The sequence below is a fragment of the Nonomuraea sp. NPDC000554 genome, assembly GCF_040300065.1.
Taxonomy (GTDB): Bacteria; Actinomycetota; Actinomycetes; order Streptosporangiales; family Streptosporangiaceae; genus Nonomuraea.
In genome coordinates this window covers 1-56,830 of the sequence record NZ_JBEPDC010000048.1, presented here as the reverse complement: position 1 = coordinate 56,830, position 56,830 = coordinate 1, and the positions used below count along the sequence as shown (strand labels likewise).

The following is a 56,830-nucleotide window of genomic DNA, read 5'->3' as shown; positions in this document are numbered from 1 at the left end:
CAGCGGGTCTCCAGCACGTCCACGCCGGGGCTGATGCGCAGCGCGAGGATCTTGCCGCCGGCCGGCACCTTCTCGATCAGGAAGTCGGCGGCGTCGGCGCCGAACAGGTAGCCGCCGATGGGCTTGATGAACGTCACCGGGCAGTCGGTCTCCACGCCGCGGTCGAAGACGATGACCGGGACCTTGGCGCAGGCGCCCTTCACGGCCGGGGTGAGCGTCGCCGTCGTGTTCGGCGAGATGATCAGCGCGTCGCAGCCCTTGGCCTGCAACTCGGCGATGTCGGAGATCTGCTTGTCGTCCTTGCCCTCGGCGTCGAGCGCGGTGAGCTTGGAGATCTCCTTGTGCAACGCCACCTCGGCCTGCATGGTCTTCCAGCCGACCTGCCGCCATGGGTTGTTGACCGCCGCGTTGGAGAAGCAGATCTCGTACGGCCCGCCCTTTTTGTACGTGGCGGTGGACGTCATCTGCGGCGCGATGGCCTGTTCCCACGGCTTGTCCGCGGGCCCTTCCGGGGTCTGCGCGCGCATGGCGAGCTGGGCGTCATAGTCGGCTTGGACGAAGAACTTGGACTGGTCTCCGGTGCCCGCCGCGGGAGCCTCCGACGTGGCGGTGGCGCCCGCGGCCGGGGTCTGGCCGGCCGACGTGGCCGGCTTGTCGCTGGTGCAGCCGACGGTGAACGAGGCCAGCGCGGCCAGGGAAAGGAGGGCCGCTGCGGGCCGACGACGCGACATGGGGGGTGGTCTCCTTCTTCAACGGGGGTGCTCAGGCGCTCGGCCTGAGTTTGAGAGGCAGCCGCAGGGCTCCGACCGCGACGGCCGCGATGATGATGACCCCCTGCACGGTGAACTCCAGCGCCCCCGAGATCCCGTACAGGTTGAGCAAGGTGAACAGTGCTTCCAGCGTGAGCGCGCCGCCCATCGCGGCGACGACCGACCCGCGTCCGCCGCCGAGTGCCACGCCCCCGAGGACGACCGCCGTGATGGCCTGGAACTCCAGTCCCTGGCCGACCTGGGCGGAGACGCCGGCGAAACCGCCGAGCAGGATGCCGGCGACCGTGGCGGCCAGGCCGGAGAGCATGAAGGCGAGGATCCTCGCCCGGGCGACACGCACGCCGGACAGGGCCGCCGCACGCTCGTTGTCGCCGGTGGCGGCGAGCGTCCTGCCGAAGTCGGCCCGCGTCAGCGCGACGGCGGCCGCTCCGACGGCGAGGAGGATCAGCACCGACCAGGGGATGGGTCCGAGGCTCCCCCTGCCGAAGGCGCGGAAGCCCTGCGAGAGCGCTCCGCGTGGCGCGCCGCCCGACCACAGGAAGACCGCGCCGGACAGGACGAGCATCATGCCGAGCGTGGTGATGAAGGACGGCACCTTCAGCAGGGTCGTCACCGCGCCGTTGACCAGGCCGACGAGCAGGCCGAAGACGATCAGCAGGGCGAGCACCGGCCAGGTGGCCGCCTCGTTCCCGTCGATGAGGCGGGCCCCGATGACGACCTCGGCGGTGACCAGGGAGCCGACCGACAGGTCGAACTCGCCCGAGACGATCACGAAGTACTGGCCTGCCGCCAGGATCACCAGCGGCGCGGCACGCTTGGCGAAGGCGAGGAATCCGGCGGGCTCGACGAAGACCGGGTTCACGACGGCGATCGCGACCAGCAGGACGGCCAGCACTCCGAAGATCGGCAGTGTTCGTCTCATGCCCGCCTCCCTTGCTTGCGCCTGGCGTAGACGGCCACGGCGGTCACGATGACCACGCCCCGGACGACGTCCTTGAAGAAGGAGTCGACCTCGAGCTGGTTGAAGACGCTGTCCAGCGTGGCGAGCAGCAGCACGCCGCCGACCGTGCCGCCGACCCCGCCCCTGCCGCCCGCCAGCGCGGTGCCGCCGAGGACGACCGCGGCGATCGACTCCAGGTCGTATCCGCCGTCGGTGCCGACGGTGGGGGCGCCGGCGCCGAGCCTGCTCGCCAGCAGCAGCCCGGCGATCCCGGCGCACAGCGAGCAGAGCACGTGCGTGACGATCAGCATGCGGTCGGTCCGCACCCCGGACAGGCGGGCGACCTCCTGGTCCCCGCCGACCGCGTAGATCCGGTAGCCCAGCGTGGTGCGCCGGAGCAGGAACCAGGCAGCGGCCGCGACCCCGGCCCAGAGCAGGGCGGAGACCGGGACGGGGCCGATCCGGTCGTAGCCGAGGTGTTGGAAGGACTCGGGCACCTTGCCGGCGGGGCCGTCGTACAGGTGGTCGAGGACGCCCTTGATGATCAACGCGACGCCGAGCGTGGCGATGAACGGGTGCACCCGCAGTTTGGTGATCACGAGCCCGTTGGCCAGCCCCACGGCGGCGCTGATGGCGACGACCGCGGTGACGGCGAGCGCGATGTTGCCGTCGAGCCCGTCCATGGTTTCGGCGGCCACCAGCGAGGTGAGGCTGATCAGGTAGGCGACGGAAAGGTCGAGCGAGCCGGCCAGGATGGCGAGTGTCTGCCCGACCGCGACGATGCCCAACGCGGCCGAGCGCTGCTGCACGCCGACGAGGTTCTCCAGCGTGAGGAACTGCCCGCCGCGCGCGGCGACCAGCGCCCAGCCGATGAGGACCACTCCGGCGAGGGCCAGGAACACGACCCTGGCCGGGCTCGAACCGCGGGTGCGTAACAGGGGCAGGGCGCGTGCGGACGCGGCCCGGATCCGCTCGCTGTCGATCATGACATCACCTCGCCTGCGGCCAGCCGCATGATGGCCTCCTCGGTGGGAGCTGCGGGGAGAGTGCCCGTGACGCGGCCGTCTCGGAGGACGACGACGCGGTCGCTCATGCCGATCAGCTCGGGCAGTTCGGAGGAGATCATCATGATCGCCATGCCGTCCTCGGCCAGCTGCCGCATCAGGTCGTGGATGGCGGCCTTGGCGCCGACGTCCACACCACGGGTGGGCTCGTCGAACAGCAGCACGGTGGGGGCGACGGTCATCCACTTGGCGAGGACGACCTTCTGCTGGTTGCCGCCGGACAGGTAGCGGACCTCCTGGTCCTGGCGCGGCGGCGTGAGCCGGACCCGCTCCAGCAGCTCACTCAGCCCGTTCTGGCGGCCACGGCCCACCGCGCGGGCCACCAGCAGCGCGTTGTCGCGCACGGATTGGCGCAGGGCCAGCCCCTCGGCCTTGCGGTCCTCGGTGACCAGGCCGATCCCTGCGGCCACCGCTTCGCGGACCGAGCGCGGGCGGCACGGTGTCATCTCGCCGCTGGTGAACGGCTCGGCGCCGAACAGCGCCTTGGCCAGTTCGGACCGCCCAGAACCCTGCAGGCCGGCGACGCCCACGATCTCGCCCGCGCGCAGCTCCAGGTCGATGCCGTGCAGTTTGTCGTTGCCACCGCCGGTCACGCGCAGCCGTACCTCTCCGGTGGCGCCGGCCCGCGGCGGGAAGTAGGCGCCGAGGTCGCGACCGACCATCAGCCTGACCAGGTCGTCCGAGGTCACCTCGGCGATCGGCACCGTGGTGACGCGCCGGCCGTCCTTGAGCACGGTCACCCGGTCGGCCAGGTCGAACACCTCGCGCAGCCGGTGAGAGATGTAGAGGACCGCGATGCCGCGCTCCTGGAGGCGCCGGACGAGCTGGAAGAGCAGCTCGACCTCGTGTTCGGCGAGCGCGGCCGTCGGCTCGTCCATGACCACGATCCTGGCGTCGAGCGAGAGGGCCTTGAGGATCTCGACGACCTGCTGCTGGGCGACCGACAGCCGCCTGACGAGGTCTCTCGGGCCGAAGGACGTCTCCCCGAGCTCGGCGAGGAGCTGCCTGGTCGCGCTCTCCATGGCCGTCCTGTCGACCAGGCCCGCGCGGGAGGGCTCGCGGCCGAGGAAGACGTTCTCCGCCACGCTGCGCTCGGGCAGGAGGTTGAACTCCTGGTAGATGATCGCGACACCGGCCCGCTGCGCCTCGAGCGGGTGGCCGAACGACACCTGCCGCCCGTCGATCTCGATCGTCCCCTCGTCCGGCGCGTGGACCCCGGCGAGGATCTTCATCAGGGTGGACTTGCCCGCGCCGTTCTCCCCCATCACCGCGTGGACCTCGCCCGCCTGGACCTCGAGGTCCACGCCGGATAACACCCGTACGCCGAGGAAGCTCTTGCCGATGCCGGTCATGGTCAGCACGGGGTCCACTCCCCTGTGCGCGCGGAGTCGAGGACGGCCGCGCAGATCCGCGCGGCGCGGACACCGTCCTCGAAGGTCGGCAGCCCGTCACGCTGCTCGCCGCGCAGCGCGGCGTAGCTCTCGGCGACGAAGGCGTCGAAGCAGTCGTAGTACCCCTGCGGATGCCCGGCGGGGAGCGGCGAGTACGGCACGGCGGCCGGCGAGAGCGTCTCAGGGTCGCGCACGAGCAGCCGTGCCCCGTCACGCCTGCCGATCCACAGCCGCTCGGGCTGTTCCTGGTCGAAGGCGATGCTCTCCTCGGTCCCCGACACCTCCAGGAAGAGCCGGTTCTTCCGGCCAGGGGACACCTGGCTCGTCGTGACCGACCCCAGCGCGCCTCCGCGGGTGCGGAACTGCACGGTGACCAGGTCCTCGGTGAGCACCGGCCCGTTGCCCGCCCGTGCCTGCTGCACGACGGCGGTCTGCGCCGACACCTCGGTGATGCGGTCGCCCGTGACGAACTCGGCGAGGTCGCACCAATGCGACCCGATGTCGGCGAACACGCGGCTCGCGCCGCCGATCTCCGGATCCACCCGCCAGTTGTCATCCTCGGGACGCAGCAGCCAGTCCTGCAGGTAACTGCCCTGGACCAGCACCACCCGGCCCGCGTCTCCACGCGCGACCCGCTGCCGTGCCTCGCGGGCCATCGCATGGAAGCGGTACACGAACGGCACCGTCGCAACCAGTCCCGCCTCGGCGGCACGGGCCGCCATCAGGACGGCCGTCTCCACGTCGGTGGCCAGCGGCTTCTCACAGATCACCGCCAGGCCGGCGGCCAGCGCCTTGAGCGTGAGCGGAGCGTGCAGGTTGTTGGGGGTGCAGATGTGCACCACGTCGATCTCGCCCGACTCGATCAGCTCGTCCGCGGAGGCGAAGGGGCGCCCGAAGCCGTGCTGACGGGCGCGCTCGATCCGGGTCCCTGCGACGCCGACGATCCGGGCACCGGCGAGACGGGCGGATCTGGCGTGCACACCGCCCATAAAGCCCGTCCCAATGATGCCTACTCTAGGTCTATGGGGGGGTTGCGAGGATATGTCCTGCATATTTCGGGAGAGTAGATCCGACTTATGACGACGGTCAAGCAAAACTTGCGTAGAATCTGTCGTATACCTGCTTCGCGATCATCATAAGGAGGACTGGTGACTCAGGGCCCATCGAGCTCTTCTGGAGCAGGGACGGTGCTCTCGATCCTGCGAGACGGACGGCCGCGCACCCGCGCCGAGCTGGTACAACTCACGGGCCTTGCGAGGTCCACGGTGTCCCAGCGGATCGACGCCCTACTGCTCCAAGGCTGGATCGTGCCAACCGACAGCGCGGCTCCGTCCGGCGGCAGACCCGCCACCGCCTTCTCTTTCAACCGCAGCGCGCGGGTGGCGCTCGCCGCCGACCTGGGCGTCACCCACGCCAGGCTCGCGGTGGCCGACCTCGGCGGCGCGATACTGGCGGAGCGTGCCACCGATCTGGACATCAGCCGAGGCCCCGAGCCGACGCTGACCTGGGTCCTCGACAGCTTCGACGACCTGCTCGCCGAGTGCGGGCACACCCGCGGCGACGTGTGCGGCGTCGGGATCGGCCTCCCGGGCCCCGTGGAGCACGAGACCGGAAAGGCGGTGAACCCGCCGATCATGCCGAACTGGGACGGCTTCCCCGTGCCGGACTGGCTCGGCAGCCGCCTCGGCGTCCCGGTCCTCGTCGACAACGACGTGAACATCATGGCGCTGGGCGAGCAATGGGCCACCCAGCTCGAAACCGAGCACCTGATCTTCGTCAAGATGGGCACGGGCATCGGCTGCGGGATCATCAGCGGAGGCCGGCTGCACCGGGGCGCCGAGGGGGCGGCAGGCGACATCGGCCACATCCGGGTGCCGAACATCAACCAGGTGCAGTGCCGTTGCGGCAACATCGACTGCCTCGAGGCCATCGCCGGCGGCGACGCCCTCGCCGCCCAACTGCGCAGTTTCGGCATCAACGCCTCTCACGGCCGCGACGTGGTCCGGCTCGTCAAGGAGGGCAACACCCAGGCGATTCACCTCGTCAGGCAGAGCGGGCGGGAGGTCGGCAGCGTGCTCGCCTCCATCGTCAACTTCTTCAACCCCGGGCTCGTCGTGATCGGCGGCGACCTGGCCGAGGCGGGCGATCACCTGCTGGCCGGCGTCCGGGAGGTGATCTACGCGCGCTCGCTGCCGCTGGCCACCAAGCGCCTCAGCATCCACGCCAGCGAGCTCGGCGATCGCGCGGGTGTCATGGGAGCGGCCGCGATGGTCATCGAACACGTCCTGGCCCTCGAGAGCGCCGATCAGCCCGGTTCCGCGTAGCTTCCGCCGACGTCCGGCATATCTATGGTTGACCATCGGCGAAATCCGTACGTAACATCCACAGAAATAGGGAGGCATCCGGCCAAAGTTCCCGCGATACGGAGGACATGATGCCCACTCTCGGGGTATGGCTGATCGGCGCTCGAGGATCTGTGGCGACCACCGCGATGGTCGGCGCCGCCGCTTTCAAAACCGGGATCTCACCTCCTCACGGTTGCGTCACCGAGATCCCCGGCTTCCCAGGCCACCTTGCGCCGTTCACCGACCTGGTCTTCGGCGGCCACGACGTGGCGGAGATCTCCCTGCGGAAACGAGCCGAGCAGTTAGCCGAAGAGGGCGTGATCCCGGCCCGCCTGCCCGCCCTGCTCGCCGAGGATCTGGCCGCCGCGGAGGCCGAGATCCGGCCGGGGCACACGTCCGGCGACGCTCCGCAGAGCGAGGCCGCCGCGCGCCTGATCCGCGATCTCGTCGAGTTTCGCGACAGGCACGGGGCGGAGCGCGTTGTCGTGGTCAACGTGTCGTCGACAGAGCCCCCCGCGGCGTGGCGCCCCGAGTTCGAGCGGCTGGCCGACCTGGAGGAGGCACTGGCGAGCGGGGCGGAGGTCCTGCCGCACAGCTCGCTCTACGCGTACGCCGCGTTTCAGGCGGGCTGCGCCTATGTCGAGTTCACCCCGTCCACCGGGCCGACCCTGCCCGCGCTGGCGGAGCTGGCCGCCGTGCGGGCCATGCCGTACGCGGGCCGGGACGGCAAGACCGGCGAAACCCTGGTCAAGAGCGCGCTCGCGCCCATGTTCGCGGGCCGCGCGCTGCGGGTTCGCTCCTGGTCGGGGCTGAACCTGCTCGGCGGAGGAGACGGCGCGACCCTCGCCGATCCGAACGCCAGGGCGAGCAAGCAGCTCTCGAAGAACAGGACCGTCACCGGCGTGCTGGGGCCGGGAGTCGACGGACAGACGCACATCGACTACGTCCCCGACCTCGGCGAGTGGAAGACCGCCTGGGACCACGCCACCTTCGAGGGCTTCCTCGGGGTGCGGATGACCTTCCAGTTCACCTGGCAGGGCTGCGACTCCGCGCTGGCCGCGCCCCTCGTCCTCGACCTGGTACGGCTGGTCGCCCGAGCGCACGAGAAGGGCCGGCACGGCGTGCTCCCCGAGCTCGGATACTTCTTCAAGGATCCGTTGGCGACGGACGAGCACGGGCTCGCGCGGCAGTACGACCGGCTGTGCGCCTTCGCCGAGGAGCTGTCATGAGGGCGATACTCGAGCTGGTCAGGGCGCCTGCCGCGCTCTCCGTGCCCGGCGACATGCTGGCCGGCGCGGCGGCGGCCCGACGTCCCGCCGCCCCCGGGCTGGCCGTCGCCTCCTTGTGCCTCTACCTGTCGGGCATGGCGCTCAACGACTGGGCCGACCGGGAGATCGACGCCGTCGAGCGGCCGGAGCGCCCCATTCCTTCCGGGCGGGTCTCCCCCGGCCGCGCGTTCGGCCTCGCCGCGGGATTGACCGCCGCCGGCCTGCTCGCCGCGGCGCTCGCGGACGGGCGGCGCGGGCTCGTCCGCGCCGGGCTGCTCGCGGGCACGGTCTGGGCGTACGATCTCGGGCTCAAGCGGACTGCCGCGGGACCGGCGTCCATGGCCGCCTGCCGGACGCTCGACGTGCTGCTCGGCACGGGCGAGCAGGTCCGGGCCGGCGGGCTGATGGCGCTGGCGATCGGCGCGCACACCTACGGGATCAGCCTGCTGGGCCGCGCGGAAGTGCGGGGAGCAGGGCGAGGGACGATCAACGGCGCGCTGGCGGCGAGCGCGGTCGCGGTCGCGTTGACAGGCCTGAGCTGCCGGCGCGGGAACCACGAGCCGGCAGGGCACGGCCAGGCCGCCGCGTCCGCGCTGCTCGCCGGCTACGTCGCCCTGACCGGCGTCGTGCAGGCGGGGCTGCGGGCCAGTCCGGACCCCGATCAGGTCCGACGCGCCGTCCGGCTCGCCATCCTCGGCCTGGTCCCGCTCCAGGCGGCGGGAGTCGCCGGACAGGGCAGGCTCGCGCAGGCCGGCGCGCTGCTGGCGGCGATGCCCCTGGGCCACTGGCTCTCGGCCAGGATGGCGACCTCGTGAACTTCGCCTACTGCACGAACGGCTTCTCCGATCACCGGCTGCCCGAGGCGCTCGCGATCCTGGCCGACCTCGGCTACAGCGGCGCGGCGATCACCCTGGACCACGGTCACCTCGACCCCTACGCCGCCGGATCGGCGCACGAAGTCGCGCTCATCGCCAGACGGCTCGGCGAACTGGGCCTGCGCACGGTCGTCGAGACCGGCGGACGCTACACGCTGGACCCATGGCGCAAGCACCACCCGACGCTGCTGGACGACGACGCCGGCGCGGCCCGGCGAGCCGACCTCCTGAGCAGGGCGCTGCGGATCGCGGCCGATCTGGGCGCGCCCGTGGTGCATCTGTGGAGCGGCGTCCGGCCTGCCGAGGTCACCGAGGCGGAGGCCTGGGCCCGGCTGGCCCGCTGGTGCGAGCGGCTCCTCGACGAGGCCGACCGCGTCGGGATCACGCTCGCGTTCGAACCGGAGCCGGGGATGCTCGTCGGGGATCTCGCCGGGTACGAGCGGTTGCGCGGCCTCCTCGGCGGCCATCACCGTCTGGGGCTCACCCTGGACATCGGGCACTGCCAGTGCGTCGAACCGCACGACGTTCCCGAGTGCGTGCGGCGGGCGCTGCCGTACCTGGCGCACGTGCAGATCGAGGACATGCGCCGGGGCGTGCACGAGCACCTGGAGTTCGGCGCGGGCGAGATCGACTTCCCGCCTGCGCTCGCCGCGCTCGACGGCTACCGGGGGCTGGTCGCGGTCGAACTGGCGCGGCACGGCCACGCCGCCCCCGAGGTGGCTCGTAGGTCCATCGACTTCCTGAGGAGGGCGTATGAGCGATCACGACTGGACGGCGCGGGCCGTCCGGCAGGTGAAGGAGTCGCCTGAGTCGGCGCGACTGCTGTTCCCGCAGGCCCAGCGGCGCGGCGGCCCCGGAGCGCGGCGCGCGCTGCTGAACGCGCTGCGCGGGAACGCCGACCTGGTCAGCGCGCTCTACTGGAGCGGCGACACCGGCGAACGGCTGGCCGTCCTGGACGCCCTGCCCGACCTCGGTCTCGGCCCCGCCGCCGTCCCCCTGGTGGAGGACGCGCTGCGCGCCAACGACACCCGCCTGGTCGCCGCGGCGCTCGGCCCCTACGGCTCGCGCTGGCTGGACGACCACGCCTTCCGCCACGGTGTGCTGAAGTGCGTCTTCCTGTCGATCCCGCTCGCGTCCGTCGCGGGGCTCGACCGCCGCTTCGATGACGAGCTCGCCAGGATGCTGGCCGACCACGCCGCCGAGCGGCGAGCCGCGGGCCGCCCGGTCCCACAAGACGTGCTGGAGAGGCTCTGATGCGAATCTTCGACCCCCACATCCACATGACGTCCAGGACGACCGACGACTACCAGCGCATGTACGCCGCCGGGGTGCGGGCCGTGGTGGAGCCCGCCTTCTGGCTCGGCCAGCCGCGCACCAACGTGGGCAGCTTCCTCGACTACTTCGACGGGTTGCTCGGCTGGGAGCCCTACCGCGCCGCGCAGTACGGGATCCAGCACCACTGCGCGCTGGCGCTCAACCCGAAGGAGGCGAACGACCCGCGGTGCGCGGACGTCCTCGCCGAGCTGCCGCGCTACCTGCTCAAGGACTCCGTGGTCGCGGTCGGCGAGATCGGCTACGACTCGATGGCCCCGGCCGAGGAGCACGCCTTCGAGGCCCAGCTCGCGATGGCGACTGAGAGCGACCTGCCCGTCCTGGTGCACACGCCGCACCGCGACAAGGCCGCCGGCACCCGGCGCACGCTGGACGTCGTCCAAGCCTCGGGGATGCCGCCGGGGCGGGTGCTCGTCGACCACCTCAACGAGCTGACCGTGGGGCCGGTCGCGGAGTCCGGCTGCTGGATGGGGTTCTCGATCTATCCGGACACCAAGATGGACCCGCACCGCATGGTGGAGATCCTGAAGGAGTACGGCACGGCACGGATGCTGGTGAACTCGGCCGCCGACTGGGGCCGCAGCGATCCGCTGAAGACCCGCGAGGTCGCCGACGCCATGATCGCGGCCGGCTTCACCGAGGACGACGTGGACAAGGTGCTGTGGCGCAATCCCGTCGACTTCTACGGGCAGAGCGGGCGGCTCGATCTCGGCGACCCGTCCGCCGGGGCGGACTACGCCGGCAACACGGTCAAGCGGGGCTGAGCGCATGCGCTTCCGGCATCCCGACGGCTCGACCGTCCACCTCGCCTACTGCACCAACGTTCACCCCGCCGAGGACCTGCCCGGCATCCACGCCCAGCTCACCGGCTTCGCCGCGCGCGTGCGGGACGTGCTCGGCGTCGACCGCCTCGGGATCGGCCTGTGGCTGCCCCATGGGGCGGCCAGGACCCTGCTCGCCGACGGCGCCGAGCTCCTACGGCTGCGCGCCGCGCTCGACCGGCTCGGGCTGGAGGTGGTGACGCTCAATGGCTTTCCCTATCGGGGCTTTCATGACGAGGTCGTGAAATACCGGGTCTACTATCCGGACTGGTCCTCGCCGGAGCGGGTGCGCTACACGCTCGACCTGGCGGAGATCCTCGCCCGGCTGCTGCCGGACGATGTCGCGGAGGGCACGATCTCCACCCTTCCCCTCGCCTGGCGTACCGAGTGGACGGCGGACAGCGCCACGACGGCGATGGCGAACGTGCACGCCGTCGCCGAGGGCCTGCGCGCGCTCGCCGGGCGTACCGGCAAGCTGATCCGGCTGGGGTTCGAGCCCGAACCAGGCTGCATCGTGGAGACCACGCCGCAGGCCACCCGGCTGCTCGGCGACGTGGACCGCGACCACCTGGGCGTCTGCCTCGACGCATGCCACCTGGCCATGGGCTTCGAGGCGGCCCGTGACGCCGTGAACCTCGGCCTCCCGATCGTGAAGGTCCAGGCGTCCTGCGCGCTGGAGGCGCCGCCGGGCGGCCAGGCCGCACTGGCGCCGTTCGACGAACGCCGTTTCCTCCACCAGACCCGCGCGCCGAGCGGAGCGGTGGACGACCTGGAGGCCGCCCTCGCCGGCGGGCTGCCCCGGGAAGAGCGCTGGCGTGTGCATTTCCACATGCCGCTGCACGCCGCGCCGCCGCCACCCCTCACCACCACGGCTCCCTATCTCAGGGAGTTGCTGCACGCCCTGTTCGGCGGCGGCTCCCCTCTGACCCGGCACGTCGAGGTGGAGACCTACACCTGGAACGTCCTGCCGGGAACGTCCGTGGACCTCGTCGAGGGCATCGCCGCCGAACTCGACTGGACGCGTCGTGAGCTGAACACCGTCGGACTCAAGGAGCTGTGATGCCGCCGTTGCTCGTGATCAACGTGGTGGGACTCACCCCGCGGCTTCTCGCCCACATGCCCCACGTCGCGAAGGCCGGCGCCGCCGCGACGCTGCGGCCCGTTCTTCCCGCCGTCACCTGCTCCATGCAGGCCACCCTGCTGACCGGCGCGCTTCCACGCGAGCACGGCATCGTCGGCAACGGCTGGTACTTCAGGGACCTCGGCGAGGTGCTCCTCTGGCGCCAGCACAACGCGCTCATCGAGGGCGGCCAACTCTGGGACGCCGTTCCCGGCCTGCGCACCGCCAACGTGTGCTGGTGGTACGCCATGGGCGCCCCCAGCGACCTGCTCGTGACGCCACGCCCGATCTACCACGCCGACGGCCGCAAGTCACCCGACTGCTACACCCGGCCGCCCTCCCTGCACGACGACCTCGAACGCCGCCTCGGCCCCTTCCCTCTGTTCAGCTACTGGGGGCCGACCGCCGGCATCACCTCCTCTCGGTGGATCGTGGCCGCGGCCCGTCACATCCTGCGCGAGGAGCGTCCGGACCTGCTCATGGTCTACGTCCCGCACCTGGACTACGACCTGCAGCGGTACGGCCCTGACGGACCGGAGGCCGTCGCGGCGGCCCAGGCCGTGGACGCCGTCCTCGCTCCGCTCCTCGCCGAGGACGCCACCGTGGTGGTGCTGTCGGAGTACGGCATCACCAACGCCACGACGCCTGTCGACATCAACAGGGCGCTGCGGTCGGCCGGGCTGCTCGAGGTCTACACCCAGGCGGGAATGGAATACCTCGACCCGTGGACGTCCCGAGCCTTCGCGGTGGCCGACCATCAGATCGCCCACGTGTACGTGCGCGACAGCGCCGACCTGGGCCGGGCACGCGAGGTGATCGCCGAACTGCCGGGCGTGGACGAAGTCCTCGACCAGGCGGGGAAGGCGAAGTACGGGCTCGATCACGAGCGTGCGGGCGAACTCGTCGCGGTCGCCGAGCCGCACGCGTGGTTCACGTACTACTACTGGTTCGCCCACGACCGGGCGCCCGACTTCGCCCGGCTCGTCGAGATCCACCGCAAGCCCGGCTACGACCCCGCCGAGCTGTTCATGGACCCGGCCGACCCGCTCGTGAAGGTCCGCGCGGGCCTGGCGCTGGTCCGTAAGCGGCTCGGGTTCCGCTACACGATGCCGGTGGTGCCGCTCGATCCGGCCCCGGTACGCGGCAGCCACGGCCGCCTCCCCGACGATCCCGCCGACGGCCCCGTACTGCTCGGGCCCTTCGAGCGAGACGCCTACGACGCGACCGAGGTCAAGGATCTGCTCACGGCGCTGCTTCTCCCGCGCTGACGACAGCGACGCGGAACCCGCATCTGGAGTGAAGCCGGCCGGACCAGCGACTACGGCGCCGTGGCCCGCGAGGAAGGCTACGCCTCGGTGACCACGACGGCGGGTTCGGCCGGCCCCTTGGCCGGCTCGACGCCGAACGCGAGCACCGCCACCACGGCCAGCACGAGGGGCACCGCCCCGAGCAGCGCCGTCGTACCGACGGAGGGGGCCGCCGCACCCGCCACCAGCACGCCGGTAACGGCCACGCCGCCGAACTTGCCGACACCGGCCGACAGCCCGGAGCCGCGTGAGCGCACCCGGGTCGGGTAGATCTCCGAGCTGTAGGCGGCCAGCACCGCCGAGATCGCCGCCGTCCCCACGATCGGGCCGGCCAGCAGCAGGTAGAGCCAGGTGCGGTCCTGCGCCAGCGTCTCGCCCGCGAACGAGAGCACCACCAGTGCCGCGCCGACCAGCGCCGAGAGCGTGACGATCGTCTTCTTGGCGCTCCACAGCGCGTACATGGCGGCGGAGATGAAGATCAGCGGCAGGCCGAGCAGCGTCGAGTCGCGTAGCGCGCGGTCGGCGGTCTGCTGGTCGAGGCCGAGCCGCTGCAGGTTGGACGGGATCCACAGCTGGAAGCCGTAGGTGACCAGGCCGATGCTCAGCCCCAGGATCACCACGGCCACCGTGAGCCCGGTGAACGGGCAGCGGAACAGCCTCGAATAGCCGCCGTCCTGCTCGTCCTCGACCCGCTCCACCTCCTCCACGGAAGCCGCGGCGGCGCCGAACCGCGCCATGACCGCGCGGGCCTCGGCGTCGCGGCCGTGCGCCAGCAAGAAGCGCGGCGACTCGGGGATGAGGCGGTTGAGCAGGATGAGGACGACGCCGGTCGGCAGGCCGACCAGCCACAGCACCCGCCAGGAGTACTCCGGCGCCAGCGAGGCCGACAGCCAACTCGCCGCCAGGTAGGCGACGGCCAGGTTGCCACCGATGAGCACCATCACCCACCCCTTGTGCCGGGGCGGGATGGTCTCGGCCAGCAGCGAGAACGTGATCGGCAGCATGCCGCCCGCGCCCAGCCCCATGGCCAGGCACATGGCCAGGTTCCATTCGAAGTCCGGCATGACGCCGCAGATGGCGGTGCCGATGAACAGCACTCCGGCGAACAGGATCGACGGCTTGCGGCCGATCTTGTCGCCCATCCAGCCCCACAGCAGCGAGCCCAGCACGGTGCCGGCGAGGCCGGCCAGCGGCAGCAGCGCGACGGGCAGCTCACCCGCGGGGTTCAACGCGGACTTCAGCCCGTACTCCTTGGCCATGCCGGGCGCGACGAAGCCGAGCGTGATCGGCTTCATGGCGTCGATCACCACGGCCACCGACATGACGAGGATGAGCCCGAGGTGAGCCGGACGCATCCGCGCGTCATCGAGCGCGCGCACCCGCACCTCCGCGGCCGGCTTGGCCCGGAAGGCGCCCGGTGGCACCAGCCCGTACGCGGTGACGACCAGCCCCACGACGATCAGCGCCATGCCGATCGTCATCGGCAGGTCCATCGGCATCCCGGCCAGCCGGTAGTGCATCTCCGCACCGTGCACGTACATCGGCAGATGCAGGACCACCCCCGCGACGACGGCCAGCGTGCCCAGCCAGAAGTACAGCGGACGAGCCAGCTCGATCCCGCCCATCGCTCCCCCTTCATGTGATCACAGAAGGCGGCCCCCCCGGAGCCGCCATTTGACGAACAGCACCCGCATGGGACCGTTCACGAACAGCCACTGGCCCAGCCAGACGACCGCGAACAGCACCGCGAACGCCCACCAGGCCATCGGCCCCCGGACCCCTGGTACCAGCCCGAGATCCAGCAGCACCCACATGAGCAGCCCCTCCGGCACGGCTGTGACCAGCCCGAACAAGGTCGGCCAGTCCTTGTCCCAGCGGAACTGCATGATCAGGTGGTACAGCGCCTCCCAGCCGATGCCGACCACGGCGACGGCAAGCAGGACGACGTAGGCGTCCCGGAAGGACATCGGCAGCAGCGGCGTGAGCAGCGCGGTCAGCACCGCACCGACCGTGGCCAGCACGAACAGCCGGGTCTGCACCCGCCCGGCGAGCGTGGGAATCACGCAAGCCTCCTGTTCCCCGCCCACTTGAGCCACTGGGACACCGACCTGAACGGCCCGAGCGGCTTGCAGAACCCCCGCCCGGCGAGGTCGTCGGCGATGTCGAGGGCCGCGGTCTGCAGGCCGAGGAAGCTGTCCACAGCCAGGAAGTGGTTGCTCGCGGCGGCCGCGCCGGAGGCGTAGAGCGCGCCATCGCCGCTCTCCGCGCCGAGCACCTCGAAGTTCGGGCCCACCTGCAGCCGCCCCGCCCTGTTGGGACGCGCGCCGCCGTGCCGGAGCAGGTCGTCGAGCACCCGATGCTCGGGCATGTCGGCCTCGAGTCCGGTGCAGTCGATGATGAAGTCCGAGACATACTGCATGGGCGCGGAGCCGGCGCTGCGCGTGTGGGTGACCAGCCGGCCGTCCGGCGCCTGCTCGATGCGGTCGACCAAGGCCTGCACCGGGTGGTACCAGCTCCCGCGCCGGGCCCGGCTCATCTGCTCCTGCCAGCGGGCCAGTTTGGGGGTGGTGGTACCGGCGACCAGCGACGCCAACCTCGCCCGCTCCTCCGGCGAGGCCTTGCGGAACCGGGCCTTGAGCTGGCCGCCGAACGCCGACTTCGGCATGGTGAACGCCTGGTAGGCCCAGCCGTCGCCGCCCTTGCGCCGCATGAACGCATGAGGGCCGTGCGCTCCGGTGACGTACGTGCGGAACAGGTGCACGATCTGCGTCTGGAGCCCGTACCGCTCCCGATCGTCCATGAGCCGTTGCAACACCCGCGAGGCCACGATCCCGGCGCCGCGTACGACCACGACGCCGGGCCTCGCGCGGAGTTGGTCGTAGACGTGCTCGTGCGGCTCGTACGCGTTGACCAGGCGATACCGCTCGCCCGTCCGCTGTCGGAACTCCTGTAGGTCGTCGAGGAACTTCAGCCCCGGATACCCGACGGCCAGGTGCACGTACTGCGAGCGCAGCGCCACCCGCTTGGTCGGCCCGCTGCCCGCCGGCGGGGTCAAGACCGTGAAGTAGCCGCCGCCCAGCCGCTTCCTGACCATCCGCACCTGGCCTTTGGCCAGCATCTCCCAGTAGCCGATGCGGTCGGCCTCCCGCTGCACGCTCCGGATGGCCATCCCGGCCCGCGGGCTGTAGAAGTCGGCCAGGATCGGCTCGGTGAGTACCTGCAGCACCGGCTTGACAGAACGGTCCTGCCAGGCCTCCTGCACCGCGTACGACGGGAAGCCCCAGATGTTGTCGGGGCGCGCCCCGGAGTCGGAGCGGATGCGTTCGTGCGAGGGCAACTGCGAGACGCGGGTCAGGTACTCCCAGGTCTGCCAGGGGGTGTCGCTGGTCGACAGCACCCGCATGGCCGAGGCCGCCACGCCGCGGATGCGCAGGACGTCCAGGAGCGTGAACGAGCCCAGCCCTCCGCCCACCGACACCAGCGGCATGTCATGGACGGGAATCCCCGACGACGCCACCAGCCCGTCCGCCCAGACGGAGGAGTGGAGCAGCTCCGGCGTCAGATCTCCGTGGGACACGAAGATCAAAGGTAGCGCAAAGGCCGTGATACCCACCAGAATCGCGCACGCTGTTCCGGACCATGCCTCAGATCAGCAGGTGGAGTGGATCAACGCGCCCACGGGGACGGTCTCCGCCATCGCGTTGTACCGCTGGACGGCGGCCGTCGTCTCCTCGACGTAGACCTCGACACCTGTCTCCATCAGGAGGTCCAGCGTCTCGGGGCACGTCTGCAGGACCACGTGCATGCCACGGGAAAGGACGATCGCCTGGCTGCCGTTGTCGAGCAGTTCCTGGACGTCGGCAGGCTGGATGCCGGGAGTGTGCCTCGTGCCGGTCTCGTTCCAGTCCCAGGGGCGTCCGCCGCCTGGGTAGAGCTTGAAGTCCTTGCCTTCGCCGAGGCCCTCCACCACCGTCCGGCCCCAGGAGATATGTGTGATCAACGGCGATCGACGCTCCATACGGCGAGACTACTCGGCATCGCGAGCGAAGTGCGGTTACGCCCGTCTCCCCGGCTTCGTCGGCGTTCCTTCGGCCGGGGGTGCGGAGCAGCTTCGGCGGTATTGCGGACTCGGACCACAGTCCATTACTGTCTCGAAGCGCAATCGGACCTTTGTCCGATTCTTCCCGGAGCACGTACCGCGAGGGCATCGAGGACTCGGTGAACGCAGACCTCCCCGCCGAATCCAACTGAACCCCCCACGATTCGTACCCAGCGGGGCCGCACCCGTTTCAACCTGCGCAAGAGTGAAGGTCAGCACACATGAGGAAGATCCTCAACATCGCTCACGTCTACATGATCCTTGGGCTGGTCAGCGGCCTGTACTACCGCGAGATCACCAAGTTGACGGGCTTCACCGGCGACACGCAGCTCGGCGTCGTCCACACGCACGTGCTCGCGCTCGGGATGCTGTTCTTCCTCATCGTCCTCGCCCTGGAGAAGCTGTTCGCGTTGACCTCCAGTCGACTCTTCGGCTGGTTCTTCTGGATCTACAACGTCGGCCTGGCGCTGACCGTCGCCATGATGCTCCTCCACGGAACCCTGACAGTTCTGGGCCACCCCAGCGGTGCAGCCATCGCGGGGGTCTCCGGACTGGGGCACATTCTCCTGACCGTGGGCCTGATCCTGCTGTTCGTCACCCTGGGCAAGCGCATTCCCGCCAAACCCGCGTCGGCAGGCGACCCGGCTCCGGCCGACACGGCACAACCTTCGGCCCTCTAGCGACCGGACCTCTGGGCGGCCGTCGCGGGCGTCAGGGTGACGCATGATCACCAAACCGCCCGGATGGCCGTTCCTGACCGTGCCCTGCGCCATTCTGCACTGGGCCGGCGTGGGGGGGCGGTCTGCCGTCTGGCCGGTGGCTATGGGCCGGTTTGCTCGGCGGGGGTGCTCAGCGGCAGGCGCAGGATGAAGCCGGCCCCGCCGATCGCGGCCTGCTCGACGTGCAGGGTGCCGTGGTGGGCGGTGGCGATGTCCCGGGCGATGGCCAGGCCCAGGCCGGTGCCTCCGCGGTCGCGGCTGCGGGCGGCGTCGAGGCGGACGAACCGCTGAAAGATCCGTTCTCGGTCCGCCGGAGGAACGCCGTCGCCGTCGTCGCTCACCGCCAACTCCGCGTGCGTCGCCGAGTGGCGAAGCCGTACCCGTACCTGGCTGGTGGCGTGCCGCTGCGCGTTGTCCAGCAGGTTGGTCAGCACCCTTGCGATCTGCCCCGGCACGGCGTCGACGACGACCCGGTCGGCCAGGTCCAAGGCTATCGGGTGACGATCGGCACGTCGGCTGGTCTCGGTGCGGATCAGGGTGGTCAGATCGACATGTTGAGTGGCCTGGGGGGCGGTGGCGCCCAGCCGGGCGAGCAGCAGCAGGTCGGTCATGATGGCCTGAACCCGATCCAGGTCCTCCAGCGCGTGCCCGATCAGGTCAGGCAGTTCGGTGTCGCGGGGATGCATCTGGGCCTCCTCCAGGCGTACGCGCAGGCCGGCCAGCGGGGTACGCAGCTCGTGGGAGGCGTCGGAGGCGAACTGGCGTTGCCGCTGTAGAGCTTGTTCGGTCGAGGACTTGGCCTGCTCCAGACGCCCGAGCGTGTGGTTGATGGTGTGCGCCAGTTGGGCGATCTCGCCGCGGCCGGGCGGTTGCGGGATGCGGGTGCTCAGGTCGCTGACGTTGATCGCGGCCAGTTGCGCGCGCATGAGCTGGATCGGGCCCAGCATGCGGCTGGTCATCTTCCACGTCGCCGCCGTGGCCAGGAGGATCAGCAGCGCGATGTGGGCGGTCCAGAGCGCTCGGAACGTCCGGGACGGCGCGGGCGAGACCATCCGGCCGGCGTAGACCACCGGGGAGGTGGGGGCGGGTGAGAGGCGAACGGCGGTCAGACGCAGGCACTGTCCGTCGGCGTTCTTGGGGCACACTTCGACGTCGGCCTGGAGGTGGTCCGGTGAGGGGCGTACCTGGCTCAGCGGGTCCCGACCGCGTGCTGCGGGCGAAGCCGCGATGACACGATGATCGGCTCCCACTACCTGGATCAGATCGATGCCGGGTGTTTGCGTCTCGATCAGGCCTGAGAGATTCCGGCGCTCGGCTGCGGCGGCGGTGATCCCGGCTTGCTCGCGGGCGCCTGACCAGCTGGGGTCGGCTGACGCTTGTGTGGCTGCCGATGCCCCGACCATGCCCATCGGCACCAGCATGACGATCGCCGTGGCCATGGCCAGGACGGTGAGCCGGGCCCGGGTCGAGCACAGATGCAGCCGCCGCAGCGATGAGCCCGGACTCATGGCGTCAGCTCGCCGCATGTGTCCGCGAACCTGCCAGTCGCTCGGCCGGTCAAGTCCTGCCGGCGCCGGTATTCCTCCTCGTCGATCTCATCGCGGATGAGCAGGACGAGCAGCTGCCGCTCCTGCGGCGAGCAGTCCTGACACAGGGGCGGTGTCCGCCGGTACAGGAACACCACGGCCAACGCCGCGGCGATGGCGGTACAGAACAGGATCTCGCTGACGATCAAGGACATGGTTCTCCTCCCGTCGGTGATGGGTATGTCGGCTCAGTGGTGCTGTAGCGGGGTTGGCTGATGAGTTCGGCGCTTGACTGGAGCCGGCGCGGCCGGCCCGATCAGCGCCGATCAAGGCTCACTCTTGGGCGATCTACAGGTCCGGGATGTCGTGGTGGTGGCGTCGGATGTGCGCCGTAAAGGCCCGCAGGTATCCGGTCAGGAATTCGGCGGTGGATGGCACCTGGATGTCGCCGTTGTCGTCGATCAGTCCCTTGGTGAACTGGATGTATGCCTCGGGCTGGCCCATGACCGGGGAGTTGGTGAAGGAGAGGATGGTCTTGAGGTGCTGCTGCGCTACCGCGGTGGAGATCGGGCCGGGTGAGGCTCCGATGATCGCGGCCGGCTTGCCGGCGAGCACATTGGATCCATGGGGCCGGGTTGCCCAGTCGATGGTGTTCTTCAGCGCGCCCGGGATGGACCGGTTGTACTCGGGGGTGACGAACAGGAGGGCGTCGGAGGCTTTGATCGCGTCCTTGAACTCCTGGGCCACGGCGGGGTAGCTCGGGTCGTGGTCGTGACTGTAGAGGGGCAGCTCGTCGATGGGGATCTCCGTGAGACGGAGTTCCGGCGGCGTGAGACGGCTCAGAGCAAGAGCGAGCGTCCTGTTGATCGACTTCTGGGACAGGCTCCCGACGATGTAACCAACGGTGTAAGTCACTGCATTTCCTCTCAAAGGCATGAACGTGCCACTTCTGGATGGTGATGAAGGCGGTGCCGGAGCCGAAGCTGATGACACGTCCTCAGCCCCGCTCCTTCATAGGGCGAGGTTGATCTCCGAGGACGCGTCGTCAGGCGCCAGGAGTGATCTCCTCGCACGATTGCACCGGTAAGCGGCCTGCGCCGTTGCGCAGGAACCATCCGGCCGGGAGGGCTCCCATGCCTTCGGCGGCTCCGATGACGACGACTTGTTCGGCGTTCATGATCCCTTCCAGTGGGCTAACCCTCGACGAACGTGACCGTCTCGTCGAGCGGAGCCCGGCCCGTACGGATGTAGTCCACCGTGACGTCCTCGAACCCGATCGACATGCCGCAGAAGAGGATGAGCTCGCCGGGGGGTGAAAGGATCTCCGCGACGGTCTTGCGATACACCGACCACGCCATCTGCGGGCAACTGTGCAGCCCTTCGGCGCGCAGCAGCAGCATGACGGTTTGCAGATACATGCCGACGTCGGCCCATTGGGCCCGGCCCATGTCGCGGTCGATGTAGCAGAACAGGGCGGCGGGGGCGCCGAAGCACTGCCAGTTGTCGGCAGCGGCCCGCTGGCGTGCCTCCCAGTCTTCGTGCGTAATGCCCAGTGCGCTGTAGCGCTCCCTGCCGAAGGCGGATCGGCGCTCGTGGTACGGAGACTTCAGTGCGGGCGGGTACATCTCGTACTCCCGCTCGTCCCAGGGGTCGCCTGCGGCCACGCGCTCGCCGGCGCGCTTCTTGAGCTCGGCCAGCGGCCCACCGGTCAGCACGTAGACGTGCCAGGGCTGGAGATTCGATCCGGACGGCGACCAAGCCGCGGCGCACAGCACGCGCTCCAGCACGTCCCTCGCGACAGGCCGATCGGTGAATCCACGCACCGCCCGTCGGCTCGACACCGCTTCATAGAGATCCAAGATCACCGACCTCCATCTGCTCAACGCAGCGAATTTCGTTACCTTCGCGAGGGTATCATTCATGACGGTATCGTTCAATACCGTTGCGTGTGCATATGAACTCGGCGCATCGGAGGAAAGACGGCTCGCGCAGGGAGCGACCGCGACCGTCGCCTACTACCCGCCGCTCCTGGAACAGCCTTCAGCGTGCCGACGGGCATCTCCAGGGCTGAGGTCCGCCTGAGGCGCGTCCGGGTGGCCCCACACCCGGGCCGAGCACGTCTCAGACGCCGGGCACGTTCCCGCGGTGGTGCATGAGGAACTGCTATAGCGGACGCGTCATCTTGGGCGCACCCGCTTGGGTTCGCCGATGTCGCGGCCCGGTCCAAGGCGTTCATGGGCACCCGGTCCGGCCTCTGGCACCAGAACCTGCGACTTCACGTCGATCGTCGCGGGCCACGGCGGACAGGATCGGACGGCGGCATCCCCGTCCTGTCCGACTACACGGGCCAGATGGGTCGAAGTCCGGGCAATCCGCACTGCATCGACCACCTCGCCGGCGAGGACGGCTCGATCCCCGTCGGCAACCAAGCCCCTGCCCACCGTCCAAAGCCAGGGCGGCGATGTCGCAGCCTTCAAGGCCGGGTTCGGCGTGAAAACCGCACGAGACGAAGCGCGACCACGCGGCAGGCAGCCGACGCTGCTTACGCCTCCCCGCCTGCGGGATAGGCAAGCCGACTCAGCAGATCCCTCAGTTGCTCGGGCTCGCCCGGCCCAAGTTCGGCAACCAGTCGCTCGGCCAGCGGCTCCGCCGCCACGTGGGCCGCATCGAAAAGCTCGACGCCCTGAGGCGTGATCTCCACTGCCCGCACGCGCCGGTCGCCCGGAACGGCCTTGCGTACGGCCAGCCCCTTGCGCTCCAGGTCGTCCACGACGCGCATGATTCCCGCCTTGTCTGACCCTGTCGCCGCCGCCAAGTCCCGCTGCACTGTGGGCCCGCGGTTGACCAGCACGATCAGCACGGCAAAATGCCGCAACTCGATGCCGAACGGCCGAAGTGCCTCTGCCATCACCGCGGCCGCGCGCCAGTGCCCCTGGCGCAGCAACAAGCCGAGAGCGAAAGGCGAGGTGTCCCCGGGGCGGTCGGTCGCACGCGAGGCAGCGGTTCTGTGGGGAACATCGCCGGTCATGAGGCCATACTACCCGCGATCCTTTCATTTGATACGGTATCATTTGAAATCAAATGCGGCCTGTGGCCAGACAGCGGCGCAGTGCCCGAGATCGCTCGGACACATACTGTCATCTCGATACGCAGCGCCCTCGTTTGTGAGCTCTTTCGGTGCCCGCCAGCCTCACTCGGTTGTGCGTGGGCTGAGGCGGTTTTGCGGCGGCCCAAGTTCCAGAGGCAGCCTCACCGGCTGAGATCAATTACCGGGTCAACGTTCCGAAACGGGCCCCTGAACACCGTCGGACGTGTCGGGGGCGGCACCCTCATCGCCGGCGGCGTGCCCACTGCGTCGCCTGCGCCCGCGGTACGTCGGCTCGGGGGTGCTCTCGTCCGAGGTGAAGGCGTCGAACGGGGTGGTCGCCTCAGGGATGACGATGCGCTCGAGCGGTCCGGTGTCGGCGATCGACTCCAGCGGTCCGGTGTGGATGACGACCTCAACCGGCTCGGTCAAGGCGGCGGGCTCCTCCTGAGGGCCCAGGCCGGTCTCGGGTCGCCGATTCGTCTGCTCGGCGGGAGCGGGGGTGTCGGTTGGGTCGCTGTCCTGTTCGCTGGGTGCGACGGTGTCGAACGGCAGCGCGGCGGCGGCCTCGATGGCTTCCAGGAGTTCCCGCCTCCACAGACTGCCCTCGTCGGGCTCGGCGGCGCCATGGCGGGCAGCGGGCGTGGACGGGCTCGGCGCCATGTACGCGACGGCGGCTGAGCGGATCCGGCGGCGGTTCTTGGCCACGGCGAGCATCACGAGCACCGCCACCATGGCCACCACGGCCGAGGCGATCACCATCGGAGTGAACAAGCTGGGCAATGGGCCGGTAGCCGCAGTGTGGAGGTGGGTGGGGAAGGCGGTCACGGCCGTGGTGCTGGACGCCGTCGGCGTGGCCTGGGTCGCCTCCTCGGCGACGGGCTCGGCCGCGGAGGTCACGGTCGGCTTGGCGGACGAGAGGGTAGTGGTCGGCGAGGTGGCCGTCGGCTCGGTTGGGGAGGAGGTCGGCTCGGCCGTCGGCGAAGGGGCTGTGGTCTCCGGAGCCGCCTGCGGCACCGCTGCGGTGGCCGTGGCTGACGGCGCGTCGGAGGTCGGAGCCGCGCTGGCCGTGGGGGACGTCTCGGAGAAGGTCGGCTTTGGAGTGGCCGTGGCTGACGGCGTGCCAGATGTCGAGGTTGGGGTGGCCGTGGCTGACGGGGTGTCGGAGGTCGGAGTAGGGGTGACGGTCGTCGCGTCGGAAGAGGTCGGAGCTGGGGCGGCCGTGGCGGTCGGAGGTTCGGGGGTTGGGGCGGTCGCTGTCGGCGACGTGTCCGAAGCCCAGGTCGGTGCGGATGTGGGAAGGGCCGTGGCAGAGGACGAGTGGGAGTCGTCCCGCTTGGCGCCGGGGCTCAGGGGGCGGAACGACTCCTTGTGAGAGTGCGGGCGGTCTCCGGCGTCCGTGCCCGGCCGGTCACCGGTGGGCTGGCTGGTCGCTTGGTCATCGGTTGCCTGAGAGGTCTGGTCGTGGGGTTTCCGGACCGTCTTGTCACCGGGCAGCCGCTCTTGGCCCACGTGGGTGCTGTGCGGCTGGCGGGGTGTCGGGGGGCCGGGTTGTTCGTAGATCATGTGAGTGTCGCGCCGTGCCTCAGTGGTCTGGTTGGTGCGTTCAGGGCCTGTGGGTGCCGGACCGTGCCTCGGTGAGCCGGTTGTGGGGCTGCTGGGGCGCGTAAGGGCCGGGCCGCTCCTGGGCCGTCCGGCTGTCCGATCAGGTTTCGTCCAGGTGGGACTGGACGTGCTCCGGATAGCCGTACGCGACGACACTGCTCGTATCGTGTTCCCCGCGGTTCACGACGCCGCCGTCGGTGTTCCCCTCGATGGTGAAGATCGTGCCGCCCGCCACCTTCGTCACCACGCCCGCGTGGTCGATGCCGGCGATCTGGCCCGTGCCGCTCCGGTCGTGGAGGACGAACGGCCGGACGCCGGGACCGTCCCCCAGGCTCCCCGCTCCTGGAACCATTCCGCGCGCACAGGGCCGAGCCGTACTCAGCGTCGAACTCGGCGTTGTGGCCGTACCACTGCCTGGTGGATGATTCGCCCCTGCCGGAATAGCCGAGCTGGGTGTGGAGCAGTTCGATGAACTTCAGCATCTCTGGCGTCATGGAAGCGTAGGAACCTCCCGGACAAAGCCGGATTTATGCACATAAGTCCTGACAAGGGGGATGACTCAGGACTGATGCGAATAAACCGGAAGCCTGTGGTACGGCGAGGGTACCCTGCCATATCCGCAGGTCAAGCGTGCTTCAAGAGAGGCCCAACAGCTCCGCCGAGAGTAAAAGCCCAGGTCAGAGGTATTGTCCGACACATGCCCAAGTGGGCGATATGTAGAAAGATCTACCTAAATACCCGTCAGCCGTCCACCGGGAACTCGCTGCCCGTGCAATCGCCGACCTCGTCCGAGGCCGGAACTCGAAGTTCCCCTTGATCCGGCACGGACTTCGGGATGAGGGAGAGGCCGCGCTCGATGTTCGGCCTGGCCCTCGTCACCGGAGGTCGCGGCACAGCGTCGTTCGAGTACGAGGACGCATGGTCATCGGCTGGGCCGTGAGAGACGCTCGCGATGGAGCGAACCGGTCAGCCATGCCGCGCAGCCGCCGGATCGGACGGTGCGCGAGCATGGCTGACCAGCCTTTATGAGCCGTCTCTGGCGACGGTGAGATAGTCGAGATTCGGGCCATCGGAAGCGGCCGTGGTCAGTCTGATCTTGTTGGCGCCCGCGCCCAGTTGGACCTTGGTGGTGAAGTCGGTCCACGTGGACCAGGAGCCGGTCACCGGGAACGAGTAGGTGCCAACGGTCTTGCCGTTGATCGACAGGGTCAGCGGCCTGTCGCCGTTGATCAGCGCGTAGTGCACCGCCAGGGTGTAGGTGCCTGCTTCGATGCGGTCGGCCGTCCATTCCACGTAGTTGCCGGGCCCGCTGTCGAGGTTGATGTAGCCGTCGCCGCTGAAGTCGCGGGGCAGCGTTTCGATGACGGCGCCCTTGTAGGCGGCCTCCTCGGCCTCGCACCGGATGCCGATCCGGCAGCCGAAGGTGACGGCTTGGCGTGCCGCCGCGGTGGTGCTCCTGTCGAGGTAGGTCGAACTGGCCTGGGCGTGTACGGCGTACCCGCCTGGCTTGACGTCGGCCGGAACGGCGAGGTCGTAGGTGGCTGTGAGCGTCCGGCCCGGCTCGACGGTGACGGGCTCATGCGGCGAGGTGCGGGTGAGCTGCCAGCCGTCAGGCCCGGTCAGCTCGATCCCGGCCGAGGTGGCGGGCGCGGCACCGTGGTTGGTGAAGGTGGCGGTCAGTTTGGCGGTCCGGCCGGGTTCCGCGTCGAAGGGGGCCAATGCGACCGTGCCCACTCCAGTGGCAGGACATCCTCCGGATGTGGGCGCCGGGCCGAGGTCGTCGACGACCAGGTTGTCGACGGTGATGGCGCCCGTGCCGCCGGTGGAGGTCAGCGCGAGATAGGGGTCGCCGCACTCCCGGCCACCGGTGGTGAAGATCGTGGCGTAGTCGCGGCTGGGCGCGCTCCGCTGCGGTGGGTAGGAGTCGTCCCACCCGCCCGGCTTGGGGTCGGTGGCGGCAGGCCAGCTGTCCAGACGCCGATCCGTGGTGGCGGGCATGGGGTCGTCCACCAGGGTGGCCGCGGGCGACTCGGTGCGAACCTGCATCCGGTACTGCCCCGACCGATCGTCCTGGTACTTCAGCCCGATCCGGTAGATCCGGTTCGGCTGGAAGGTGATGGTCTGCGGGATGGTGCGCCACACGTCGCCCGCCGGGAGCTGGAAGGACTTGAAGGAATAGTCGCCATCGATCACATCGCGGGTGTAACCCTCGTGCCGCTCGGCCCGGTGGCTGTGCGGATTGTCGGCACCGGAGCCCTCACTGTTGACGAAGGGCCCCCAGGCGCGGTCGGCGGCCTCGAAGTCCTCGTAGAAGTAGTGATGGGCGGCCTTCTCGCTGACCTTGGTGGGGTTGACCCTGACGTCGGCGAAGTCGACACCGCCCGCTCCAGCCTCGAGGAAGATCGTCGCCTTACGCTGCCCCTTGGGCACGGTGAAAGTGACCCACATCTTCTGGAAGGCGGTGTTGTTCCAGACGTTGACCGGGTCCTTCAACGGGGCCGGCGAGACGTCAGTGGTCTTCTTCACGTCGTACTCCGCGACACCGATCGTGGCGGGCGCGCGGCCGGTGACTCTGACATAGGCAGAGGCGGAGTAGGTGCCCGGCTTGAGGCCGTCGACTTCCTGGATGATCCGTCCCGTGCCGTCGAAGTGAGCGTACTGCCAGCCTCGCTCGCTCGTCCTGATCGAGGCCGTCTGTCCGTCGGCCTGCCAGGCGTCGAGAGTGCCGCTGTTGAAGGAGCCGTCGTCGACCAGTGCGCCGTGCCCCCAGTCGGTCCGGCCGGGCGCGACTGGTGCAGGGTAGATCACGTACGGCTGCTTGGCCTCAGCCTGGATGGTGATCTTGCCGTCGGTCACCGGCAGCGTCACCGGGGCCGTTCTTCCGGTGCCGGTAAGCCGGTACAACGTCATGCTCGGCCGCGAGCGCCAGCGCTCGGGCAACGTCCAGGTCGTGGTGCCGCCCGCGTCGTTCCAGTGATAGATCTTGGTTTCCTTCTCCGGGTCCCACGGCAGGAACACGGTGTCGCCTTCGGCGAGCTTTACGTCGTCCTTGAACAGCTGCCACACGCCGGCGGCGTCGGTGGAGTACACCCCGCCCTCGAAGTCGACGCGGTGATCGCCCCACTTCATGATCTTGAAGTGCTGCATGTACTTGGTGGGCAGGTTGTTGGTGAAGATCTTCCGCTGCCAGGCGGCCAGGTCGGTCTGGCCCTGCCAGCCACCGTAGGACAGGTTCGACAGCCCCTTGAGCAGGGTGGCGTCGTCGCGGTACCAGACATCGCGCTGATGGTTCTGGATGAAGCGGATCAGTTTGGAGCGGATGCCGTTCTTGGCGTACTGGCCGGAGCGGTGGTACCAGAGCGTGTCCCGGTCCAGGAACTCCTCGAATTCGGTGTGCAGCATCCAGCCGTTCTCCCGCTGGATGCGCGCCAGCTCGTAGGCGTTGTATCCGCGGCCGAAGTAGACGTCGTTGTAGATGAACGACAGACCGGGGACATCCGCCTTGAGCTGGTCCAGCCGCTTCTTCAGCGCCCCGGACTGGACGTCCTTGTCACGATTGATGTGATACGAAATATCGCGGTAGATCCAGCCGGTGTCGGTAGGGCCGTTGGTCATGTCCCAGCGGAAGTTCTGGGCATCGGGGTAGGCCTCGGTCGAGTTGATGTGCACACCGATGGCCGCGCCGTACTTCTTGGCCTGCTGGACGAGGACGTTGAGGTCGTCCTTGCCGCCCGCTCCGGCGTTGATGTGCCCGCCGTAGTCGGGATGGGCGTTGTCATGCCCCTCGGCCTGGTATCCCTTGAGCTGCACGAGCTGCCCCAGCCCGTCGGTGAGGTTGCTGCCCTTCTTCACGTCGTCGAGCACCCGCAGGAACGGGTGGCTGGCGAAGCTGTTGGTGTTGTACTCGATGTTGGAGACCACGTAGTCCTTGGTCCGCTCCGCCCCGAGCGGCACATACATGATCTCCCGGTAGGCGATCGCCCCGTCCTGCCAGTCCACGGCCCCGTCTCGGTTGCGGTCGGAGGTCAGGACGACTCTCGTGTAGGGCAGGTCGGCCGGACGAGCCTGGTAGCCGTCCACGGGCTGCGGCCGCCAGGTCCACTCCCCGCTGGACACGGCGGTGGTCTTCACTCCGTCTTTCTCCGTGGTCCGCACCAGCAGCCGGGACTGGTCGGACAGGGAGTTGGTCTCCAGCGAGGCGGCGAGCCTGTCGGTGTTGACGATGGCGTACGTCGTGCCGCGCGGTGCCGTGTCCACCGGGAGGTCGGTCACCGCCGCGTACCGGTCGAAGTCATCCTCATGCTCGTATGCGGTGGTCATGGGCAGCCTCGCCTCGCTCAGCCGCGCCCCCGGCTGGTCGCTGCCCACCGCGACCAGGCCCTGGTCGGGGATGGCTAATGTGTGGAGCTTCGTCCGGCCTTCGTCGATCTTCGTTACGGCGAACTCCAGCTCGTGGCCTTCCACCTTCAACCTGGCCTCGATGCTGAGGCCGAGCTCGGCCACGTCGAGGGTGTAGTCGACGGCGTCGCCGGACCGTTCTCCCTTGCTCTTGGGGGTGTAAACGGTGCCGTTGACCAGGATCTGCCCGATGTCCTGCGCCTGACCCGGCAGGACGGAACCGTCCGCCTTCCAGGTGTATCCGGCCACGCGTGGGAAGTCCGGGTCGACACGGACGGCCAGCTCGCCAGAGGAGATCGTGACGAGGTCGTCGTCTGCCCTGGCGGGTTGCGCGGTGAGTAACTGCGCAAGCATTCCGGTGACCATGGTGGCGACGGCGAGATGTGCTTTCACGGGGGGTTCCTCTCGTTACTTTCCGCTGCCGAGCGTCATTCCTTCGATGATCCGGCGACCGAGCCAGATGTAGATGAGCAGCAGCGGCAGGATGATGATGCCGATGGCGGCGAACAGCCCGCCCCAGTCGGCTCCGCTGTACTGCACGCGGGTGAGGAAGCCGAGCAGCGCCAGTGGGAGCGTCTGCTGCGACGGGTCCTGTAGGAAGATCAGCGACAGCAAGCCCTCGGACCAGTGCTGGATGACGTTGAGAATGAGCAGCGTGACGATCCCCGAGCGGGCCAGCGGCAGCATGATCTGCCAGAAGGTACGCCACGGGGTGGCGCCGTCGATGGCCGCCGCCTCCTCCAGATCTCCGGGCAAGCTCCGGAAGAACGCGGTCAGGAAGAACACGGCGAACGGAATCGAGGTGGCGATGAAGACGATGATCAGGCCGCCGATGGTGTCGACCAGCCCGACCTGCGACAGCACGACGAACAGCGGCAGGACGATGGCCTGCACCGGTACGCCGAGCCCCATCGCGAAGAACGAGGTGAGCGGTGAGGCGGTCCTGGTGCGGAGGCGGCTGAGCGCGTAGGCGGCGGGTGCGGCGACGGCGATGGTGCCGGCCGCTGTGGCCGCGACCACGACCACGGTCCGCAGGGTGGCCGGGCCGAACTCGCCGACCTCCCAGGCACGGGCCCAGTTCTCGAACTGCCATGAGCCGGGCAGCGAGAACGGGCCGGCGAAGATTTCCCTGGCTGTCTTGAGCGACGAGAGGACCATCCAGAGCAGGACGAGCACGTCGAAGGCGACGACGAGCCAGACGACGGTGAACCCGGCGTGGCGGGGGCGCAGCCGGCGGGGAACAGAGGCCATGATCAGTACTCCAGGCTGTCGCGGCGCGTGACCCGGCGGGTCACCAGGGTCAGCACGACGACGAGGACCAGCGTCACCATCGTGGCCGCGGCCGACGCGCCGAACCTGGACTCGCCGGTCGGCTGGAACGCCTCCGCGTAGGCGTACAGCGACAGGGTCCAGGCCTTGGTCGTCGGCACGGCGCCCGCGGCGCCCGCGAAGACGTAGATGAACTCGAAGATCTTGATTGCGCTGATCGCCCACAGCGTGGCGCTGACCGCGACCGCGTCCCACATCAGCGGCAGCGTGACGTTCCTGAACTTCTGCCAGGACGTGGCCCCCTCCAGATCGGCCGCCTCGTAGAGGTAGATCGGGATTCGGTCCACCGCCGCCATCAGGATGGTCGTGTAGAAGCCAGTGTTGATCCAGACCAGGCCCGCGCAGATGACGAAGAACAGGTTGTCGTCGGCCAGCCACTTGGGCGGTGTGTCGATGCCCATCGCGCCGAGCAGCGCGTTGATCAGCCCGTCGGCCTGGAAGAGGAAGCCCCAGAGGATCGAGATGGCCAGCGCCGAGACGGCGTTGGGGAAGAAGATCACCGCACGGACGAACCTGCGCCCGGCCATCTCCCGCAGCACCATCGTCAGACCGAAGCTGAACAGGAAGGTCAGCGCGCCCACCCCGAACAGGATGAGCATGGTGTTGACCAGCGAGGTGGCGAAGACGTCGTCGTACCAGAGCCTGCGATAGTTGGCGAGGCCCACCCACTCGATCGGCCCGGCGCCCGCCCACTTGCTGAAACTCAGCCCGAACGTGAACAGGCCCGGCAGCATGAACACCGCCACGTAGATCACCAGGGCGGGCAGCACGAACGGCCCGTACAGCCGCCGCCTCGACCGCGCCAGCGGGCTGGCGTCCGCCGCTGCCCTGGTCATGCCCACCGGAGCGACGGTGGCCACGGTCTCGGCCGCCATCAGGCGTTGGCCTTCCACCACTCGACGGTCTTGGCCTTGAGCTGTGCCACGAAGTCGGCTGCCGACAGCCGCCCGGCCATGATCTCCTTCGACATCGGGTTGAAGATCTTGGTCTCCCAGTCGCCCATCTTCTGCACGCCGTCGAGCGCGAAGTGCGCAGAGGTGGCGCTGTCGAGCGTCCTCTTGGTGTCAGCCAGTTCCTTCGGCGTGCTGGTGTCGACCCGCACGCTGAGCACCTTGTCTTCGGCGGGGATCCGGTCCATCCACTTCTTGTTGAGGAAGAATTCGATGAACTTCTTGGCCGATTCGGCGTTGCGCGCCTTCTTCGGAATCGCGAACCCGAACAGCGTGGTTTCCTGTGAGTCGTGGCCGGCCGCGGTCTTCGGGAACGGGAACGACCGGTACTCGAACTCCTTGCCCGCGATCTCACCGGTCTCACTGGGCGCCCAGGTGCCCATGAACAGCAGGTCGGACTTGCCCTGCGCCCACTTCTGCTGGATCGCGGGAAACTTGCTGGCGTCCCACCCGTCGGCCCAGTACCCGCCCTTGCCGAGCTTCTCCATGTACGCCGCTGCCCTGAGCACCCCCGGGTCGTCGAAGCCGGCGCCGCTCCTGTCCTGTAGCACCTTGGTCAGCCCGCCCGGACCGAGCTCGCGGATGAGCAGGGTGGCCGCCCACTTGGTCACGTAGCCGGGGATGTCACCGTCGAGTGCGAGCGGCTTCCTGCCCTGCTGCTTGAGCTCGTCCAGGACGGCCAGCAGCTCGTCGAAGGTCTGCGGCGGCTGTTGGGCCAGTCGGGGATGCTTCCTGGCGTCGTAGAAGATCTGCCAGGAGTGCACGGCCACCGGCACCAGGTACTTCGCGCCACCATCGGTGACCAGGCGCTCGTAGGTGTCGGGCATGACCTCGGCGACGGTCTTGTCCTCACCGGTGATCTTCGCGGCGTAGACATCCGACAGGTCCGCGGCGTTGCCGGTCACCTGGAGCAGGTTGAGCACGTTGAACGCGGCGCCGTCCACCAGATCGGCCCCGACGTTGCCGCCGACCAGGGTCGGCTGGAGCTTCTTGAGGTTCTCGCGACCCTGGAAGACCACGTTGACCTTGATGCCGGTCTCCTTGCTGAACGCGGTAGCCGCGTCCTGCACGATCTTCGCGCGGACCTCGTCCTGCTTGTACATCGACCAGTAGGTGAACTGCTTGCCGTCACCGGAGCCGCCGTCGCCGCCGCATGCGGTGAGGCCCATCGACAGCGCGGCGAGCGCGGCTGCGCCCCTCGTGTGGAGTTTCATCGCGGATGACCACCGTTGCTTGCGGGGGGATGTTGTGGAGATTCTGTGCCCAGTCATCCCGTAGGTCAACACATTCTTAGGAATGAATTATGCTGTTATTGAGCCGATACATCCCAGGAATCGGCGAAAGCCCCAGCTCCAGCGGGCGGTCGGCCAGAATGCTCGGGGAGGCACAGTGAACGAGCGCAGGCAGAAGTTCCGCGTGCTCGCGGACGAGCTCCGCCGAGGCATCGCAGAGTTGAGGTGGCCGGGGGGCCGTCTGCCCACCGAGCAGCAGCTGGCCACGGAGCAGGGCGTCAGCCTCAACACTGTGCGCAGGGCGGTCGACCTCCTGGTCACAGAGGGATTGGTCTACCGCAGGCAGGGCTCGGGCACCTACGTCAAGCCGGGCGCGGCGCAGAGCGGGCCGGTGATCGGCGTGGCCGTGCCATCGATGACGTATTACTACCCGCGCATCATCGCCGGCATCGAGCAGGAGTTGGCCGCGCATGGCTGCCAGATGTTGCTGCGCAGCACCGGCTACGACCCGGCGCAGGAGGAGAAGGCCGTCGAGGGCATGGTCACGGCGGGCGCCGAGGCGCTGCTGCTGGTGCCCGAGCTGGCCGGACGGCCGGATCCGCACGCGTACCTCGACGGGCTGCCGCTCCCCGTGGTGCTGGTCGAACGCAGGTTCAGCTCGGGCAGCGACGTCTATGAGTTCGTCTGCTCCAACCATGCGGCCGGCGGCTACAGCGGGGCGCGCCACCTGCTCGCGCACGGCCACACCAGGTTGGCCTGGATGGCCCGCACCAGCCCGCACTCCGAGCAGGTCCTCAAGGGCTTCGAGCAGGCGCTGGCGGGCGTCGGCCTGACACCAGCGGCCGAGCGCACGCTGGAGCGCTGGACCGCGGCGGATGTCGAGCGCTTCCTCGACGAGTTGGTGGGATCGGGTGTGACGGCGGCCCTGTGCTTCGCCGACCGGGAGGCCGCGCTGCTGGTCGGCGCCGCCGTCCGGCGCGGCCTCCGGGTACCGGGGGACCTGTCGGTGATCGGCTACGACGACGAGGTGGCCGACCTGTCCGAGGTGCCGCTCACCGCGGTCTCGCCTGCCAAGGCGGTGGTCGGCCGCCTGGCCGTCGAGACGATCCTGCACCGGCTGGCGAACCGGGACGCCCCCCTCCAGCAGCGCCTGGTCGTCCCGCAACTGGTCGTTCGTGACTCCACGGGAATTCATTCCCCTTGATGGGGTTGAATTCTGGAATGACTTAGGTCAAAGTGATCACGTTCCCCGAGCGTGAGGAAAATCCATGGGTGTTGTACGGCTCGGCCTGGTCGGCGCGGGCGGCGTGGCCAGGCTCCATGCGCAGGCCGCACTGGCCCTGGCCGGTGAGGTGCGCGTCAGCGCCGTCTGCGACGTGGATCTCGCCAGGGCCACCGAACTGGCCGCGCTCACCGGAGCCGAGGTGCACTCCGACCACCGGAGCATGCTGGGTGCGGTGGACGCACTGGTCGTCTGCACCCCGCACGCCCTGCACCTGGCGCCCGCGCTCGACGCGGCGAGAGCCGGGGTGCACGTGCTGATGGAGAAGCCGATGGCCACCTCCCTGGCCGACTGCGACGCCATGGCCGCCGCCTGCGCCGACGTCGTCCTCTTCCTCGGTCACATCCAGCACTACCTGCCGATAACCGCCATAGCCAAGCGGATCATCGACTCGGGCGAACTGGGCAGGCCGGTCGCGATCGTGGACAGGCGTGCCACCGACTACCGACCGGGGCGCAGGCCCGCCTGGTTCTTCGACCCGGCGCTCGCCGGTGGCGGTGCGGTGATGAACATCGGCGCGCACTGCATCGACCGCTCCACCTGGCTGGCCGGGGCGCCCGCAGTGCGCGTCACCGCGCGGCTGGAGCACAGAGGAACGCCGGTGGAGACAGAGGGCCTGCTTCACCTGCAGTTGGCGAACGGCGTCATGGCCACCGTCTCCGTCACCACCGGGGCGATGCCGCAGGTCGACGAGGTCGAGGTGCTGTGCGAGCGCGGCACCCTGCGCGCCTCCCGCGCCGAGGGCGTCTGGGTGGCCACACCGGACCGCGCCGAGCAGGCGCACCCGCCCGGCGACATCAACGCCGAGGTAGCGGCGGCCTTCCGCGAGCAGCTCGCCGACTTCGCGGCCGCGGTGCGCGGCGAGCGGCCCGCCGCCATCGGTCCCGAGGTGGGCCGGGCCGTGGTCGCGACGGTGCTGGCCGCTTACGCCTCGGCGGCCTCCGGCAAGTCAGCGTCGGTCTCCCAGGATCGGGAGACCGTCAGCCAGCCGTGATCCGCGACGGCACCGCTTCAAGACCGTGTCACCGCGCTCGTGATCATCTCACCGGTGGAACCGCGTCACCGCAGGTCAGACCTGGGTTTTCGCTGGCCGGACAGGCGTGCCCTGCGGGGTTCGAACCTGCGACCGGTAGTGACGCTTCAGTCGTCCTCGTCGTCCTCGTCGTCCTCCTCGTCCTCGTCGTCCCAGTCGTCATCGTCATAGTCCCACCGGTCGCTGGGCGGCAGCGGGTGCTCGTCGTCGATGAGGGAGTCGTCCACCGAGCGCCGCCAGGCGCGGCTCTCGTCCGGGTCGGCCCAATCCTCCTCGGTGATCCTCGGGATGGGGATGGTCGCCTGCCGGTGGTCGACCATCCAGGAGTTGCGGAAGAAGTCGAACGTGAGGTGATAGCAGCCAGCGGACTCGGCGTAGATGACGGGCGGGACGAGGAACTGCGCCACGCCGACCTTGGCTGCGACGACCACGTAGTCCTCGGGGATGGACTCGTCGTTCCAGCAGGCGGCGAAGTTCACCGGCTTGAGTGCGCCCTTGCCGAGCACGTGGATGAGGTTGTCCTGGATGACGAACTGGTCCGGGTCGAGGGCCACGTCCTCGCCGAGCATGAGGATCGGCGCGGGCAGGATGTGCGCTTTGGCGAAGGACTGCGCGTCGGTGTAGAGCTCGATGATCTCGTCGTGGCGCGTGGGGTCGTAGCGTCCGGAGGAGTGGAACGGGCAGCAGATCCGGCCATCGGGACGCTCCGGCTCGGGGAAGAACGCGGACTTGTCCACCCGTGTCATGGCGGACTCGCTGCGCCTGGCCCGCAGGAACTCCGGGATCCAGTCGGCGTTGTCGGACTCGATCACCTCTGTCCGGCACAGCGCCCGGAACGCGGTGTCGCCGACCTTGCAGTTGAAGTAGTCGAGCAGGGTGAGCGCGGCGCACTCCGCCAGCGACAACGTGTCGCTCTTGGCGAACCAGAAGTCGTAGCCGTTGGCCACGAAGTGCACTCCCCGGAACTCCTTGTGGACGAAGGTCTCGCGGGTGGGGCCGTCCCCCAAGCCGTTCCAGTGGGCGGCCGCCACCTGGTTGTAGTACGCGTCGGCGTACCGGGCCAACTCCGGCGCGAACACGCTCTCACCGGTCAGGTAGCACGCCTTGCTGAACAGCTCACCGATCTCCGGCGCCTCGGTGACCTCGTCGGCGGTGAAGATGAGTTCGGTACGCAGGAACACCTTGCGGCCGTCGCGGTAGGGGGCGCCCTCGTGCTCGTACCGCTGATCGAAGATCACACACGTGAAATCGCCGATCTCGCCGAGCGCGGCGCCGCCGACCAGGTCCAGCGCCGGCGACCCGGTACCGCCGGTCAGGTACAGCAGCACCGTGTACCGGGAGATGTGCCGCCGCGCCGCGTCGTAGTACGGCGTGTCCCGATGCCGGTGGAAGTTCGCGTCACCGGGCTCGAACCGGTTGCACCGGAACACCGGGTTCACATGCGAGAACCCCTCCGCCGTCGCCGGCGGCAACGCGTCGGCCACCGCCGCGGTCAACGCCTCGGCGAGCAGCGCCGAGTGGAAGATGAACCGTTCACCACCCCGGGACGCGGCGTTCAGCGGCGGCACGTACAACTTCAACTCGTCCAGCTGGGTCAGCCGGGCCCGGGCCTCCGCCGTCAACCGCAGCGAGAACGAGAACACGCCCTCCGCGTGCTCCGTCCGGCCGGCCAGCTCCGCCTCCAGCGGCACGTCCTCGAAGAGGCGATCCAGCGGGACGATGTTCTCGAACGTGCGGAACGACAACTCGTGCGGATCCACGAACACCGCCGCCAGGTACGGCGCGTCCGCGCTGGGCCGGGCGAACAGATCCCGCACCCGCTCGTCGATGCGCTCGGCGTCGATGAATCGCACCGCCTTGAACCGCGCCGACGGATGCCAGGAAACGTCGAGTCCGTCCACCGTCGTGGCCGGCTCGGCGTCGGTCGCGTCCACCTCCGCCCGATAGCGGGCGGCCTCCTCGGCGGGCACGTCCCCGGTCGACAGGACGAAGAAGCGATCCCGGAGTTCGATGCTCACACGCACCTCCACAAGCCGCGCAGCCCTGGCGGAAGATTCGCGGCGTGCGCCAGTTTCCGCACGCCGTCCTGGCCCACATCGGAGTCGTACAGCCACAGCCGCTCGAGCGACCCGGCGAAGGGGGCGGCGAGCAGTGCCTCCGCGCCCGCCTCGCCGATGTTGTTGTACCGCAGGTCGAGCTCGGTCAGCTCCGGGAACCGATGCAGGGAACGCACACCCTCGGCGGTCACCCTGTTGCACTGCAGGTGCAGGCGGCGCAGTCCGCCCAGGTGCGGGGACGCCGCGAGGGCCGCCAGACCGGTGTCACCGATGCGGCAGTACCGCAGTTCCAGCGCCCGCAACCGGTCCGCGCGGAGCGAGGTGGCGAGGATCTCGGCGCCGTCGGGGCCGAGATCCAGGTAGGAGAGGTCGAGCTCGACGAGTCGCCCGGCATCCAGTCCGTCGAGGACCTTCATGTCCAGACGCCCCGGGCGCACCTCGGCCTCCGGGCCGCCTTCCCCCTCGTCATCCTCGTCCCAGTCCTCGTCCTCGTCCTCGTCGTCGTCCCAGTCCTCGTCGGTCGACGCGTTCGGTGTGATTCTCAGCGTGGTGACGAACCTGCCGCGCAGCACCTGCTCCACGACCTCGCGGACGTCATCCGACCATTGGACGGCCACCTCTGCGGCGAAGCCGTACCGGCGCGCCAGCACACGTGCCGTCGCCGGCAGCCCGTCGTCCCATCCGCCCTCGTGCTCTGCGACGAAGTCGGCGATCTCGCGCTCCACGGCCGGGCGATCGGCGGGGCGGGTACGCGCCAGGCGCTGCTCAAGGCGGATCAGCGTGCCTCTGGCGTCGCCCTGCTCCAGCAGCCAGTCACTGTAGGCACGCCACGTGGCGAGATCGTCGGGATGAGCCCGTAACGCGTCTTCGACGGCAGCCACTTGCATTCGTACGAATGTACGGAGATCAGCAAATGTGTCAAGGCGACGCACACTGTCGGCAAACAGCCCCCGAATGGCCTTATCGGCAGGTATTGTGCTGCGCCGAGCCATGATCGCTGGCGTGGACGGTCCACGCGGCACGGTGTACATCGCGGCGTCCTCGGGCTGAGTCAGAGGCCGCCTCAGCTGGAGGTCTCCACCGTGAATCCACCGGGTCCACCCCGTTCGGCAGCCGACGAACGGGAGGCGGCGCGCACGCCCCGGGCCGAGCGCGGCCGGGACGACACCGCCGCCAACAGGCGGGCGTGGGAGTCCGCCGCCCGTGCCTGCTACCGGGAGATCGGGGTCCCGTTCCCGGAACGGGTCGTGTGGGTGTCCTCACCGCTCGTCGGCGCGTTCGCCGCACCGATCGCCGCCTGCCTGAGCACCGGCCACCGCAACACCCGCGTCCTGGACTCCGTCTACCGCGCGGTGGACGACACCGCCGGCCGGACCGTCGGCCACGCCGTGCGCGCCGCGGTCCAGGCCGCGTCCGACGGCGCGGTGAGCGATCCGGTGCATGGCGCGGCGGCCACCGCCCTGCACGCCGAGATCGCCGCGACGATGACGTCCGCGAAGGCCGCGGCGGTACGGGACACGGCGCACGTCACGCCCGCCCGCGAGGAGAGCCGGAGTGTGCCCACCGGCGTGTTGGCCACGGTGGCGGAGGCGTCGGACGCGTCCGTGCAGGCGGCGGTGGACGCGGCGGTGGGCGGCCCACGGCAGGACACGATCCGCGGCGCGGTGCGCCGACTGTGGCCGGCCTACCTGGCAGGCCAGCAGTCCGGCACCTGGCTGACCCTGGTCGGATGCTTCGGACAGGACACGGTCCCGCCGCTCGAGGAGGACCGGTCACGGCCGACCGTCGCGGAGCAGGCCGCGGCGCGATCCGCGCCCGCCGGCTGGTGGTGGTGGCCCTTCCGCGACTTCGTCATGCTCTGTCCGCGCCCGGCCGAGCTGTACCTCGAGCAAGTCGGCGACGACGACTCGGGCACGTACCGGCCACACCGCGCCGACGGCCCCGCGGCCGACTGGGGCGACGGGTTCGGGGTGTACTTCTGGCACGGCACCCACGTCACCCAAGCCGTCATCGACGACACCCTCACCGCCGACGAGATCCTCCGCGAGACCAACGCCGAGATCCGCCGCTGCGCCATCGAACGCCGCGGCTGGGACCGCTTCATCGCCGAGGCCGGCCTGGCCCAGATCGGGCCCGCTGTGCCTGACCCCGGCAACCCCGGCCAGACCCTCACCCTGCACGATGTTCCCGAAGGCATCTACACCACCCACGTGCGGGTCCTGCTGTGCACCAACGGCACCGTCGAACGGGACGGCACCCGCCGTCGTTTCGGCCTCACCGTCCCCGCCGACTGCACCGACCCCCTCCAGGCCGCCGCCTGGACCTACGGCCTCACTCCGACCCAGTACGCCACGGCACAACGACGATCCTGACACCCGCCCCCGGCAAAGGAGCCCGAGAAGATGCCCACCATCGAACAGGCCATCGCCATCTTCGGCGTCACCGTCGACGAGCACCTCGACCGGCAGGCCGAGATCCCCATCCTGTCCGGCCTCCAGTTCCAGGGCGACGTCGCCGTCGTACCGGCCGACCGTGATCCGGCTCGCACCCCCGTCCCTGAGGAGGGCGTCCCGATCGTCCGCGGTCAGGCCCAGGCCAACACCCACCTCCTGCTCGCCACCGGCAAGGCGTTCTTCACCCCGGAGCGCTTCGGCGGCGGAATGGTGCTCGGCGTGCTGACCGTCGCAGAGGATGCGACCGCCTACCTCGCGCACCCCGAACACGCCTTCACCGGCATCGCACCGGGCACCTACGAGCTGCGGCGCCAGCGCGAGCAGGCCGACCAAGCCCGGCTCGTCGCCGATTGACGGAGCGACGGTTCTCGGCCCCCACAAGGTGGTTTCGCGGGCCCTCCCTTGTCAGTGGGGACAGACGTTGCCGTACCCACCGGGGGACAAAGGATCACCAATCGCATAAGTTCACCGGACTCCCACCCATTGGAGGATCTACGGTGAGCACCCCCCGACATCGTATGACTGCGGCCTGCTTGGCGGTCGGCACCATCACGGCGCTCCTCGCTCCGGGCCCCGCCCAGGCCACGACCGATCCAACCGCCACCGTCTTCTACCCAACGCGGTCCAGGACGGCCAGGTGACCGGCTTCGGCACGACCCTGGAGTCGGGCGCGATCGGTGAGGCCTTCGGCGACTACCTCGCCGTGGCCGTCAGCAGTTGGAAGACCGGCGTACCTACACGGACTCCCGAGGCATGCGTGGCCGACTGGGACTCGGTCTCCTACACGTCGAGGGTCCCGCACTGCCTGCGCCGACTGGACGGCACCAAGCACTACCCCGAGGACTTGGTCGGCGAGGTGCACGCGGACGGCGAGATCTGGGCGTCGGCCCTGTACGACATCCGCAGCAGGCTTGGTGACACGCTGCGCAGCACGGTCATGAGCAATAGTCAAGACGTGTGGATCATGAAGTTCTAGGCGGCTGTGGGGTCGGGTGATTCTGCGGGTCGTTCGACGAGCTTGCCGTCAATGAAGGTGGCGCCGGCGCGAACGAGGGCGACCAGGTGGGCGCCGTTGACCGCGCGCCAGCGCCTCTGGGCGGACTCGATCAGTTTAAAGGCGATGGCTAGGCCGGCGGCGCGGGAGCCGGGCCCCTTGGTGACCTTGGTGCGGTGACGGACGGCGGCGAAGGTGGACTCGACCGGATTGGTCGTGCGTAGGTGCCGCCAGTGCTCGGCCGGATAGTCGTAGAAGGCCGGCAGCTCAACGCCGCACCCCAAGAAGAGATCCGCCGGACCTCCCCTTCTTCTGCGGCGGTTGGCCAACTACGTCTACATCAACCAGGACGAGGCCATCGCCCAGACCATGGCATACGCCGACGAGATCGTCGGCTTCTTCCAGGTCCGGGAGGAGGGCGCGCATGGAGGATGAGCGCCGGTCCACTGTGAACATGTGCGGGTGACGCCGGTGCCGGACAGACGGGAGGCGAACTTCTCGGTGGTGCCGCGCAGCTTCGTCCGATGGTGATCGGACCTGAGGTGGGCTCGACACACGCACCGAACCGGGCAAACTCAGTCCAGTCCTTAGCGATCGAGTGCAGCTCGAACCCGGTTGAGCCCCTCCGCTCTCCAGTACTGCCTGTCGGGAAACTGGTCGTCTTGCCGCCAGCGCCAGGTCGCGAACAACGCCCACATCACGGCGCGGCACTGGCGAATCAGGTCGGGGTCAGCCCCCGAATAGTGCTCTCCGACTTCTTCGGGGGCATGGGCGAGGTCAAACTCGATCGGCCCACGGCAGCACGTCCCGAGGTCCACGAAGAGCGGCCCTCTCCTCGTCTTGAGCAGGTTGCCCGGATGCGGCTCGCCGTGCAACAACTGCTCGCGGGCTTCCCCGCTGCCAATCGCGGTGCTCAGGCTACTCAGTGTGTTGCTGAGGAGTTCCCGGTCGGGGCCGAGCAGCGCTGGAGTCCGCTCTCGGTCGGCCACCTCTCTCAGCGCGCCGGCGACTCGCTCGGTGACGTGTGGCGCCCCCAGATCTACCTGGCGCAGGGCGGCATGGTGCCGCACAAGCGCGTCTGCATAGTGGGCCGGCGCAATCTCTGATCCCACAGGTTCGTAGTAGGTCCAGAACGAGATGGCGAAGTCATCACGCAAATAAACTCGGGGTTCGACCCGAGGCTCAAGCTCAGCCACCGGACCATCGACTTCGGCGAGACGGCGAGCAACCTCTACTTCGAACTCCGAGCCGGCTCGATGCGCTGAGGGTGCGACCCGCACAAGAACATCGCAAGGGACCAGGCGCAACGCGATGCGGTCCGAGTTGTGGATGACGACCGCATCGTCGACCTGAAGGCCCAGCGCAGAAGCGGTCGCCCCCGCGGCCTCGACTGCGCGACGGACTTCCGACGCCTCCATACCGTCCTCCCTCAATCTTTGAGTACACGTCTGGGGACCACAACGACGTCCTCAAGGTCTACGCGAAGATCATTCGTCACACGCGCCAACCAACCAGAACCCGGCCAAGCCGGACCCGAACGCCCTACCGGCAGCACCACCGGGTCACGCACACGCCACCCTAGATCAAGAATGCCGCCCAACCCCAACCCCAACCCAGCGGTGAAATCGTCAACCGAGGACCTGCACGGGCCGTCCTATTCCCTGCAGACGCCTGCCGCGCCTCCCGGTCACGTCGAGAGCCGGTCCCAATCGGCTCCCGTGTACAGCCGGATGCCCAGGCCCGGGGCGGCTGCCTCAGCCAGGACCGCCAGCTCGGGGTGGTCGCCCTCGTCGACCAGGGCGACCTTGCTCCCACCGGCCGTCACCACGTCTTGGAGGGCCAGTAATGGGTCGTCCGCCATCGGCACGCGGACGACGAGAAGTTCGGCCACTTCCGCTGTCGTCGGCCCGCCGTCGAACCTGCGGTAGCAATCGGTGTAGTCGACGGTCTGGACCGGATTCATGCCCGGCACAAGACGCTCCAACGCCGAGGCCTCGTCGTGCGTGTCAACGAAGCGGCGGAGGTTGGCCTTCCACCCAGCGAACCGCTCGGCTGTCATCGTGCGGTCATGGTAGATGTGGGCGCCCGAGGCAGCGCGAGAGTACGCCCATCGGGCGCCGTGCTGGGCAAGTCGGAAGGCGAACTCCTGGTCCTCGAGGCCCCAGCCGACGAACGACTCGTCAAAGCCGCCTGGCGCGGCCCGTTCCAGCAGCGGCCGGTCGACCGACACATTGCACCCGTAGGCGAGGGACCAGGGATGGGCGAGGCACGCCATGTTGTAGGAGTACAGGTCAGGCAAGGCTTCGCGGCTGTCTCGGCGGATTACCTCGGCGTCGGCAATGTCGGTCACGCCGCGTAGCAGGTGGCGGCGGCCGCCGACCACCACGGTGTCGTTGGCGGCCTCATGCAGGCGCAGGTGCTCGGCGAGGAAGTTGGGCTTCACCAGCGTGTCGGAGTCAAGGAAGATGACGACATCGCCGGTTGCGACCTGCAGCCCGGCATTGCGGGCCCCACTGATGCCACGCGACGTGGTGAGCGAGACAACCTGAGCGCCACCGGCAGCGGCGACGGCAGCGGTGTCGTCGGTCGAGCCGTCGTCGACGACCACGATCTGCACATCGCCTTCGCAGCCGGCTGCCGCAGCCGCCAACCTCGGCAAGACCAGGCCCAGGTTGTCCCGGCTACAGCGAGCCGGCATCACCACCGATACGGACCATCGTCGCCGGCCCAACGCGATATTCACGCGATCGTGCAGCCGCGAAACGGTGTCATCGAACGACCAGAAGGTCGAGTTCCATGCGACCATGCCTAGCCGCAGATGTGCCGCCCGCCGATGAGCGTCGAATTCGTCGGCTGCATCCTCGTCGGGGAGCCCTTCACGCGCGAGCTCGGCTCGACGGCGCTGGCCGCTCTTCGCTGGTGACCCCCACAGGTAAAGGTGCAGCGCGGCCCGCGGGAACACCTGGCTGGCGCTACGCCCTAATCGATGCGGAGAAGGCCCATCACGCGATCGTGAAGATGTGTGCCTGGCTGAAGGTGTCCCGCTCGGGCTACTACGAGTGGCGCGATCGGCCGGCCTCGGCCACCGCGCAACGCCGCGTACTGCTGTCCCGGCTGGTCGCCGAGGTCTTCGCCGGCTCGCACGAGACCTACGGCTACCGGCGGGTGCACGCCGCCCTGCTACGTCGTGGCAAGCACTGCTCGGCCGAGTTGGCACGTGCCCTGATGCGCGAGCAGGGCCTCACCCCGGCCCAGGTACGGGCGTTCCGGCCGGTCACCACCGTCCAGGGCGACTTCCGCGGCATCCCCGACCTGGTCGGTCGCGACTTCACCACCGCCCGGCCGGGCACCAAGCCGGTCGGCGACATCACCTACATCCGCACCTGGGAAGGCTTCCTCTACCTGGCCACCGTGATCGACTGCCACAGCAAGGCGGTCCTCGGCTGGGCGATGGCCGACCACTACCGCACCGGCCTGATCAAGGATGCGATCCGGATGGCCGCCGGCACCGGCCTGCTCCAGCCCGGCGCTGTGTTCCACACCGACCGCGGCTCGAACTCCACCTCTGATGAGTTCCGCCACTTCCTGACCAGCCTGCAGATCCGCCGCTCGGTAGGCCGCACCGGGGTCTGCTACGACAACGCGATGGCCGAGTCGTTCTTCAGCACGATCAAGAACGAATGGCTGCACCGCTTCGTCTTCACCACCCGCGCCAAGGCAAAACGGCAGGTCATCCGCTACATCGAGGGGTTCTACAACCGCCGGCGCCTGCACTCGGCGCTCGGCTACCGGCCACCTCTGGAAGTACTCAACGAGTCCCTTTCAATCCAAACAGCCGCATAGGCTACGCCCATAAGACGGCTGTCCGGAATCACCGTGGCCCCTCACCTCACCGTCACGACCATTTTCGCCGCGCTGCGGTTGCTGCTCATGGGTGATCGGGACAAGGACGTGGAAACACTTGTCCTGCGCCACCAGATCACCATCCATGAACGCCAACTCGGCGCCGACACGTGAGATTCGCACCCGAGGACCGAGCGTTTCTCGCCGCCTTCCTGACCTCGCTGCCCCGCGAGGTCCTGCGCCGACTGCGGCTCCTCATCCGGCAGGACACCGTCCTGCGGTGGCACCGCGATCTGATGCAACGGCGCCATTCCCGTACCTGTCGGCCGAAGCGGCCTGGGCGCCCGCCGACGGTCCGCTCCATCCGCGCTCTCGTCCTGCGCCTGGTTCGGGAGAACCCTGGCTGGGGCTATCGGCGGGTGCATGGTGAGCTCGCCACGCTCGGTATCAAGGTCGCACCGTCTACGGTCTGGAAGATCCTCAAGAAGGCAGGCGCCCGAGCGGGCGTCCAGCACGTGGGCCAATTTTTTGCGCTCGCAAGCAGATACGCGGCTGGCCTGCGATTTCATCGAGACCGTCACGCTCAGCGGCCAGCGCCAGTACATCCTGGCTGTCATCGAGCACGCCACTCGGCGCGTCCGCGTGCTGGGCACCACCGCTCACCCGAGCGGGAACTGGGTGATCCAGGCGATGAAGAATCTCGTGATGGATCTGGAAGATGCGGGCTGCCGGACGCGCTTTCTGATCCGAGACAGGGATGGGAAAGTTCCCCGCCCTCATGGATGAGATCCTCGCCGACGCAGGACGATCACCGAGGCCCTGCGCAAGCGTTTCGAGACCAGCGGGCTCGTTCCCGGCCAGCAACTGCCCAGTGAAGCGGTGGCGGCGGACGAGTTCGGTGTGTCGAAGGGAACCGTACGTCAGGCGTTTCAATTGCTGGCCGCCGAGCAACTGATCGCCGCCGTTCACGGCGAAGGGTGGTTCGTCGAGGGACCTGATCACGCGCGCACGCGCGCCGATGACGTCGCCGATGCGCTCCGGCAGGAGATAGCCACCGGGTAGCCGGCCATAGGGCGGTGCTTCCCGGAGAGAACGTGCTCGCCCAGGAACGGGGCGTCGGTCGGATCACCGTCAGACGAGCTCCCGCGCTCTTGGAAGCGGAGGGGATGGTCGAAAGGAGGCCGCGTCGTCAAGGTGCCCTCGTGAGGGTGTGTCCAGGTGGGTGGTGTGTGGTTACCGGCTCTGTCCCGTAATCGGTGGTGGCGCTGGGTGATCTTCATTGCAGCAGGATGCGGTGGCGCAGAAGGTCGAACCCGGCACGGCCGTGCATCTGTCGCATGATCCTCTTCGTGCGGGTGTTGACGCCTTCGGTTCGGCCGTTGTGGTGCGGAAGGGTGAGGGCGGCATTCACGGCGTCGCGGCCGAGTTCGAGGCCGTTGGCGAAGGCGTGCAGGTGGTGTAAGTCAGCGGCTCGGATGGTGGTGATCCAGGTGGTGAGCTTGGCGTGGTTGCCTGCGGCTGGGGTGAGGAGTTCGGCGAAGCTGCGGATCTGGCGGGCGAGTTCGGCCAGTTCAGGGCAGGCGGCCGTGAGCTCCTGCAACAGTTGGGTGTCGATATCACGCAGCCGGTCGGGGCGGGTGAGCAGGAGACGGGCCAGGCGGCGCGGGGTGATGACAGGCCGCTCTCCTTCGGCTCGGCCTTGGGTGATGTAGCGGTAGAGCAGGTTGAGGCTGCCGGTGTAGCCGAGTTCTTTGATCTCGCAGAACAACTGCAGGACCGGAACGGCCGAGTCAGCAGCGCGCCGCTCTCGCGGATCGGGGTGCCGGTGAGCGGGTCGCAGTCGGCCAGGTGGGGCACGCCGTGGCGGCGCAGGATGCGGGAGACGGTGCGCGCGGGCACGCAGGCCGGGCCCCGCCGCCGCTGGCGTCGGCAGTTCAGCACCCGCTCCTCGAGCATGGCCGGGGTGCGGTTGGCCACCTGGCGCGGACGGCAGGAGCGATCCTCCAGGCCGGCCCAGCCGTGCTCGTCGTAGCCGCGTACCCATCGGTGCGCGCATTGGCGGGACACGCCCAATTCCTTGGCCACATGCGCCACCGGACGCCCCTCGAGGCGGACCCGCGACACCAGCAACTTGCGCGCATGAACGGCCAGGCGGGCGTTAACGTGGGACACGAAAACCTCCTGTTGGGTGAAGACGGCATCTCCACAACAACCGGAGGTCTTCTTATTGATCAAGCATCCGGCCCGGCGTGTCACCAACCCGCTGACCGAGTACACCAGGACCCGGAGGACCGTCCCCTCCCCCACCCTGCATCCAATACCGAGGAGTTCGCCCTCCACGCTCGCGCGCTGCTCGCCGACAACCCCGGCACGGTGATCGTGCCGGGGGACGTCTGCGACCCGGCTGCCGTCCTCGGCCACTCGACGGTCCAGGACCACCTGGGTGCTGCTGGCGATCTTGCACTTCATTTCCGACGACGAGGAGGCGGCCCGGATCGTCGCCGAGTTCTGGCGTCCGGCAGCCACGTGATCATCTCCCCCGGCCACCCGGCGAGCTGACGGGAGACCTGGAGGAGAAGGGCCGGGAGTTGTACGGCCGCACCCGCCAGGGAGCCGCTATCGGCCGTACCCGCGCCGGCATGGCCGCGTGGCTGGACGGCCCTCCGAGCATCGTCCCCATCCGGGCCTGGCGCCCGGAGGACGACTTCGGCCCCGTCCCCGACCCGGCGTTTTCGGGATGGTGGCGAGGTCCGGAAGAGTTTCCCAATGTGAGCGAATTGCACGATATGTCGCAAATCCTGGAGAGCGTCGAGCGGGAGCCGGCGGCCGGCCGTGCGCTTGAAATTTCCGTGAGGCGGCTGTCAGGCGACCAGTAGGCTCTCGTTCATGACGGCCACTGGATCCGAGAAACTGGACGGAAAGGCGTTCTACGTCTCCTCCCCCATTTACTACGTCAACGACGCTCCGCACCTGGGTCACGCCTACACGACCGTCGCCGGCGACGTGCTCACCCGCTGGCACCGTCAGCGCGGTGAGAAGGTGTGGTATCTGACGGGCACGGACGAGTACGGCCAGAAAGTCCTGCGCACCGCCACCGCCAAGGGCATCACCCCGCAGGAGTGGTGCGACAAGCTGGTGGAGGAGGAGTGGAAGCCCCTCTGGAAGCATCTGGAGATCGCGAACGACGATTTCCTGCGCACCACGCAAAAGCGCCACTCCGATCGGGTTCGTGAGTTCGTCCAGGATCTGTACGACAAGGGCGAGATCTACAAGGGCGGCTATGAGGGCCCCTACTGTGTGGGCTGCGAGGAGTACAAGCTTCCCGGCGAGTTGCTCATTGGCGAAGGCGAGTACGCGGGCGAAAAGGTCTGCCCGATCCACAAGCGGCCGGTGGACATCCTCAAGGAGGAGAACTACTTTTTCCGGCTGAGCGACTACGGTGACAAATTGCTCGCCCACTATGAGGCCAACCCCGACTTCATCCAGCCTGAGTCCGCCCGCAACGAAGTGGTGAACTTCGTCCGCCAGGGCCTGCAGGACCTGTCCATCTCCCGCTCGACGTTCGACTGGGGCATCCCCATCCCGTGGGACGAGAAGCACGTGATCTACGTGTGGGTCGACGCGCTGCTCAACTACGCGACCGCGGTCGGTTACAACGACAACCAGGAGAAGTTCGACACGACCTTCCCCGCCGACGTGCACCTACTCGGCAAGGACATCCTCCGATTCCACGCGGTGATCTGGCCCGCGCTGTTGATGGCCAACGGGCTGCGCCTGCCGGGGCGGATCGCCGCGAACGGCTGGCTGCTGGTCGGCGGCGAGAAGATGTCGAAGACCAACCTGACCGGCATCAACCCCCGCGAGATCACCTCCCACTTCGGGGTCGACGCCTTCCGCTGGTACCTCCTGCGCGGCATCGCCTTCGGCCAGGACGGCTCGTTCTCCTGGGAGGACTTCACCGCCCGCTACACCTCCGAGCTGGCCAACGACTACGGCAACCTCGCCTCCCGGGTGGCCGCCATGGTCGGCAGATACTTCGACGGCGCCCTTCCCGGCGCGACCGCCGACGGCGAGGCCGAGAAGGCGATCCACGACAGCTTGGCCAAGACGGTCGCGGAGGCCGACCGGAAGATCGGCGACGATCTCGACTTCCAGGGCGGCATCCTGGCCGTCTTCGACTTCGTCAAGCAGGTCAACGGCTACATCTCCGACCAGGAGCCGTGGAAGGTGGCCAAGGACGACTCCCCGGAGGGCCGGGCCCGCCTGGCGACGATCCTCTACACCGCCGCGGAAGCCCTCCGCGCGGTCGCGGTGCTGCTGAACCCCGTCATGCCCCTGTCCTCCCAGCGGCTCTGGGAGTGCCTCGGCGCCGAGCCCGCCCTCGGCTCCCTCTCCGCCCAGAAGATGCTTGAGGCCGGCGCGTGGGGAAGGCTCCCGGCCGGCGCGACGATCACCAAGGGCGCCAACCTGTTCCCGAGGCTGGAGGAGAAGCCGAGCGCGTAACCGGGTGCGGGGTTCAGACGAGACGGCCGGGAAGGACATCGAGGGCGTGCACGACGAAGAGGTCGCCGCGGCTCCACGCGTGTGGCGCCTGGGAGACGTGTCGTGGTTCAGGACATAGGAAACCCATGTCGCAAGACATAGGAAACTCCAGCAAGGTGTGTCTCGAAACTTAGGCGACTGCCGCGATCAAGAGCCTGGGCGTCGTGTCCAAGGCCAGAGTTGTCATCACCGCCATGGTCGTCGAGGGACGTTCCCAAGCAGAGGTCGCCCGCTCGTACGGGGTGTCCAAGGGCTGGGTGTCCAAGCTGGTGGCCCGCTACCGGGCCGGGGGCGAGGCGGCGTTCGAGCCGCGGTCGCGACGGCCGCGAACCTCACCGAACGCGATCGACGCCGACACCGTCGAGCTGATCGTCCGGCTCCGCAAGGAACTCGCCGACCAGGGCTTGGACGCCGGTTCCGACACGATCGCCTGGCACCTGCAACTGCCCAGTTCGTCCGGCAGGGGGCGTGGATGTTCAGGATCTCTCATCTCCTCGACATCTGCCGCGCCAGTTTGTCGGTGGGGCGATCTATTGTCCCGGCCATGACTTCAGCGACGCAGGCGTACACGTACGCCGCGCCCTCGTCCCTTGTCGACGGTCGTCTCGGATTGGCGACCTCCGGCGGACGGGCCCTGTCCGGCCCGGCTGTGGCCCCCCGGTTCTTCAGCGGCGTGGTGACCCAGGCGGCCCCCGCCGCGGCGGGCCTGCTCGGCGTCGCCGATGTGGCGCTGGCCCGCTACCACCAGCCGCAGGCGCGGCCCGGCTGGGTGCGGGACCCGGTGGTGACGTGCAACGGAGACCGGTTGCGGTTCGAATCGTTCTCGGCCTGTGGTGGTGTTTATGCCCGGCTTGATCTGCTGAACGGCACGCTCGACGGCGAGGTGTTCGACCGGGGCACCACCAACGTCGACGTGAACGCACCGCTTCGGGAGGCGCTGGCACGCATCGGCGCGCGGGACCCGTTGCACCTGGGGGTAGGCCTCGACGAGCTGGTCGTGACCACGATGGACGGCGCGGTGGTGGAGAAGAAGGTGCCGCTGCCCGAGCGCTGGTTACGCGGATTCGCCGAGGTGCAGGTCATCGCCTCGGGCATGGACCAGCGCGGTGAGTTGACCGGCATGGCGGCGGTGCGGTTCCTGCGCGGGCTGCCCAAGAAGGGCACGGTGTGGGTGGCGCAGGCGGGGCGTGAGCTGAAGGTCTCCGACCGCCAGGTTCCGGGCTCGGTCCAGCTCGCCGGCCCCAACCGGCTCGGCACCCTCCTGCCGCTGCTTCGCTTCGCGAAGTCCCTCCGGGTGTACGGCCCGGCCGACGCCGCCTCCAGCGCCTGGGAGCTGGAGCTGCCGGGCATGCGCTACACGCTCACCCTCTCGCCCGAGCGCTGGCGCGGCTTCTCCGGCGAGGGGGCGGTGCTCGACGACCTGGCCACCGACGAGGCCGAGAACGACGCCGACCTAGTGGGCATGCTGCTCAACTTCGAGCCCGAGGTCGAGATCGGGCTGCTGGCCGACCGCGCGGGCATCCCCGCCGACCGGGTGCGGGCCGCGCTGACGCAGCTCGGTGTCGCCGGCCTGGTCGGCTACGACCTGTCGGAGGCCGCCCACTTCCACCGTGAGCTGCCCTATGACAAGGACAACGTGATCCTGCTCAACCCGCGGCTGGCCAAGGCGCGCAAGCTCGTCGACGCGGGCGCCGTGCACCTCGAAGGCGAGTTGGCCACCGTCCACACCTCGGGCGGCGCGCGCCGCGTCTCGCTGGCCGACGGCTCCTGCACCTGCGAGTGGTGGTGGGACCATCGCGGCTCCCGTGGGCCGTGCAAACACGTGCTGGCCGCCCGGATCGTCGCCCGCGCCGCCGTGGAGGTCTCCCGATGACCCTCTGGACGGAGATCTGCGACCTAGTCACTCGCAACCAGGTCACCCGCCTGGCCGATCGGCTGGTCACGCTCACCGAGGAGGAGCGCGCCGAGCTGAGCGGGCGGTTGCCCGGCCTCGTCAAGGAGCTGCGCCGCGCCCGCACCGAGCAGGTGCGCGCCCAGCATCCCGACGACTTCGAGGAGATAGCCTCCTGGGAGGTCGGCGGCCTGCTCGACGAACTGGCCGGCGCGCTGCTGCTGACCGGTGTCGGCGTCATCACCGGCCCGGCGGCCGCCGTGACGTGGATGACCGGCCGCGACGTCAACCGCCGCTGGGCCGAGGACCCCAATGTCGCCCAGGTGTGCCGGGTGGCGGCCACCCGCTCCTTGGAGTGGCGTCGCGATGTCGCGGTCCGGCTGGCCCAGCGGGTACGCCGTCCCGCCGACCGCATCGCGCCGCTGGCCGTGGCGCTGCTACGTGAGTCCGGCGCCGTGCCGCCCGACCACGACCCGCTGGTGGCCGCTTGGCTGGCCGCGCCGAGCATGGCCGGTGACCCGCTGACCCCCGTGCTGCTGCCTCGTGTCTTCGCCGCCGACGGCGCGGGCCGCGCCCTCCGTGACGAGCGGCTGGAACCCCGGCCAACCCGCTGGCTGGCCGCCGCCGCCCGCGAGTTGCCCAGGAAGCAGATGCTCGACGGTTGCGTGAGCCGTTTCCTGCGCGGCGGCGAGGCGCAGGACCTGCGTTTCTTCGTCCGGCTGCACACGCTCCTCGACCCCACGCCTGCGGAGTCCGCTCCCCGCCTGCGCGACTACCTGCGGTTGTTGCCGTCAGCTCCGGGCACGGTCGCCGAGCTGGCCGCCGGGCAGGTGCGCGGAGCGATGCCGCTCGAACACGCCGACCTGGTCGAGGCGGTCGACGCGCTCACTTTCCGGGACGAGGCCAAGCTCTCCACCACGGGCCTGCGCTGGCTCGACCAGGCGATCCGGGCCACGCCCGAGTCGGCCGCCGACTTCGTGACCGCGCTGACCACGGCGTACGCGCACAAGTCCTTCGACGTGCGCAACCGCGCGGTCGAGCTGACCCGGAAATACGCCGACCTGTTCGCCGACCACGCCGAGGCGATCCTCGACGGCGTCCATCACCTTCCCACCGACCTGGGCGCGAAGCTGGCCGAGCAGTTCGGCGGGGAGATCCCTGTCGAGGAACTGCTGGAGCAGAAGGAGTTCCCGCCGCTGCCCGAGCTGCCGGAGGCGCGGCGGTTCCCCGAGCCGTCGATCTCCCCTGACTACCACGAGCGCTGGATCGGCCAGGAGCGCTGGCTGGCGGCCTTCGTCGCCGGGATCGCCGACGACCGGGCGAAACTACGCCGCACGCTCAAGCCCCACGTCGAGCAAGACCAGGGCTACTGGCGGTCCAGGGACGTGCGCCTCGACCCCGACGACTGGCAGTCGGCGCTGGCCGCCGAGCTCGTCACCCCCGGCAGCGTGCCGGAGCTACCGCCGATCGAACCGGAGAAGTTCTGGGACGGCGCGAACCACTCCGTGCGAGTACGCGTCCTCACGCGTGGTGAGGAGCCCGACACGGAGCCGTCGCCTCGGCGGATCACGGTGGGCGGCACCTACCGGCCTGGCCGCTATCTCGACGACGACACCCCGTTGCGCGCCTTCTTCATCACCTGGACCAGCGACGACGGCCCGGACGGGGCGGCGGCCCACGAGGGCGACCGGCAGATCCCCTTCGCCAGGGGCCGGATCCACCTGAACGGCACCCCCACCGACGTCGAGCAGCCGTGGTATTACGGCGCCGACGACGAGGAGGACGAGGAGATCGGCGACGACAGACTGCCGGATCGCCTCCATCCGGTGCGGACGAGGCCCGGCGTCTTGTACGACGACTCCGTGGAGGCCATGCCGTCGTTCATCCTCGACCGCGCCTACGAGCACATGGCCGAGGTCGGCGTGGCCCCCGCCCGGATCGCGGCGATGCGGGCAAGGGAGCAGGTGCCCCCACCGAACCCCGGCGAGCCGCTCGTGCAGGTGACCGTCGTCTTCGTCCCGCCCCGGCTGCGTTCCTTCATGCCCAACGAGCTGCCCGAGCACGACGAGTGGCGGCGGCGCAACCAGCTGCCCCATCCCAATCGCGTCTCCCCGCCCCACGACTTCCTGCTGCACCGCTACGCGGAGCTCGCCGAGGCCCTCCGCAACGGCACCCTGCCGCCGGTGCTGCTGGCCACGCCGACCTGGATGAGCGGCCACCTCGACCCCGACGTGCTGATCGACCGGCTGGAGACCTGCGCCGCCGCCGGCGTGGAGCCACCCCCTGCCGACCTGGCGCAGGCACTGCTGCGGTTGCCCCGGGGCTGCCACCCGGCCGCGGCCGACCGGGCCGCCAAGGTCGACTTGGAGGCGGCGCGTTCGGCCGCCCGCTGGCTCGCCGGTGACGGCATGGCCGACCCCGAGTGCGGCCACGTGTGGCGCCACATGGTCGGCGCGTCCATGGTCGAGTTCGGCGACGGCGAACCCGAACACTTCACCGAGGTCAGGCTGCAGCCCGTGCTGCGGGTGACGGCCCCGACCGGGCATCGGCTGATCGACGAGGTGCTGCTGCGCCAGCCGTTCGACTGGACGGTCGACGAGTCCGGCGGCACGCTCAGGGCATGGCCTGCCGTGCTGCCCTCGCACCGCGAGGTCGTGGCTGTCAACTTCCTGCCCTTCTTGCTGCGCGGCCTCTGGGGCGCGTGGGCGGCTCCGACGGAGATCACCGGCCTGGGAATCGCCCAGGGCCCGATGGGCGAGTCCACGGCGGTGATCCTCGCCTTCCTCCTGGCCGACAGCGTGCCCGGCATGATCCCGCTGGTCCTGAGCATGGCCGCAAGGGGCGAGCTGCCCGCCGAGGCGATCGGTCGCCAGCTCGCGCTGGTGCTGCGCCGCACCTGGCGGGAGACCCGCCCCGCCATCGCGGCCCTGACCGAGCTGGCCGACGCCGGCGGCCACCACGAGGTGTGGCGCATCCTGTGCGCCCTGCTGCCCGGGATGCTGCCGGGCGAGGGGCAGCGCATCACCGTGACCCACGCCGAACTCGTCGCCTTCGCCGCCGACGTGGCACGCTGGACCGGCACGCGCGGGGAGATCCCGGTCATCGGCGAGTTCGCGCGGAGTCGCCGGACGACCCGCTTCGTCCACGAGTGCAAGCGCCTCCACGCCCAGCTCACCGGAGCCACGTCATGACCTCTGACGACACCCGTACCGAGATCAGGAATCTCGTGCTCAACCACGACGCCGAGGGTTCTGAACGCAGAGAGGGTCGATGACGAAGACAATGTTGCTGTGGCGCGTCTGACCGTCCCCGATAGCGGCGAGCGGATTCGGCTATCACCATCGGCGGACTGAGCGTGCTGTCGGTGAGCAGAACATTGGCGGGGCGGTTGGTCCCGGCTGATCCCAGGGTCAGCTGCCGCGCCAGGTGGATCCGCGCTCGCACAGCTTGTGGGTGCCCGAAACTCGGCCGTTGGGGCTGATCTGGGGTTCGGCGCTCCAAGGGCCGGCGGGCGTGATCGCTGTTCATGGCGCTGCGGTTGCTTTATCTGATCTTCGTCCGGCTCGCGGGGTTGGCTGGTGCTGCTGGGCCGCTCGCAGAGGTCGAAGGACGCGGAGATTCTCGTCTTGCGTCATCAGCTCGCGGTGCTGCGTCGGCAGGCCTCGGCCGTCGTGGGCGGATCACGCGGTGATCAGCGCGCTGGCACGGCTGCTGTCTCCAGCCGGTCGTCGGCAGTTGTTTCGTGACGCCGGGTACGCTGCTGCGCCGGCACGCCGATCTGGTACAGCGGCGATGGACATTCAAGCACCGAAGCCAGGGGCGGCCTCCCACCCGCGCATACTTCGTCTGGCCCGGGAGAATCTGCTATGGGCTTACCGGCGGATCGCCGGGGAACGCCCGCCACTTACGACGCGTGCTGGCCATCTACGCGACCCACTTCAATGAGCATCGCCCACATCGCTCCCTGGGCCAGGCAGCTCCGCAGCGAGCCCTTGCCAACCCAGTCGGGGACGATATCAAGGTCATCCGACGCGACCGCCTCGGCGGGCGCTGATCCACGAAAACGCGCAGGTCGCATAGGGCGGCCGAGTTCTTGGCGCCCACAGGTGCGCTGGGCGAGCCAGACGTCGTCGGCAGGCTTCGGCACGCTGTGGCGGGCTTCGAAAGCAGTCGTCGGGCGGTCGTTGAGCGCGTTGGTTTCGGCCAGCTGCCGCTCCAGCGCTACGGCATGGCCGGCGTCGGACGCAGGATGTATTCCTCTTGCCGGTTACCGAAAAGGTCATTTGTTGCGGCAGCCCGGTGGAGGTTCGTCGCGTGGTCGGTCAGATCGCCCCCCGCCGACGTCTGAACCCTGACGACACAATATCTCGATCCGCATAGTCTAGAGCCGAGAGCAGATGTTGAACGGCTCTTCGTTCAGTACACCGGGCGGTGGAACCTCGCTGATGCTTTCCCAGAACCCGGGAGAAGGCCGAAGAGACTGGGAATCGACACAGGCATCCTTTATAAGGCCGGAACGCAGCTTGGGCAGCAGCCATGAATAAGCCCCGCCAGTTCTTGTTCCTACGGTGACTACTGTCCCGTCCTCGTTCATGGCCAGCTGCCAGCCTTGAGACTCAGGAACTCTCAACGTGGCTAGCCGGACCGGATGCGATGGATCCTTCAACCCCCATATGACTACCGGGGCAACACTGGACACCCCGCCCGGTTCCTCCTCAACCGTGGCCACGATACTTCCGTCGTCGGCGATGGCCAGCGGGGCTCCCCCTTCTGCCGGACTCGGCAGGCTTCCTACTCGGGTCAGTCGCTCCGGATCTGTCACATCCCAAACAGTCCGGCCAATTATCGCTTTCCGGCCGTCGGCGCTCATCACGCCGCCGCTCCATCCGCTCATACCGGACCCGTGCTCCGCAGTCGTGAGTCGCGTGCTCAGACGAGGATGACCAGGATCGGCGAGCGACCAGACGACGGCAGAATCCTCGCTGATGGTGAGCAGCTTTCCTCCAACTGCTGACGCCGACACCACGCCCACGCCAGAGGTGTGCTCGCGCACGCGAGCCAGCAGCCGAGGCTTCTGCCCAGCTCCCAATCTCCAGATTTCAACCGACCCGTTCTCGAAGCCGGCGAACAGCGTCATGCCATCGGCACTCAGAGAGACATCGAGAAGACTCTCCTTATAGTTGCCCGTACGGACAACGGTTCTACGTGGATTATCGGCTCCCATCAGGTCCCACATCTTGATGGCGCCACTTTCTTCTTCGCCGACTACTGCGATTCGCCCATCGGAGGACAACGCCGCTGGGCCCCATCCAGGATCAAGGTTCGTGGACCCGCTTCCCGTGAGGTTCTCCCTGTCTGCTTCAGGATCTCTTTCGAGGCGCCAAAGGCCGGAACCCTCCTGCGCATCGGAGACGAGCGCCAACTTTCCATCGGCACTCAACGCGACATCAACAACGGTTGCGGTCCCGGGAAGGGAGCCTCGGCGCTCCTCGGTGAGCGTTTCAGCCAGAGCAGACCTGGTGTAACTGTCCGAGTGAGTCAGTACGGCGACATAGCCCAGCAGGTCTGCGGCATACCAGTTCGACCCACGCTGCTTGGTGCCGTCAAGCGCGATTGCCCGAGCCTGGGACACGGTTTGAGCCTGTAGGCCGACAGACACTCCTGTCCCGATCAACAAGGAGAGCAGTACCACTCCGGCACCGAGCATGGGGCCCAGGCGTCTAACCTTTGCTGCGGAAGGCGTTTTCTCGTCAGCGTCAGGCTTTCGCATGACACCTCCCACACATTTCTCCGCGCTCCACGGCAAGGCGCTGACAGGGGGTTCCGTCTGCCAACTCTTCAGACAGCAACTCTTACTTAGCCCACTCTATATGACCTGCAGTTGCCAGGCCAGACCTCAGGCTACTACTTCGGCAATTCGGTATCGAGACGCCGGATGTAGAATGGAGTCTCATATATCGTTGTATACGTCTTTCCGGCTACGGTCTAAATAAAAGCATTGTGCGAGATCACTGCCCAGCGGCCGGGATTAGCTTTACCCACGCATCCAGCCGATCACTGAAGCTGCTTGCCTCCATTTCTCTGGCCCAGGTCTCGACGCTGGCGAGCATGTCGCACACCTCACCGCCCGTTTCCGCGTAGGCCTTCATGAACTCGAGCTTCCCGGTGAACTTAATCGCTCCGCAGAGTCCTCCAATAAGGCCCTAGAAGGGTTCCGGCGGCCCGCTTGCCTGCATATCAAAAATGTCTGTGACGTAGATCACAGTGAAAATTCTCATTACCTAAGAAGGCCCCGCACAGGCTGTAGTCCCTTCGTCAGGATGAGCTACAGAATCCCGTGAACAGGCGTGAACGTATCCACTCACACCTGCCGTTGAGCTGGAGTCTGGTTTGGGGTAGACGCGCCGGTTTCTTCTGAATGCAAGGATCTTGGGATGTGCTGTCACAGTTTGAGCTCAGACCGCGTACGGCTTTGAAGGCATCTCCGTCGCCCTCGGAGACGACTGGATCAAGGCCGGCGACGACCATCGGGTCTTCCACGAGATGGCCTCCGTCTACG

The 56,830-nt window shown here is 68.8% G+C and carries 54 protein-coding genes and 4 pseudogenes (1 of these 58 cut by a window edge); 28 read left to right on the top strand and 30 right to left on the bottom strand.

The annotated features are described in order from the left end of the window. The 5 genes in view from ABT294_RS48940 to ABT294_RS48920 are tightly spaced (at most 31 nt apart) and all read right to left on the bottom strand, a layout consistent with a single transcriptional unit that may run on beyond the window. Positions 1–731, bottom strand: the 5' portion of a protein-coding gene (locus ABT294_RS48940; RefSeq protein ID WP_350813402.1) for a substrate-binding domain-containing protein. It extends 493 nt beyond the left edge of the window; only the first 731 of its 1,224 coding nucleotides appear in the window; the start codon lies at positions 729–731; its stop codon lies off the left edge, out of view. Between the two features lie 31 nt (positions 732–762). Beyond that, entirely contained in the window at positions 763–1,692 is a 930-nt protein-coding gene (locus ABT294_RS48935) for an ABC transporter permease (protein ID WP_350813401.1), read from the bottom strand. Continuing rightward, positions 1,689–2,696, bottom strand: coding sequence for an ABC transporter permease (locus ABT294_RS48930; protein ID WP_350813400.1), 1,008 nt, complete (start codon positions 2,694–2,696; stop codon positions 1,689–1,691). Before ABT294_RS48930 ends, ABT294_RS48935 begins: the two co-directional genes overlap by 4 nt. Next, complete coding sequence (locus ABT294_RS48925) at positions 2,693–4,126, bottom strand: sugar ABC transporter ATP-binding protein (protein ID WP_350813409.1); 1,434 nt, start codon at positions 4,124–4,126, stop codon at positions 2,693–2,695. The genes ABT294_RS48930 and ABT294_RS48925 overlap by 4 nt, the downstream gene beginning before the upstream one ends. 2 nt (positions 4,127–4,128) lie before the next feature. Beyond that, positions 4,129–5,154, bottom strand: coding sequence for a Gfo/Idh/MocA family protein (locus tag ABT294_RS48920; RefSeq protein ID WP_502912241.1), 1,026 nt, complete (start codon positions 5,152–5,154; stop codon positions 4,129–4,131). 156 nt (positions 5,155–5,310) lie between these two features. Here ABT294_RS48920 and ABT294_RS48915 point away from each other — a divergent pair, with 156 nt between their 5' ends. The 8 genes from ABT294_RS48915 to ABT294_RS48880 all read left to right on the top strand — a co-directional run bounded on the left by ABT294_RS48915 (position 5,311) and on the right by ABT294_RS48880 (position 13,194). Next, positions 5,311–6,489, top strand: a complete 1,179-nt coding sequence (locus tag ABT294_RS48915) for an ROK family transcriptional regulator (RefSeq protein WP_502912243.1) — start codon at positions 5,311–5,313, stop codon at positions 6,487–6,489. Positions 6,490–6,596: 107 nt separating this feature from the next. Beyond that, complete coding sequence (locus ABT294_RS48910; protein WP_350813397.1) at positions 6,597–7,739, top strand: inositol-3-phosphate synthase; 1,143 nt, start codon at positions 6,597–6,599, stop codon at positions 7,737–7,739. Further along, entirely contained in the window at positions 7,736–8,593 is an 858-nt protein-coding gene (locus ABT294_RS48905; RefSeq protein WP_350813396.1) for an SCO3242 family prenyltransferase, read from the top strand. The genes ABT294_RS48910 and ABT294_RS48905 overlap by 4 nt, the downstream gene beginning before the upstream one ends. Then, on the top strand, positions 8,590–9,462 hold the full coding sequence (locus tag ABT294_RS48900) for a sugar phosphate isomerase/epimerase family protein (RefSeq protein WP_350813395.1): 873 nt from the start codon (positions 8,590–8,592) through the stop codon (positions 9,460–9,462). The genes ABT294_RS48905 and ABT294_RS48900 overlap by 4 nt, the downstream gene beginning before the upstream one ends. After that, entirely contained in the window at positions 9,407–9,907 is a 501-nt protein-coding gene (locus ABT294_RS48895) for an EboA domain-containing protein (RefSeq protein ID WP_350813394.1), read from the top strand. Before ABT294_RS48900 ends, ABT294_RS48895 begins: the two co-directional genes overlap by 56 nt. Beyond that, positions 9,907–10,749: a TatD family hydrolase gene (locus tag ABT294_RS48890; RefSeq protein WP_350813393.1), complete on the top strand. Its 843-nt coding sequence runs from the start codon at positions 9,907–9,909 to the stop codon at positions 10,747–10,749. Before ABT294_RS48895 ends, ABT294_RS48890 begins: the two co-directional genes overlap by 1 nt. Before the next feature lie 4 nt (positions 10,750–10,753). Continuing rightward, complete coding sequence (gene eboE / locus ABT294_RS48885) at positions 10,754–11,866, top strand: metabolite traffic protein EboE (protein ID WP_350813392.1); 1,113 nt, start codon at positions 10,754–10,756, stop codon at positions 11,864–11,866. After that, positions 11,866–13,194 (top strand): alkaline phosphatase family protein, encoded by a 1,329-nt coding sequence (locus tag ABT294_RS48880; RefSeq protein WP_350813391.1) that lies wholly within the window; start codon positions 11,866–11,868, stop codon positions 13,192–13,194. The genes eboE and ABT294_RS48880 overlap by 1 nt, the downstream gene beginning before the upstream one ends. Positions 13,195–13,271: 77 nt before the next feature. On the opposite strand, the gene ABT294_RS48875 is transcribed toward ABT294_RS48880, so the two are convergent. The 4 genes from ABT294_RS48875 to ABT294_RS48860 all read right to left on the bottom strand — a co-directional run bounded on the left by ABT294_RS48875 (position 13,272) and on the right by ABT294_RS48860 (position 17,251). Then, the gene (locus ABT294_RS48875) at positions 13,272–14,858 is read right to left on the bottom strand and encodes an MFS transporter (RefSeq protein WP_350813390.1); all 1,587 of its coding nucleotides are present in this window, start codon (positions 14,856–14,858) and stop codon (positions 13,272–13,274) included. 18 nt (positions 14,859–14,876) lie between these two features. After that, the gene (locus tag ABT294_RS48870) at positions 14,877–15,296 is read right to left on the bottom strand and encodes a hypothetical protein (RefSeq protein WP_350813389.1); all 420 of its coding nucleotides are present in this window, start codon (positions 15,294–15,296) and stop codon (positions 14,877–14,879) included. After that, positions 15,293–16,810, bottom strand: coding sequence for a hypothetical protein (locus tag ABT294_RS48865; protein WP_350813388.1), 1,518 nt, complete (start codon positions 16,808–16,810; stop codon positions 15,293–15,295). Before ABT294_RS48865 ends, ABT294_RS48870 begins: the two co-directional genes overlap by 4 nt. A 72-nt stretch (positions 16,811–16,882) precedes the next feature. Beyond that, complete coding sequence (locus ABT294_RS48860) at positions 16,883–17,251, bottom strand: Mth938-like domain-containing protein (RefSeq protein ID WP_350813387.1); 369 nt, start codon at positions 17,249–17,251, stop codon at positions 16,883–16,885. Positions 17,252–17,553: 302 nt separating this feature from the next. Between ABT294_RS48860 and ABT294_RS48855 the strand changes: the two genes are divergently transcribed. Then, positions 17,554–18,012, top strand: a complete 459-nt coding sequence (locus ABT294_RS48855; RefSeq protein WP_350813386.1) for a DUF2871 domain-containing protein — start codon at positions 17,554–17,556, stop codon at positions 18,010–18,012. A 140-nt stretch (positions 18,013–18,152) separates the two neighbouring features. Here the strand turns inward: ABT294_RS48855 and ABT294_RS48850 are convergent, their stop codons facing one another. The 7 genes from ABT294_RS48850 to ABT294_RS48820 all read right to left on the bottom strand — a co-directional run bounded on the left by ABT294_RS48850 (position 18,153) and on the right by ABT294_RS48820 (position 23,424). Then, the gene (locus ABT294_RS48850; protein ID WP_350813385.1) at positions 18,153–19,559 is read right to left on the bottom strand and encodes a sensor histidine kinase; all 1,407 of its coding nucleotides are present in this window, start codon (positions 19,557–19,559) and stop codon (positions 18,153–18,155) included. After that, a complete protein-coding gene (locus tag ABT294_RS48845; RefSeq protein ID WP_350813384.1) occupies positions 19,556–19,786 on the bottom strand; it encodes a hypothetical protein in 231 nt (76 codons plus the stop codon). The genes ABT294_RS48850 and ABT294_RS48845 overlap by 4 nt, the downstream gene beginning before the upstream one ends. A gap of 139 nt (positions 19,787–19,925) precedes the next feature. After that, complete coding sequence (locus tag ABT294_RS48840; RefSeq protein ID WP_350813383.1) at positions 19,926–20,492, bottom strand: NADPH-dependent FMN reductase; 567 nt, start codon at positions 20,490–20,492, stop codon at positions 19,926–19,928. A 130-nt stretch (positions 20,493–20,622) separates the two neighbouring features. After that, positions 20,623–20,754: a hypothetical protein gene (locus ABT294_RS48835; protein ID WP_350813382.1), complete on the bottom strand. Its 132-nt coding sequence runs from the start codon at positions 20,752–20,754 to the stop codon at positions 20,623–20,625. Positions 20,755–20,770: 16 nt separating this feature from the next. Continuing rightward, on the bottom strand, positions 20,771–21,436 hold the full coding sequence (locus tag ABT294_RS48830) for a nitroreductase (protein WP_350813381.1): 666 nt from the start codon (positions 21,434–21,436) through the stop codon (positions 20,771–20,773). A gap of 683 nt (positions 21,437–22,119) precedes the next feature. After that, positions 22,120–22,605 carry a MarR family winged helix-turn-helix transcriptional regulator gene (locus tag ABT294_RS48825; protein ID WP_350813380.1) on the bottom strand — a complete coding sequence of 162 codons (486 nt, stop codon included), beginning with the start codon at positions 22,603–22,605 and terminating at the stop codon, positions 22,120–22,122. A gap of 246 nt (positions 22,606–22,851) precedes the next feature. Then, the gene (locus tag ABT294_RS48820; protein WP_350813379.1) at positions 22,852–23,424 is read right to left on the bottom strand and encodes a hypothetical protein; all 573 of its coding nucleotides are present in this window, start codon (positions 23,422–23,424) and stop codon (positions 22,852–22,854) included. Between ABT294_RS48820 and ABT294_RS48815 the strand changes: the two genes are divergently transcribed. Next, positions 23,396–24,037, top strand: coding sequence for a hypothetical protein (locus ABT294_RS48815; RefSeq protein WP_350813378.1), 642 nt, complete (start codon positions 23,396–23,398; stop codon positions 24,035–24,037). The genes ABT294_RS48820 and ABT294_RS48815 overlap by 29 nt on opposite strands. A 330-nt stretch (positions 24,038–24,367) precedes the next feature. On the opposite strand, the gene ABT294_RS48810 is transcribed toward ABT294_RS48815, so the two are convergent. The 5 genes from ABT294_RS48810 to ABT294_RS48790 form a co-directional block, all read right to left on the bottom strand. Then, complete coding sequence (locus tag ABT294_RS48810; protein WP_350813377.1) at positions 24,368–24,619, bottom strand: hypothetical protein; 252 nt, start codon at positions 24,617–24,619, stop codon at positions 24,368–24,370. A 671-nt stretch (positions 24,620–25,290) separates the two neighbouring features. Continuing rightward, positions 25,291–29,058, bottom strand: coding sequence for an endo-alpha-N-acetylgalactosaminidase family protein (locus ABT294_RS48805; RefSeq protein ID WP_350813376.1), 3,768 nt, complete (start codon positions 29,056–29,058; stop codon positions 25,291–25,293). 15 nt (positions 29,059–29,073) lie between these two features. Beyond that, positions 29,074–29,916 carry a carbohydrate ABC transporter permease gene (locus ABT294_RS48800; RefSeq protein WP_350813375.1) on the bottom strand — a complete coding sequence of 281 codons (843 nt, stop codon included), beginning with the start codon at positions 29,914–29,916 and terminating at the stop codon, positions 29,074–29,076. Positions 29,917–29,918: 2 nt separating this feature from the next. Further along, entirely contained in the window at positions 29,919–30,887 is a 969-nt protein-coding gene (locus ABT294_RS48795; protein WP_350813374.1) for a carbohydrate ABC transporter permease, read from the bottom strand. Continuing rightward, on the bottom strand, positions 30,869–32,158 hold the full coding sequence (locus tag ABT294_RS48790) for an ABC transporter substrate-binding protein (protein WP_350813373.1): 1,290 nt from the start codon (positions 32,156–32,158) through the stop codon (positions 30,869–30,871). Before ABT294_RS48790 ends, ABT294_RS48795 begins: the two co-directional genes overlap by 19 nt. A 175-nt stretch (positions 32,159–32,333) precedes the next feature. Between ABT294_RS48790 and ABT294_RS48785 the strand changes: the two genes are divergently transcribed. Together ABT294_RS48785 and ABT294_RS48780 are read left to right on the top strand one after the other, a co-directional pair. Further along, positions 32,334–33,380 (top strand): substrate-binding domain-containing protein, encoded by a 1,047-nt coding sequence (locus tag ABT294_RS48785; protein WP_350813372.1) that lies wholly within the window; start codon positions 32,334–32,336, stop codon positions 33,378–33,380. Between the two features lie 64 nt (positions 33,381–33,444). Beyond that, positions 33,445–34,452, top strand: a complete 1,008-nt coding sequence (locus ABT294_RS48780; protein WP_350813371.1) for a Gfo/Idh/MocA family protein — start codon at positions 33,445–33,447, stop codon at positions 34,450–34,452. A 146-nt stretch (positions 34,453–34,598) separates the two neighbouring features. On the opposite strand, the gene ABT294_RS48775 is transcribed toward ABT294_RS48780, so the two are convergent. Then, complete coding sequence (locus ABT294_RS48775; RefSeq protein ID WP_350813370.1) at positions 34,599–36,509, bottom strand: hypothetical protein; 1,911 nt, start codon at positions 36,507–36,509, stop codon at positions 34,599–34,601. Then, positions 36,506–37,435, bottom strand: a complete 930-nt coding sequence (locus ABT294_RS48770; RefSeq protein ID WP_350813369.1) for a TIGR02996 domain-containing protein — start codon at positions 37,433–37,435, stop codon at positions 36,506–36,508. Before ABT294_RS48770 ends, ABT294_RS48775 begins: the two co-directional genes overlap by 4 nt. Before the next feature lie 195 nt (positions 37,436–37,630). On the opposite strand from ABT294_RS48770, the gene ABT294_RS48765 reads away from it, so the two are divergent. From ABT294_RS48765 to ABT294_RS48755, 3 genes are all read left to right on the top strand, one after another. Beyond that, positions 37,631–38,920, top strand: a complete 1,290-nt coding sequence (locus ABT294_RS48765; protein ID WP_350813368.1) for a DUF6745 domain-containing protein — start codon at positions 37,631–37,633, stop codon at positions 38,918–38,920. Between the two features lie 30 nt (positions 38,921–38,950). Further along, a complete protein-coding gene (locus ABT294_RS48760) occupies positions 38,951–39,355 on the top strand; it encodes a DUF8820 family protein (RefSeq protein WP_350813367.1) in 405 nt (134 codons plus the stop codon). A gap of 283 nt (positions 39,356–39,638) precedes the next feature. Continuing rightward, positions 39,639–39,977 (top strand): M36 family metallopeptidase, encoded by a 339-nt coding sequence (locus ABT294_RS48755; protein ID WP_350813366.1) that lies wholly within the window; start codon positions 39,639–39,641, stop codon positions 39,975–39,977. Here ABT294_RS48755 and ABT294_RS48750 read toward each other — a convergent pair. From ABT294_RS48750 to ABT294_RS48740, 3 genes and pseudogenes are all read right to left on the bottom strand, one after another. Further along, a pseudogene (locus ABT294_RS48750) lies at positions 39,974–40,252 on the bottom strand (IS256 family transposase); the annotation flags it as partial. The gene ABT294_RS48755 and the pseudogene ABT294_RS48750 sit on opposite strands and share 4 nt — an antisense overlap. A gap of 330 nt (positions 40,253–40,582) precedes the next feature. Continuing rightward, on the bottom strand, positions 40,583–41,413 hold the full coding sequence (locus ABT294_RS48745; RefSeq protein WP_350813365.1) for a phosphotransferase: 831 nt from the start codon (positions 41,411–41,413) through the stop codon (positions 40,583–40,585). A 269-nt stretch (positions 41,414–41,682) separates the two neighbouring features. Beyond that, entirely contained in the window at positions 41,683–42,957 is a 1,275-nt protein-coding gene (locus tag ABT294_RS48740; RefSeq protein ID WP_350813364.1) for a glycosyltransferase family 2 protein, read from the bottom strand. Here ABT294_RS48740 and ABT294_RS48735 point away from each other — a divergent pair. The 6 genes and pseudogenes from ABT294_RS48735 to ABT294_RS48715 all read left to right on the top strand — a co-directional run bounded on the left by ABT294_RS48735 (position 42,840) and on the right by ABT294_RS48715 (position 45,091). After that, positions 42,840–43,838 carry an IS3 family transposase gene (locus ABT294_RS48735; RefSeq protein ID WP_350813408.1) on the top strand — a complete coding sequence of 333 codons (999 nt, stop codon included), beginning with the start codon at positions 42,840–42,842 and terminating at the stop codon, positions 43,836–43,838. The two genes, ABT294_RS48740 and ABT294_RS48735, sit on opposite strands and share 118 nt — an antisense overlap. 33 nt (positions 43,839–43,871) lie before the next feature. Then, entirely contained in the window at positions 43,872–44,012 is a 141-nt protein-coding gene (locus ABT294_RS48730; RefSeq protein WP_350813363.1) for a hypothetical protein, read from the top strand. Next, positions 44,009–44,308, top strand: a pseudogene (locus tag ABT294_RS50985) (hypothetical protein); the annotation flags it as partial. The gene ABT294_RS48730 and the pseudogene ABT294_RS50985, both read left to right, overlap by 4 nt. A gap of 58 nt (positions 44,309–44,366) precedes the next feature. After that, positions 44,367–44,624, top strand: a complete 258-nt coding sequence (locus ABT294_RS48725) for a hypothetical protein (protein WP_350813362.1) — start codon at positions 44,367–44,369, stop codon at positions 44,622–44,624. A gap of 21 nt (positions 44,625–44,645) precedes the next feature. Further along, positions 44,646–44,900, top strand: a complete 255-nt coding sequence (locus ABT294_RS48720; protein ID WP_350813407.1) for a winged helix-turn-helix domain-containing protein — start codon at positions 44,646–44,648, stop codon at positions 44,898–44,900. A 14-nt stretch (positions 44,901–44,914) separates the two neighbouring features. Further along, positions 44,915–45,091: a GntR family transcriptional regulator gene (locus tag ABT294_RS48715; protein WP_350813361.1), complete on the top strand. Its 177-nt coding sequence runs from the start codon at positions 44,915–44,917 to the stop codon at positions 45,089–45,091. A 23-nt stretch (positions 45,092–45,114) separates the two neighbouring features. Here the strand turns inward: ABT294_RS48715 and ABT294_RS48710 are convergent. Both ABT294_RS48710 and ABT294_RS48705 read right to left on the bottom strand, forming a co-directional pair. Further along, a pseudogene (locus ABT294_RS48710) lies at positions 45,115–45,732 on the bottom strand (transposase); the annotation flags it as partial. Continuing rightward, a pseudogene (locus tag ABT294_RS48705) lies at positions 45,642–46,010 on the bottom strand (helix-turn-helix domain-containing protein); the annotation flags it as partial. The pseudogenes ABT294_RS48710 and ABT294_RS48705, both read right to left, overlap by 91 nt. On the opposite strand from ABT294_RS48705, the gene ABT294_RS48700 reads away from it, so the two are divergent. From ABT294_RS48700 to ABT294_RS50980, 7 genes are all read left to right on the top strand, one after another. After that, complete coding sequence (locus ABT294_RS48700; protein WP_350813360.1) at positions 45,978–46,397, top strand: hypothetical protein; 420 nt, start codon at positions 45,978–45,980, stop codon at positions 46,395–46,397. The pseudogene ABT294_RS48705 and the gene ABT294_RS48700 sit on opposite strands and share 33 nt — an antisense overlap. Positions 46,398–46,477: 80 nt before the next feature. After that, the gene (locus ABT294_RS48695) at positions 46,478–46,714 is read left to right on the top strand and encodes a hypothetical protein (RefSeq protein WP_350813359.1); all 237 of its coding nucleotides are present in this window, start codon (positions 46,478–46,480) and stop codon (positions 46,712–46,714) included. A 10-nt stretch (positions 46,715–46,724) separates the two neighbouring features. Next, positions 46,725–48,341 carry a methionine--tRNA ligase gene (gene metG / locus ABT294_RS48690; protein WP_350813358.1) on the top strand — a complete coding sequence of 539 codons (1,617 nt, stop codon included), beginning with the start codon at positions 46,725–46,727 and terminating at the stop codon, positions 48,339–48,341. A gap of 185 nt (positions 48,342–48,526) precedes the next feature. Beyond that, a complete protein-coding gene (locus ABT294_RS48685) occupies positions 48,527–48,928 on the top strand; it encodes a helix-turn-helix domain-containing protein (protein ID WP_350813406.1) in 402 nt (133 codons plus the stop codon). Continuing rightward, positions 48,925–50,253 (top strand): SWIM zinc finger family protein, encoded by a 1,329-nt coding sequence (locus ABT294_RS48680; RefSeq protein ID WP_350813357.1) that lies wholly within the window; start codon positions 48,925–48,927, stop codon positions 50,251–50,253. The genes ABT294_RS48685 and ABT294_RS48680 overlap by 4 nt, the downstream gene beginning before the upstream one ends. Beyond that, positions 50,250–53,462, top strand: coding sequence for a hypothetical protein (locus ABT294_RS48675; protein WP_350813356.1), 3,213 nt, complete (start codon positions 50,250–50,252; stop codon positions 53,460–53,462). The genes ABT294_RS48680 and ABT294_RS48675 overlap by 4 nt, the downstream gene beginning before the upstream one ends. A gap of 551 nt (positions 53,463–54,013) precedes the next feature. Beyond that, positions 54,014–54,325 (top strand): integrase core domain-containing protein, encoded by a 312-nt coding sequence (locus ABT294_RS50980; protein ID WP_502912240.1) that lies wholly within the window; start codon positions 54,014–54,016, stop codon positions 54,323–54,325. Positions 54,326–54,652: 327 nt separating this feature from the next. On the opposite strand, the gene ABT294_RS48670 is transcribed toward ABT294_RS50980, so the two are convergent. Both ABT294_RS48670 and ABT294_RS48665 read right to left on the bottom strand, forming a co-directional pair. Then, entirely contained in the window at positions 54,653–56,041 is a 1,389-nt protein-coding gene (locus ABT294_RS48670) for a WD40 repeat domain-containing protein (protein ID WP_350813355.1), read from the bottom strand. A 238-nt stretch (positions 56,042–56,279) separates the two neighbouring features. Then, positions 56,280–56,420 carry a hypothetical protein gene (locus ABT294_RS48665; protein ID WP_350813354.1) on the bottom strand — a complete coding sequence of 47 codons (141 nt, stop codon included), beginning with the start codon at positions 56,418–56,420 and terminating at the stop codon, positions 56,280–56,282. Positions 56,421–56,830 lie beyond the last annotated feature (410 nt).

Coding starts and splice junctions, on each gene's coding strand:
- ABT294_RS48855 (WP_350813386.1), top strand. CDS start 17,554: ATGAGGAAGATCCTCAACATCGCTCACGTCTACATGATCCTTGGGCTG.
- ABT294_RS48800 (WP_350813375.1), bottom strand. CDS start 29,916: ATGGCCTCTGTTCCCCGCCGGCTGCGCCCCCGCCACGCCGGGTTCACC.
- ABT294_RS48810 (WP_350813377.1), bottom strand. CDS start 24,619: ATGGTTCCAGGAGCGGGGAGCCTGGGGGACGGTCCCGGCGTCCGGCCG.
- ABT294_RS48895 (WP_350813394.1), top strand. CDS start 9,407: ATGAGCGATCACGACTGGACGGCGCGGGCCGTCCGGCAGGTGAAGGAG.
- ABT294_RS48930 (WP_350813400.1), bottom strand. CDS start 2,696: ATGATCGACAGCGAGCGGATCCGGGCCGCGTCCGCACGCGCCCTGCCC.
- ABT294_RS48905 (WP_350813396.1), top strand. CDS start 7,736: ATGAGGGCGATACTCGAGCTGGTCAGGGCGCCTGCCGCGCTCTCCGTG.
- ABT294_RS48890 (WP_350813393.1), top strand. CDS start 9,907: ATGCGAATCTTCGACCCCCACATCCACATGACGTCCAGGACGACCGAC.
- ABT294_RS48790 (WP_350813373.1), bottom strand. CDS start 32,158: ATGAAACTCCACACGAGGGGCGCAGCCGCGCTCGCCGCGCTGTCGATG.
- ABT294_RS48875 (WP_350813390.1), bottom strand. CDS start 14,858: ATGGGCGGGATCGAGCTGGCTCGTCCGCTGTACTTCTGGCTGGGCACG.
- ABT294_RS48700 (WP_350813360.1), top strand. CDS start 45,978: ATGAACGGCCAGGCGGGCGTTAACGTGGGACACGAAAACCTCCTGTTG.
- ABT294_RS48675 (WP_350813356.1), top strand. CDS start 50,250: ATGACCCTCTGGACGGAGATCTGCGACCTAGTCACTCGCAACCAGGTC.
- ABT294_RS48850 (WP_350813385.1), bottom strand. CDS start 19,559: ATGAGTCCGGGCTCATCGCTGCGGCGGCTGCATCTGTGCTCGACCCGG.
- ABT294_RS48680 (WP_350813357.1), top strand. CDS start 48,925: ATGACTTCAGCGACGCAGGCGTACACGTACGCCGCGCCCTCGTCCCTT.
- ABT294_RS48910 (WP_350813397.1), top strand. CDS start 6,597: ATGATGCCCACTCTCGGGGTATGGCTGATCGGCGCTCGAGGATCTGTG.
- ABT294_RS48665 (WP_350813354.1), bottom strand. CDS start 56,420: ATGAAGGCCTACGCGGAAACGGGCGGTGAGGTGTGCGACATGCTCGCC.
- ABT294_RS48825 (WP_350813380.1), bottom strand. CDS start 22,605: ATGACCGGCGATGTTCCCCACAGAACCGCTGCCTCGCGTGCGACCGAC.
- ABT294_RS48820 (WP_350813379.1), bottom strand. CDS start 23,424: ATGGTGATCGCCTCGGCCGTGGTGGCCATGGTGGCGGTGCTCGTGATG.
- ABT294_RS48695 (WP_350813359.1), top strand. CDS start 46,478: ATGGCCGCGTGGCTGGACGGCCCTCCGAGCATCGTCCCCATCCGGGCC.
- eboE (WP_350813392.1), top strand. CDS start 10,754: ATGCGCTTCCGGCATCCCGACGGCTCGACCGTCCACCTCGCCTACTGC.
- ABT294_RS48925 (WP_350813409.1), bottom strand. CDS start 4,126: ATGACCGGCATCGGCAAGAGCTTCCTCGGCGTACGGGTGTTATCCGGC.
- ABT294_RS48860 (WP_350813387.1), bottom strand. CDS start 17,251: ATGGAGCGTCGATCGCCGTTGATCACACATATCTCCTGGGGCCGGACG.
- ABT294_RS48920 (WP_502912241.1), bottom strand. CDS start 5,154: ATGGGCGGTGTGCACGCCAGATCCGCCCGTCTCGCCGGTGCCCGGATC.
- ABT294_RS48835 (WP_350813382.1), bottom strand. CDS start 20,754: ATGAACGCCGAACAAGTCGTCGTCATCGGAGCCGCCGAAGGCATGGGA.
- ABT294_RS48935 (WP_350813401.1), bottom strand. CDS start 1,692: ATGAGACGAACACTGCCGATCTTCGGAGTGCTGGCCGTCCTGCTGGTC.
- ABT294_RS48815 (WP_350813378.1), top strand. CDS start 23,396: ATGGCCACCACGGCCGAGGCGATCACCATCGGAGTGAACAAGCTGGGC.
- ABT294_RS48670 (WP_350813355.1), bottom strand. CDS start 56,041: ATGCGAAAGCCTGACGCTGACGAGAAAACGCCTTCCGCAGCAAAGGTT.
- ABT294_RS48780 (WP_350813371.1), top strand. CDS start 33,445: ATGGGTGTTGTACGGCTCGGCCTGGTCGGCGCGGGCGGCGTGGCCAGG.
- ABT294_RS48745 (WP_350813365.1), bottom strand. CDS start 41,413: ATGGAGGCGTCGGAAGTCCGTCGCGCAGTCGAGGCCGCGGGGGCGACC.
- ABT294_RS48760 (WP_350813367.1), top strand. CDS start 38,951: ATGCCCACCATCGAACAGGCCATCGCCATCTTCGGCGTCACCGTCGAC.
- ABT294_RS48880 (WP_350813391.1), top strand. CDS start 11,866: ATGCCGCCGTTGCTCGTGATCAACGTGGTGGGACTCACCCCGCGGCTT.
- ABT294_RS48770 (WP_350813369.1), bottom strand. CDS start 37,435: ATGCAAGTGGCTGCCGTCGAAGACGCGTTACGGGCTCATCCCGACGAT.
- metG (WP_350813358.1), top strand. CDS start 46,725: ATGACGGCCACTGGATCCGAGAAACTGGACGGAAAGGCGTTCTACGTC.